Source organism: Blautia sp. 210820-DFI.6.14 (assembly GCF_020558815.1).
Lineage (GTDB): Bacteria > Bacillota > Clostridia > Lachnospirales > Lachnospiraceae > Blautia_A > Blautia_A obeum.
The window spans coordinates 1-48849 of sequence record NZ_JAJCKS010000024.1; the positions used below are offsets into that span (position 1 = coordinate 1).

The window sequence follows — 48849 nt, forward strand, 5'->3', positions numbered from 1 at the left end:
GGGGATCCGGCATGAGAAAGGCTCAGACCAGCTGCGTCTGTCTCTGCCAAAGGATTTGAAAAGCTATATGGAAGAAACCTATGGGATCCATGAAAAATTTCTATATCTTGAAAATAAGATTTTCAGGAACATGGATCATATAAAACAGCTGCGGATCTATCCGCCGGAAAATGGAACATGTGAGCTTATCGTTATCTATGAGATTGAAGAGCCGGAACAGCTTTCTCAGAATGGACATTATTTATCTGTTGATCTGGGACTTCATAATCTGATGACCTGTTATGATTCCGGAAATGGCAGGACTTTTATCCTGGGAAGAAAATACCTTTCATTGGAAAGATATTTTCATAAAGAGATCGCCAGAGTGCAGTCCGTATGGTATGCACAGCAGTCGGAAAGAGGAATAAAATATCCAAAATCATCGAAACATATCCAGAGACTTTACAGGAAAAAGCAGAATGCAGTGAAGGATTACCTTCATAAAACAACCAGATGGATCGCAGAATACTGCAGAAAAGAAGATATCCGATGTGTGGTTGTGGGAGACATCCGAAACATCCGTAAAGAGAAAGATATGGGACATAAGACCAACCAGAAGTTTCACGGACTGCCATATAACAGGCTGTATATCATGCTGGAATATAAGCTGAAACTGTATGGAATACAGTTGATAAAACAGGAGGAAAGCTATACCAGTCAGTGCAGCCCGTTATCACCAGAAGTATCAAAAAGACATGCAGAAGCATCAAATCGAAAAGAACGTGGTATGTATATAACTGATGGAGTAAGATTTAACGCAGATGCAGTAGGCGCATTTAATATCCTGCGGAAACATCTTTCCGTATCCGGAAAACAGAAGGAACTGTCCGTAACCGGACTAAAAACACCAGAAATAATAAAAGTAGCTGCATAGCCGAATGGCGAGCAGTATTGGTGTTATGGACGCACCCTGAAAAAAGGCGGTATCCCGCCAGATTTCAGATGCTCTGGTAACTCAGTTGCCGAGTAGTTCACATATAACAAATGCGGGTGACAGAATAAAAATTCGGTGGATCTGCACCGCTTGTAGCATTAAAACTTCCTGGCAGTTTATATTGTTTCTCTTGTCGTGCTTGCTTTTATTTCTCAGAAATCAAGAGCACCGAAGGCAGAAGGAATTCCATACGATAAGGGACAGAGATAAAGAAAGAGAGGAATCAGACATGAAAAATTATTCAGAAGATGCAAGCAAACAGTATCATATTCAGGTTGGAAAAGGAGAAGTCGGACGGTATGTGATCTTACCGGGAGATCCGAAACGCTGCAAAAAGATCGCACAGTATTTTGATGATCCGGTTTTTGTTGCTGATAACAGAGAATATGTAACTTATACAGGAACACTGGATGGAGTAAAGGTGAGTGTAACTTCTACCGGTATTGGTGGACCATCTGCTTCTATTGCAATGGAAGAGCTTTATCGCTGTGGTGCAGATACGTTTGTCCGTATCGGAACCTGTGGTGGAATGCAGACAGAAGTAAAGAGTGGAGATATTGTCATTGCGACAGGGGCGATTCGTATGGAAGGCACCAGCAAAGAGTATGCTCCGATCGAATTTCCGGCAGTAGCAAACCTGGAAGTGCTCAATGCTCTTGTGGCAGGCGCAAAAAAAGAAGGCTGTGAATTCCACACAGGTGTGGTACAGTGCAAGGATGCATTTTATGGACAGCATGAACCGGAAACCAAACCGGTCAGCTATGAATTGATGAATAAATGGGAAGCATGGAAACGTCTGGGCTGCCTTGCTTCCGAGATGGAATCTGCAGCACTTTTTGTAGTAGCAAGCCATTTAAGAGTACGTGCCGGCTCCTGCTTCCTGGTATTAGCAAATCAGGAAAGAGAAAAGTTAGGACTGGAAAATCCGGTAGTACATGATACAGATAAGGCAATCCAGGTTGCGGTGCAGGCAATCCGTGAGCTGATCCGCGCAGATAAGGCCAAGGAAAGATGACAACAAAGACAAAAGCATTTGAGACAAAGGATGCACTTGATCTATATAAAAAGATAATCTATACAGAAGGAAAGGCAGGCAGGAGAATGGACAAAAAACAGATTGAAGAAATGATCGATCTGGCGATAAAACAGCTGGGTTATTCTTATGCGCCATATTCACATTTTCATGTGGGAGCGGCACTTCTGGCAAAGAATGGCACGTATTATACAGGATGTAATATTGAAAATGCTGCTTATACACCAACAAACTGTGCTGAGAGGACTGCTTTTTTTAAAGCAGTCAGTGAAGGAGTAAAGGAATTTCAGGCAATCTGTGTTGTAGGCGGCAGGGATGGAGTTCTGACAGGGTATGCGGCACCGTGTGGTGTGTGCAGACAGGTCATGATGGAGTTCTGTGATCCGGAAACATTTCAGATCATTCTGGCAGTCAGCAAAGATAAATACGATGTCTTTACTTTAAGGGAACTTTTTCCGATTGGATTTGGACCGGCAGATCTGTCATAGTTTAACGGACATTCGCCTGATGGGAACAGGCAGAAAGGAGTGTTTATGGAAACTTATAAGAGAGTATTTGTGATCGTTCTGGATTCACTGGGGATTGGAGCAATGCCGGATTCTGAGAAATTTGGCGATAAGGGTGTGGATACGTTCGGACATATCCTGGATAAGATGGGAACTTTGGATATTCCAAATCTTCAGAAACTTGGAATGTTGAATCTGCATAAGGGTGGTACGATGGAAGGCGTGGAAAATCCGATTGGCCGCTATATGCGAATTGGGGAGACCAGCAATGGAAAGGATACAATGACAGGCCACTGGGAAATGATGGGAATCTATACACAGAAGCCGTTTATTACTTTTACAGAAACCGGTTTTCCTAAAGAACTGATCGATGAACTGGAAAAGAGATGTGGCAAGCGTGTGATTGGAAATAAGAGTGCCAGTGGAACAGAAATCATCGAGGAACTTGGTGAGGAAGAAATCAATACAGGAGCGATGATTGTCTATACTTCTGCGGATTCGGTAATGCAGATCTGTGGAAATGAAGAGACATTTGATCTTGCCAACCTGTATCGCTGCTGTGAGATTGCCAGGGAACTGACCATGAAGGATGAGTGGAGAGTCGGCAGAGTTATTGCGAGACCGTATGTCGGAAAGAAAAAGGGTGAGTTCAAGAGAACCAGCAACCGCCATGACTATGCGTTGAAACCGACTGGAAGAACAGCCTTAAATGCATTGAAGGATGCAGGTCTTGATGTGATTGGTGTTGGAAAGATCAATGATATTTTCTGTGGTGAGGGAATTACACAGACTTACCATTCAGACAGTTCTGTGCATGGCATGCAACAGACGATTGAGATTTGTAAAGAAGATTTTCATGGCCTCTGCTTTGTGAATCTGGTGGATTTTGACGCTTTGTGGGGGCATAGAAGAAATCCGGAAGGATACGGACGTGAGATTGAGAAGTTTGATAGTGGACTCGGAACTCTGATGAATGAGTTGCGAGAGGATGATCTTCTGATCCTGACTGCGGATCATGGAAATGATCCAACTTATACCGGAACAGATCATACAAGAGAATATGTACCATTTATTGCATATTCAAAGAAAATGAAAGAAACAGGAGCTATTGAGAATCAGGATACATTTGCGGTGATCGGTGCATCTGTTGCAGAAAATTTTGGTGTACAGATGCCGGAAGGCACGATTGGAAGATCAATATTGAAGGAGCTGCAGTAGGTAAATAAAACTGTTGGTGGGGAGAATATGGGCGAACAGTATTTATATCAGAAATTCCCCTTCTTAAGTCAGAAAAAAAGGAGCTGTCTGAAATATATTTTCGGACTGCTCCTTCTTTTTACTACCTATCGAATGCCTTTGAAAGTGACAGTTTTGCGCATTCCTCGTTTCAGGAATAATTTTTTATAATTTTTGGCCTGTTTTCTTGGAACATAGACTTTCATTTTTGCAGGTGTTCCTTTAAAGGCATTTGAACCAGTGTATTTCTGCGATAATCCTGGAGATTGAATGTTCAGTGTTCTTAATTTCTTACATCCGTATAATCACTGGTGTCAGAAGCTTTTTTGAGAATCTGGGATGCAGGCAGATTGGCTGCGCTGCTGCCAGTGCTGAGATAAGAAGAGACAGTATCTGTACCATCGTCAAAAACCAGAGTTTCGGTATTCTGAGATGAAGAGGTGTTACCATCAGACTGGTGTAAAAGCTATTCTTTTCGCAGAAAATGCAATATCATGAAGAAAAGTAAACAGAAACGTAACCTGCCTGTGATTCAGGACAATAATTTGTTCTGTTGGCGATATTGTCTTGGTGACATCCCGTAAATGTTACGGAATGCTCTGGAAAAATGAAGCTGGTTTGGATATCCAACCTGAACGCTGATGTCACCAATGGACAGGCTGGTGCTGGTAAGCAGAGAGGTTGCTTTACTCATTCGATAGCGGATCAGGAAGTCCTGTGGAGACTGTCCGATCATATCTTTGAAAACTTTACCAAAATAGCTTCGATCAAGATTGCATCGATTAGCCATATCTTCGACTGTAATAGGTAATGCATAATTTTGTTCAATAAAAGAAAGTGCTTCCTGTGCGTAAAATCTAGAAAGCTTTCCGCCCTGAAGCCTTTTTTTATTGGAAGAACCCTGGATAAGGGCATCCATAATAAGATATAACTGACCAATGATCCCAAGTGGGCGGGAATTGTCCGGATATTGTGTCAGACGCAGCATTTCATCGCGAAGCTTATCTGCTGCTGTATCGGAAATGGGATGAAAGACCGGATGATCGTTGGACAGTCCGGCTTCTTCCATCAGCTCTTTTGCACGCAGTCCATCGAACTCTACCCAGACGTATTCCCATGGGAATTTCTGGTCAGCACTGTAAAGATTGATACGCCCCGGTTCAATGAGAAAGCCGGAATGTGCTTCCATATGGTAAACAGCATTGTCATCTTTTTCTGTAACACTCAGCATTCCTTTGCCGGAAATAATATAGTGAAAAAGATAATGATTACGTACAAATGGACCATAAGAATGCAGCGGTTCACATTTCTCGTAGCCGTACTGATACACGGTCAGGTCAAGAAAACGTTCATCGGAAAATATATGAAAAATAGAATCTGACATGGTTTTTATCATTTCCTCCTACAAAATATAGTAAAATATGCATAAAAACGAGATACAGAAATCGTACAATTTTAACGAAATATCGCTATTTAGTACTATTATATACCATAATGCGTAGTAACATCAACATTATTCTGGAAATAACGCATTATGGTATATTTTGATGTTATCGATCTATGTACGAAGCTTTTCTTTTGGTGTTAGAATCAAATCAAACAGAGATGACTGGTCTGAATCTGAACTGCCAGATGGCAGTGAATAGCTGTAAAGAAGGGAGAAACAAATGGGAAAGCATAAGGTAGGTGCTGTTTTCCTTGCGGGAGTTCTGGCAATGGGAACAGTTATGACAGGATGCTCCGGAAAGGACGAAACAGAGGGCAAAACTGTAATTGAAATGGTACAGTATAAACCGGAGGCGGTAGATATTTTTGAACAGTTTCAGGATGAGTTCAATGCGACACATGATGATATTTATTTAAAGATTGATTCACCGAACGATGCAATGACAATCCTGAAAACAAGATTTATCCGCGAGGATAATCCGGATATCATCGGAATTGGCGGGGATATTAATTATTCCAATTTTCTGGATGCAGACATGCTGATGGATATTTCTGATTTTGAAGGACTGAACGATATTAAAGAGAAATATCTTGAGATGAACAAAGATCTGGAATATGTGCCGAAAGATGGTGTTTATGCCGTTCCGTATATGGCAAATGCAGCTGGAATTCTTTTTAACCGGGATATGTTTGAAGAACATGGCTGGGAGGTTCCGACCACATGGACAGAATTTACGAATCTTTGTGATCAGATCCAGTCAGAAGGAATCCAGCCATTATATTTTGGTTTTAAGGATACATGGACTACACTGGCACCGTGGAATGCAATTGCAGTAAGTCTGTGCGATTCTGATCTGACTTATCAGGTAAACAGTGGAAAAACAACTTTTGCAGAAAATTACAGAGAAGTGGCAGAAAAGGAAAAAGCGCTTCTTACATATGGACAGAAAGATCCGGTGTCTCAGGGATATAACGATGCCTGCACTGCATTCGCAAGAGGAGCATCTGCGATGTTTACAATTGGAAGCTATGCGATCTCTCAGATCAAATCTGTAAATCCGGATATGAATATTGGTTCTTTTGTATTTCCGGCAAATGAAGATGCAGATAAAAATGTGCTGAATTCCGGAAATGATCTGATGTTCTGCGTGATGAAAGATTGTAAAAATAAAGAGGCAGCTTATGAAGTGCTCAGTTATATGCTCGAAGATGAAAATGTCAAAAAATATCTGAATGCACAGAGCGCTGTTCCATGTAAAAAAGGTGATTTTGAGATTACTCCGGAGCTGGAAGAAATGCGTGATTATATCGAAAACGGTATTGTAGCGGATTATCAGGACCATCATTACCCGAGCGAAATGTCAGTAGATGCAATGATCCAGACATATCTGATGGATGACAGTGCTGATGCGACAGATACATTTATGAAACGATTTGACAAAGAATGGATTCGCTACAACAGAGATGTCGTGGCAAAAGTAAAAGCATATGAGGAGGGTAATGATCATGAATAAAAAACATGGTGCGTGGAGCAAAAATGAAAAGATATTTCTTGGCCTGCTGGCACCGATTCTGGTTCTTTTCTTCTGCTTTAATACATTACCGCTGATCAAAGGTTTTTATTACGGACTTACAAACTTCCGCGGATATGGAAGTTATGATTTTGTAGGACTGCGGAACTTTGCAGAAATTTTCCAGGATTCCCGTGTGGGTCACTCATATCTGTTTACATTTAAATATGCGTTGGTTATGACAATTGTGGTCAATCTTCTCAGCCTGATCCTGGCACTGGGACTGAACAGCAAGATCCGTGGAAAAAATGCACTCAGAGGAATCTATTTTGTACCAAATATTCTGGGAGGTCTGGTTGTCGGTTATATCTTCAGTTTCATTTTTACATATATTCTGCCGACAATCGGAGAAGTAACAGGAATTGATTTCCTGAAAACAAGTCTCCTTGGAAGTACAAAATGGGCATGGATCGCAATTGTGATCGTCGGAGCATGGCAGGGAATAGCGATGAATACGATCATTTATATTTCCGGTCTGCAGACAGTACCGGAAGAAGTTTATGAGGCATGTATGCTGGATGGAGCATCCGGATGGAAAAAATTTAAGAGCATTACACTTCCATTGATCATGCCATTTGTAACAATTAACCTTGTCCTTTGTATGAAAAATGCGCTGATGGTATTTGACCAGATCATGTCTTTGACAAAAGGTGGCCCGTCACAGAGCACAGAGTCCATTTCTTATCTGATCTATAACAATGGTATGAGTGGAGGACAGTTTGGTTTCCAGAGTGCGAATGCATTTGTATTCTTTATTGTGATCGTTGCGATATCACTGTTTCAGATGAAATTCCTGGGAAGTAAGGAGGAGCAGTTATAATGAGCAGAACAAAGAAAAAAGAAAGCGCTGTTCGTGGTAAGACTACAAACAGGATTATTAATATTTTACTGGCACTTGGCTGCCTGACGGTTTTATTTCCACTGTATATGACAGTGATCATTGCATTTAAGAAGCCATCGGAAATGACAAATGATGTAGCTGGTGCACTGGCATTCCCACAGAAATGGAGTTTTGAAAACTTTGCAGAGGCAATGCGTGTAACTGATTTCTGGCATTCTCTTGGAAACAGTCTTCTTATTACCGGGGTAACTGTGGTATTATGTATATTAATACATTCACTTGCCGGTTATCTGATCGGAAGAAAGATGAAGCAGCGTAAGATATTTAAGATTTCTTACTATTACATTGTAAGTGGTATGTTTGTACCGTTTGCGGTTCTTATGATGCCGCTGGTAAAAGAAACTGCACAGCTGGGAATCGCAAACCGCTTTGGTGTTATTGTATTGTATGTTGTGTTTTTTATGCCGATGAATGTACTGCTTTATTCAGGATATCTGAATAATATCCCGATGGCACTGGAAGAGGCTGCCTGTGTGGATGGAGCCGGAGTATGGCAGACTTACTGGAAGATTATTTTTCCAAATATGAAACCGATGCATGCAACAGTAGCAGTTCTCACAGCAATGAGTACCTGGAATGACGTTATGACTCCACTGGTCATCATGTCCGGTACAGATCAGAACACACTGCCGCTGGCACAGCTGAATTTCCAGACACAGTTCGGAACGAATTATAACCTGGCATTTGCATCTTATCTTCTGGCATTACTTCCAATTTTAATCTTTTATATCATCTGCCAGAAACAGATTATCAATGGTGTTGTAAACGGAGCAGTAAAATAATTCTTAAAAAAGACAGAAAGGGAAAACGACAATGGCTATCAATATAAAGAATCAGATTTTTACTCTTCATACAAAAAACAGTACTTATCAGATGAAAGTGGACGAGCAGAATATGCTTATTCACACTTATTACGGAAACCGTACGGATGATACGGACTGTTCCTATCTGATTCGTATGGCAGACCGTGGATTCAGCGGAAATATCCCGGGAACTGACAGAGAGCGTGTATATTCTCTGGATTTTCTTCCGCAGGAGTTTCCGGTATATGGCGACGGAGATTATCGTGTAGACTGTCTGAAAGCAGACCTTGGAAGCGGTGTACAGGACGGGATGTTTTTCTTTGACAGCTATCAGGTAAGAGAAGGAAAATATAACATTCCGGGGCTTCCGGCATTCTTTTCTTCTGAGAAATCAGAAGGAGAGACACTGGAGATCGTTCTGAAAGATGCTGTTGAAGAAGTCTATGTACATCTTCTTTATGGAGTCTTTGAAGAGCTGGATATCATTACAAGAGCAGCAGTAGTCGAAAACCGTACAGAGGGTGATATCCAGATTTCCAGAATTATGAGTGCGTGTCTGGATCTTGGAATGGGAAAATATGATCTGATTCATTTTTATGGAAAACATGCCGGTGAGCGTCAGATGGAAAGAAACAGTCTGCCACACGGCATCACGGAGCTTCGCAGTACCCGTGGAACTTCCAGCCACCAGCATAATCCTTTTGTGATTCTTGCGGATAAAGACACTACAGAGAGTACTGGTGAGTGCTACAGTGCATCTTTTCTGTACAGTGGCGGTTTTCATGCACAGGCAGAAGTAGATCAGTTTAATCAGACAAGACTGGTCATTGGAATTGATGACTATGATTTTTCCTGGAAACTAAAAAAGGGTGAAAGCTTCAGCACACCTGAGGTATGTCTGACATACAGTGCAGATGGATTTTCAAAGTTGTCCCAGACTCTGCATCAGGCAATCGTGTCGAATCTGATCCGCAGCTGCTGGAAAGACAGAGTGCGCCCGATTCTGGTAAATAACTGGGAAGCAACCTATTTTGATTTTAACAAAGACAATCTGATTGCAATTGCAAAAGAAGCGGCAGAACTGAATCTGGATATGCTGGTACTGGATGATGGATGGTTTGGAAAAAGGGATGATGATTTCTCCGGTCTTGGCGACTGGTTTGTAAATGAGAAAAAGCTGTGCGGAACCCTTTCTGAGCTGGTGAAAGAAGTACATGATATGGGACTTTCTTTCGGGCTTTGGTTTGAGCCGGAGATGATCTCTGAGGACAGTGATCTGTATCGGGCACATCCGGACTGGGCACTGGTCATACCGGGAAGACAGCCGATCAGAAGTCGTTCCCAGCTGGTATTGGATATGTCCAGAGAAGATGTGACAGATTATCTGACAGAGCGGATCTGTGATATTGTAGAGAAAGCGGATATCCAGTATATCAAATGGGATATGAACCGTTCACTTATGGCTGCTTACAGTGCGAAGCTTCCACGTGACCGTCAGGGGGAACTGAGACATCGTTATGTGCTTGGCCTTTATAAAGTACTGGAAGCTGTGACTCAGAGATTCCCGGAACTTCTGCTGGAAGGATGCAGTGGCGGCGGTGGACGGTTTGATGCAGGTATGTTGTATTACTGTCCGCAGATCTGGTGTAGCGATAATACGGATGCGATTGAAAGACTGCGTATTCAGTACGGTACTTCCTTTGGCTATCCGATGTCTTCTGTTTCCGCACACGTATCGGTTTGCCCGAATCATCAGAATCATCGCGTGACACCATTCAAGACAAGAGGAATCTGTGCAATGCAGGGAACATTTGGATATGAACTGGATCTCAGTAAGATGACTGATGAAGAAAAGAAGATGGCGGGAGAACAGATTGCGTTCTTCAAAGAACATGGAAGACTGTTCCAGTTCGGAGATTATTACAGACTGACTTCACCATTTGAAAACAGAGACTATACTGTATGGGAATATGCGGCACAGGATGGCAGTGAGGCCTGCATGTCTGTCGTTTATACAGATATGTATGCAAATGCAGCATCTGAGATCGTGAAATGGAAAGGGCTGGATCCGAAAAAGGTTTATCAGATGCAGCTGGATGGAGAAGACGCTGGAAACTTCTCCGGCGCGGCGTTGATGCATGCCGGAATCCTGCTTCCATTACCAGAGCAAAATTATGATGCATTCCAGATTTATCTGAAGGCAGAATAGAATAAAGAAAAATTACAGAGAAAGCTCCTATGGTGTCGAAAGGCATTGTAGGGGCTTTTTTTATATGAAAAATCCACAAAATAAAGCACAAAAAAGGAAGAACGGAGTCGAGTTCTTCCTTTTTTGAGATATACTTAATTCGATTAAATTGCGTCCAGTGCCTGAGCGATATCTGCGATCAGGTCGTTTTTATCTTCAAGGCCGCAGGAGATACGGATCAGTCCGGCTGGAATTCCGGCAGCAGCGAGCTGCTCGTCATTCATCTGGCGGTGTGTGGAGGTTGCCGGGTTGAGGCAGCAGGTTCTTGCATCTGCTACATGTGTTTCAATTGCTGCAAGTTTCAGATTTTTCATGAATTTTTCGGCAGCAGCACGTCCACCCTTTAATTCAAAGGAAACAACACCGCATCCACCGTTTGGCAGATATTTCTTTGCAGTTTCATAGTATTTGTTGGATGGAAGTGTCGGATAGTTTACGAATTCTACTTTGTCGTGTTTCTCAAGGAATTCTGCAACTGCCTGGCCGTTTTCAACATGTCTTGGCATACGTACATGAAGTGATTCCAGTCCAAGGTTCAGAATAAATGCACTTTGTGGAGACTGAGCGCAGCCGAGGTCTCTCATCAGCTGAGAAGTACATTTGGTGATGAAAGCGCCTTCTTTTCCAAATTTTTCAGCATAGGTAACTCCGTGATAAGAATCATCCGGTGTGCAGAGTCCCGGGAATTTGTCTGCATGTGCCATCCAGTCAAATTTGCCGCCATCGATGATCGCACCGCCGAGCGCTGCTCCGTGTCCATCCATATATTTGGTTGTGGAATGTGTAACGATATCTGCGCCCCATTCGATCGGACGTAAGTTGACCGGTGTTGGGAAGGTGTTATCTACGATGAGCGGCACACCATGTGCGTGCGCTGCTTTTGCAAATTTCTCGATATCAAGAACGGTAAGTGCCGGATTGGCGATAGATTCACCGAAAACAGCTCTGGTATTTTCTTTGAAAGCTGCGTTTAATTCTTCTTCTGTGCAGTCCGGGTCAACGAAGGTAACGTCTACGCCCATTTTTTTCATTGTAACTGCAAGAAGGTTGTAGGTTCCTCCATAGATGGAAGAGGAGGAAACGATATGGCTGCCGGCTTCGCAGATATTGAAGACAGCGAAGAAGTTTGCTGCCTGTCCGGAAGAAGTCAGCATACCAGAGGTACCGCCTTCGAGAGCTGTGATCTTGGCTGCAACATAGTCGTTGGTAGGATTCTGTAATCTTGAATAGAAATATCCTTCAGCTTCAAGGTCAAAGAGCTTGCCCATGTCTTCGCTGGTATCATATTTGTAAGTGGTTGACTGAATGATCGGAATCTGACGTGGTTCGCCGTTTCCTGGTGTGTAGCCTGCCTGCACGCATTTTGTATTAATAGTATAGTCCATGAATTTGCCCACCTTTATATAAATTGTAATATCTTTATGTTATACTTTTTTTTGTTATATGTAAAGAAAAAATACATACTTGATCGGTATGAGAAGGAGAAGAAGGTTATTGCTTATTATGTAAACAATAACGAGAGAATTATGGGACAAAGTAACAAAGCATTACACGAGAAATATGAATTCCGCGATATCAGGCGGGATGAGATCGAACAGGCCGTGAGAATTGAGGCAATCTGTTTTCCCCCAAATGAGGCTTGTACATATGAGCACATGGCACCACGAATCGAAAATGCACCGGATCTTTTTCTGGTGGCAGTAGACCGCAAAACCGGAAAGATGGCAGCTTTTCTGAATGGTCTGGCAACGAATCGGGAACATCTGACGGATGACTTTTTTACGGATGCTGACCAGCATGATCCGGCTGGTACAAATATTATGCTCCTTGGACTGGATGTGCTGCCGGAGCACCAACACCAGGGACTGGCAAGAGAACTGATGGAACAATATAAGGAAAGAGAACAGGTTAAGGGAAGAAAGAAGCTGATCCTGACCTGCCTCCCGGATAAGGTTGAGATGTATAAGAAATTTGGCTTTAAAGACCATGGAATCGGCGATTCTGTGTGGGGCGGCGAAGCCTGGAATGAGATGGATATTGTGTTGGAGTAGAGTAAGATATCCTTCTTTGCAGACTTGAATTTACATTCGTTTGATATTATAATCAAAGGGATTGAAACGAATCCTGAAACAGCGGGAACATTTAATTTTAAGGAGGAATCTTATTATGATTACCTGGAACAACCTGGATACTCTTGAATCATTCAAAGAACTTTCCAATGTAAAAAAAGTAAACCTTGTAGAAGCCATGACCGGAGAAAATGGTGCAGAACGTGTAAAGAACTACAGTGTACCGATGGCTGCTGGTCTTGCATATAACTATGCTGCAAAGCAGGTAGATGATGAAGTGCTGGAAGGTCTTAAAAAACTGGCAAAAGAAGCACAGCTTACTGAAAAATACGCAGCTCTTTACAATGGCGAAATGATCAATACAGGTGAGAAACGTCTTGTTCTTCATCAGCTGACACGTGGACAGCTTGGTGATACTGTCACAGCTGACGGTGTTGACAAACGTGCTTTCTATGTAGAACAGCAGCAGAAGATCGCTGACTTTGCCAATAAAGTACATGCAGGTGAGATTACAAACGCAGCAGGAGAAAAATTCACAACTGTTGTTCAGATCGGTATCGGCGGAAGTGACCTTGGTCCTCGTGCAATGTATCTTGCACTTGAAAACTGGGCAAAGAAAAACGACAAATTCAAAATGGAAGCAAAATTCATCAGCAACGTAGATCCGGATGATGCGGCAGCAGTTCTGAATTCTATCGATGTTGCACATTCCATTTTTGTACTGGTTTCCAAATCAGGTACAACCCTTGAAACACTGACAAACGAATCTTTTGTTAAAGATGCTCTGAAGAATGCAGGTCTGGATGCTTCCAAACATATGATCGCAGTTACAAGTGAGACATCTCCTCTTGCAAAGAGCGATGACTACCTCGCAGCATTCTTCATGGATGACTATATCGGCGGACGTTATTCTTCTACATCTGCAGTTGGTGGTGCTGTGTTATCTCTGGCATTCGGACCGGAAGTATTTGCAGAATTCCTTGAAGGTGCAGCAGAAGAAGATAAACTTGCTAAAAACGAAGATGTTATGCAGAACCCGGCTATGCTGGATGCACTGATCGGTGTATATGAAAGAAATATCCTCGGATATCCAAGCACAGCTGTTCTTCCATATTCACAGGCACTGAGCCGTTTCCCGGCACATTTACAGCAGCTTGATATGGAATCCAACGGAAAATCTGTAAACCGTTTCGGTGAGCCTGTAGATTATGTGACAGGACCGGTTATCTTCGGAGAGCCAGGAACAAATGGACAGCATTCCTTCTATCAGCTCCTGCATCAGGGAACAGACATCGTACCGCTTCAGTTTATCGGATTTAAGAACAACCAGATGGGTACAGATGTAGTGATCCAGGACAGCACAAGCCAGCAGAAACTCTGTGCAAACGTAGCAGCTCAGATCGTTGCATTTGCATGCGGTAAAGCAGATGACAATCGCAATAAGAACTTCGAAGGCGGACGTCCGTCCAGCATCATCATCGGCGAGCAGGTAAATCCGGCAAGCCTTGGCGCACTCCTTGCACACTTCGAAAACAAAGTTATGTTCCAGGGATTCCTGTGGAATGTAAACAGCTTTGACCAGGAAGGCGTTCAGCTTGGTAAAGTCCTTGCAAAACGTGTTCTTGCACACGAGACAGACGGAGCATTGAAAGTATTCAGCGACCTTCTGAATATCTGATCTTGAAATTAGATTAATTATGAAATGATATAAGCCCTTCATTTACAGATGAGATTCTGCAAGTGAGGGGCTTACTTTATATGTTGTTATCTTCGTTCTACGATATGATAATACGATTTTGCGGTCATAAGATAGATCAGGCCATATACCAGTGCAAAGATCAGCACCGTACCGGCGGTACAGCCGATGAACAATCTGGTATTTGTCATGCCGAACAGCAGGAGCATCCGGCGGATCAGTGGAAATGCCATGGAAATATGAAGCATTGCCATGAGAAGCGGAAGGAAAAATACCATCAGGATCTGACGTCGGATTGAGCTTTTGACTTCGCGATGGCTCAGTCCTACTTTCTGCATGATCTCAAAACGATTCTGGTCTTCGTATCCTTCCGAGATCTGTTTGTAGTAGATGATCATCGCTGTACCGAGAAGGAAAAGTGATCCGAGGAAAATTCCGATGAACAGAAGGGAACCGTTATCTGCGTAGTAGGAATCATATTCCTGTGCACGGATTCCGGAAGTGATCCAGGAGTTATCCGACAGCTGTCCATTATCTTGCAGAGCTTTTATTGCATCCAGTACCGGTGTACCATAGGCAATTTTTGTTTCATCGGAGCCGGTGATATTCAGACCAAGATGAACGGTCAGATCCTGTCCAGCAGGGGTAGCTGAGGTATTCTTATACATTTCTGTTCGCATTTTATCAAACTTTTCAAAATCAGAATCAGTGACAACAAATACTGCATTTCTATAGACGATATCGCGACCGCAGGTCAGAGGAGAATTCTCCAGCCATTTTTTTACAGAGAAAACAGAATCATTGACTGTGAGAGAGTCCGATTTTTCAGTCATCTTTGAAGCCCATGCAAGAATCTCTCCATCCTGTAATACCGGATCTGTACCGGTAAGTTTCTTATATTCGGATTGACGAAGAAGAGAAAGAGTTAGTACAGAACCAGACTCCGTTAAAGTACCTGGCTCAGCAATCTGAATCTGCCCGTGATCTATACGACTGATGATTGTGAGATAAATTTCTTCGGCTTTTTTGTCTACAGGAACCTTGTTATCAGAAATTGCTTTTTCGAATGTTTCGATAGCAGTCTGACATTCCTTTTCACTGACACCGGTAATGGAAATATCGGTATCGTATGGGTAACGGTTTACCATGATATCATTCATACCAAAATAGATAGAGACAGTCATGGAAATCATGAGCAAAACTCCGGTACTTAAGATACAGATACTGGCCAGCCCGACAGCGTTCTGCTTCATACGGTAAAGCATACCGGAAATACTGATAAAATTTCCAGTCTTGTAGTAAAAGCTTTTTCTGCGGCGAAGAAACTTCAGAATTACAATACTGCCTGCAGTAAAAAGCAGATAGGTTCCTGTCATAACAAGGATTACGGCAAGCAGGAAGATTGAGATTGCTTTAATTGGTGATTCTGTTGTGATGGCAAGGTAATAACCGATACCAAGACAGATAAAACCAAGCAGTGCCATAAGCCATTTTGCTTTCGGCTCTCTTTCTCCCGTGTTGTTGCCACGAAGTAATTCTACCGGACGGCTTAAATGAATCCTTCTGAGATTCAGAAGAAGGATCAACAGGAAAATGGCACCGAACATCAGAAGACAAGTAATAATCCCCTTTGTGGAAATATAAAATCCAAGTACTGCCGGAATATGCAGCAGTCTCAGAAGAAGGAGAAGTGACAGTTTACTGGCAAGGATTCCGATTGCGATTCCACCAGTGAGGGAAAGGATCGTTGTAAAAATCGTTTCCAGTAACAGTACAATGCCGATATGATTTCTTTCCAGTCCAAGAATATTGTAAAGGCCGATTTCTTTCTGCCTTCTTTTCATCAGGAAACTGTTACTGTAGATCAGAAAGATCACACAGAAGATCACAACAACAACTTCTCCTGTAGAGAGAATCATTCGTACTTCTGCGGCATGGCGAACAGCCTGATCCAGAGTTGGACAGTCGCGTAAAAATTCCATCATATAGATCATGGCGATGCAGAAGATACAGGTGATCATGTAAGGAATGTAGGTGCTTTTATTGTTGCGGATGTTCTGAACTGCCAGTTTTGAGAAGATTCCTTTACGCATGATATTCACCGCCTGTCGTCAGTATGGTAAGCGTATCGGCAATCATCTGATACATTTCCTGGCGGGATTTACTGCCCTTATAAATCTGATGAAAAACTTCTCCATCTTTAATAAAAAGGACTCTGGATGCATGGCTGGCAGCCTGTGCACTGTGTGTGACCATCAGAATCGTCTGTCCTTCGTCATTGATCTCGCCAAACATGGAAAGCAGTGCAGATGCTGCTTTTGAATCGAGGGCTCCTGTGGGCTCATCAGCAAGAATCAGCTTCGGGTCTGTGATCAGAGCTCTGGCAACCGCTGCACGCTGTTTCTGTCCACCGGAAACTTCATAAGGATATTTATCCAGAAGTTCTGTGATACACAGTGCCTGTGCAATCGGGCGGATCTTCTGTTCCATTTCTCGGTAATCTTCGCCGGCAAGGACGAGTGGAAGATAAATATTATCTCTTAAAGAGAAGGTATCCAGCAGATTAAAATCCTGAAAAACAAAGCCAAGGTTTTTTCTTCGGAAAGCCGAGATTTCTTTTTCTGTAAGATGTACGATATTTTTTCCTTCGAGGAGAACTTCTCCGGAAGTCGGGCGGTCGAGAGATGCCAGTATGTTGAGGAGGGTAGTCTTTCCGGAACCGGATTCTCCCATGATTGCAACAAATTCCCCTTTTTCTATAGAAAAAGAGACATTGGAGAGTGCCTGCACTTTGTTTCCTCCGAAACGGGTGCTGTATATTTTTTTGATATTAGTTACTTCTAGTAAAGCCATAACCGGGGCTCCTTTCTTTTTTATTGATAAGGTAAGTATAGAAATCTTTCCCGGCTTCTGCCATCGAAGCAGGTTACAATATACGAAAAAACCTTACATTTCTGTAAGGTCGTTTCGAATGGAGGCATAAACTCCTAGGATATTCTAATTAATACATGGTCAGGACATTCTGGGAAAATTCCAGGAATACTTTTGTTCCTTTGCCTTCTTCGGAAGTTACATAGATGCGATGACCGAGACGTTTCATGATTTTCTTGCTGAGATACAGACCGATACCGGTTGCACGGTTGTTTTCACGCCCGTTGACTCCGGTGTAGCCTTTTTCGAAGATACGTGGAAGATCTTCCTTGCGGATACCGATGCCGGTATCTTCGATTATAAGTGTAACGGGAGATGGGCTTATCATGTTTGAAATATCCTCTGTATTTTGTGAGTTACCGGGGACATCTTTCAAAGAAATACGAATCCCGCCGGTACGGGTGTATTTGAGTGCGTTTGACAAAATTTGTCCAATTACAAAACCAAGCCATTTTTCATCGGTCAGGACATTCTCTGAAATTCCTTCATAAGTCAGAGACAGTTTTTTTGAAATAAAGATTCCGGCATATTTATGTATCTGTTCACGGATGATCGAATCAAGGGCACAGCGTGAAAGTTTCAGATCCGAGGACATATCTTCTGTGCGTAGATAACCCAGAACCATTTCTACATACTGTTCAATCTTAAAAAGTTCAGTGAGAGCTTCTTTATTCACTGTCGGATTTTCCTGAAGGAGCAGACGCAGAGCAAAAATTGGTGTCTTGATCTGGTGAGCCCACATCGTGTAATAATCAGTCATTTCTTCCAGTGTCTTCTGGTTAGCAGTTTCAGCATCTATTCGCATTCGGTTCAGGCTGTGCATGATCTCCTGCTGAAGAGCATCGGCTTCGTTGGAAGGAGCATCCATACGGGATAGATTAATATCCGGTGCTGCAGAGATAATCTGAAGATTATGAATGTTCTTCTGGTAGTTATGAAAGCCGAAAGCACACGTACCAAGCCCGGTCAGAATCCAGAGGACCGCAATGTACAGAATGGGTTCCAGTGGAAGTTGGTACAGAAGGAAGATCATTCCTGTAAGTATCGTCGGAAAAAGCATCAGTAAGATTTGTAGTTTTATTTTGTTCAGATAATCCAGAAATAATTTCATAAAGTAATCCTTCATAGGGTGAGTGCTTTTAAGTTGCACATTATACCATGTATCCAAGTCCTTTTTTGGTGATGATAAAGTCTTTCAGCCCTTCCCCTTCCAGTTTTTTGCGCAGACGGGTGATATTTACGGTCAGGGTATTGTCGTCAACAAAGCTGTCACTTTCCCAGAGCTTTGTCATAATGGCATCTCTGGAGACTGATTTTCCGGCATGTTCCAGAAGTATCTCCAGAATGCGGAGTTCGTTTTTCGTAAGGTCAATATCATGACCGTTCCAGGTCAGGGTACAGCGGGAAGGATTCAGGACAGCACCCTTATGTTCAAGGACATTTCCCGGAGTTCCGAAGGAATAGGTACGGCGCAGGATTGCCTGAATCTTGGCAGTCAGCACATCCAGATCAAATGGTTTTGCAATAAAATCGTCTGCACCACGGCTCATTGCCATGACCATATTCATATTGTCAGATGCAGAGGAAATAAAGATAATCGGTACCTGGGAAATCCGACGAATCTCCTCACACCAGTGAAAACCGTTATAAAAAGGCAGTTTCAGATCCAGCAGGACAAGCTGCGGATCTCTGTGAGCAAATTCCTGTATGATATTGGAAAAATCTTCTGCGCAGGAGACATCATATCCCCAGGAACAGAGATTCTTTTTCAGAAGGTTGGAGATGATCTCATCATCTTCTACGATGAAAATACGGTACATGGGCAGTCCTTTCTGGTAAAATTGTATTTTATGCTAATCATAACATGTCTTTGAAAGATTGCAACAAAATTCACTTTGTGGCATTATAATAGAAGGAAATTATTTGATGTGTATAATAGAAGACTATGAATAACAACAGAAGGGAGAGTTTAATATGAATCTGGTGAAAGAGGCAATTTTCCTGGGATTTTCGGGAGCTGCTGTTATGGATACAAAAGAGCTTGTTTTTGTGCCGGAATATCGGACATTCTGTGAAGAAAACCTGTGTGGCTGCTATAATGTAAATCCGGCCTGTCCTCCGGAGAGCGGAACAGCAGAAGAGATGAAACAACGTGCACTACAGTATGAAAAGACGCTGGTGCTGCAGACCATGCAGGAAGACATGCATGATTCTGCACAGTACAAGAAGGACAAGTTACTGCAGAACAAAATGACTGAAGAACTTGCAGAGAAGATGAAAGCAGAGGGCAAAACAGATATCCTGATCATGAGTGCCGGACCGTACAAGCATAATTCCTGTATGTCTGCATATTGTGTAGATGCGCAGAAAATGGCAGATGCAGCCGGGATGCTCTGCTGGACAGATGACGGAATGGTGCGGTATTTTTCACAGATTCTGTTTCATGAATAAAAGAATTTTCAAAAAGATTTCACAGGTAATATTTTACTGTAAATCAAATTGTATTACGAATGCGGATGTGGTAAAATCAGTATCAGAAAATTTGATTTTATAAATCCAGGTGGAAAGCCTGGTGCAAACACATATGACAGGAGGCCTTTTATAATGGAAAGACATGCATTTGCAATGAAAGTAAAATCAGGCAAAATGAACGACTATCGTAAAAAACTTGGAGAAATCTGGCCGGATCTGACCACATTTCTTGATCGAAATAAAGTAAAAAATTTCAGTATCTGGAATGCAGAAGACCTGATCTTTGGCTATTATGAAAATGAAGATGGAGCAAAATTAAGCGCTGAAGAAGTGAGCGTAAAAGATGCAATCACTGCGAAGATCGATGACACATTTGACTGGATTTCCACACCGGGTGAAGATATGAGACTGATGTATCATAACTTTGGTATTGTAAGAGAAAATAAAGAATTGATCCGTCACAGAATGTTTATGACAAAACTGAAAGCAGGCTGTGAAGAGGAATACAAGAGACGCCATGACGGACTGATCGCACAGAGAGGTGACACTGTAGATCCGGGTCCGGACAGTAATTTCAGCATCTGGTGTGCCGGTGGCTATATTTTTGGATACGATGAGATCGATACTACAATGGAAGTAGAAGAGACTGTTGAATCCAGAGAGCAGACCGTTGAATGGGAAATGCGTCAGCTGGGAATCATGGACTGGATCACCAATGATGTAGACTGGATGACAGGTGATGTACATGCAGATGTAAAACGTCTGGCATGGCATAATTAAGATTACATAAAAAGAACCTTGCAGCTTCGGACAGAGATGAGTTTAAAATTTCTGTAAGAATCCGCAGGGTTCTTTTCTGTTATAATTATTTTTTCATATTCAGATAACCCTGTATGGTATTTTCAATCAGATGATAAGTCAGTCGCGCCACCTGTTCAGGAGACTCACTCTGTGGCGAAGACAGCCAGGTACGGATCAGTCCAACACATCCGTTAAGAATAAAGGCATATGGATATTTGATATCCGGATCATTCTTTGGAAATCTGTCCGGAAGTTGTTTCAGAAAAGTTTCTGCCAGAAGGTTTTCAATCTGTTCTACAAATGCCATATCACCGTGTGGTCCAAGAAGCGCCAGGCACAAATCACGGTCTTTATCCATGATGGAAAAGAACTGGACAATAAATGGCAGTACGGAATCCGGGTTACCTGGGTCAATCGGGTGGTTCTGCATAACTTCCGTAATATTCTGCATTGCTTCTTCTTCAATTTTGTGCAGCATCTGATAAATGTCTGTATAGTGCAGATAAAAGGTAGAACGATTGATATCGACCTCATCTACCAGTTCTTTTACGGAAATTTCCTTGATACTTTTCTTCTGCATGAGCCGGGCAAGTCCTTCCCGGAGCTGTGCTTTCGTTTTGCGGACACGTCGGTCCATTTTTTCTGCCATGTAAAAATCCCCCAATCTTTTTACCAAAAACAAACAGGTTTTATGTAAAATGTCAATTTTTGACATCTAATAGACATAATTTGTAAAAATGTTCATTAATATACAAAAAACAAAATGTTTGTCGGTTGTAACTGTTTCCTGTGTTTAGTATAATACGGATTGCAAAGAAAAGCAACATGATGTTGATTAATAGAGCTAAAGACTTTTACTAGAAAGAAAGGGGCACAATTATGATCAAAAATGAGTGGAAAAGCTTATGGAATAATAAGATTCTGATCATTGTCGTGATGGCGATCATTGTTATTCCGGTGATCTATGCGGGACTGTTCCTGAAATCCATGTGGGACCCATATGGAAATCTCGATAAACTCCCGGTAGCAGTAGTCAACAATGACAAATCAGTAGAATATAATGGAAAGACGTTAAGCGTCGGTTCAGATATGGTGGATGAACTGAAAGACAACGATTCACTGGATTTCCATTTTGTAGACAGCGACGAGGCAGAACAGGGACTGAAAAATGGAACCTATTATATGGTAATCACGATTCCGGAAGATTTTTCTTCTGATGCTTCTACACTGATGGATGACAATCCGAAGAAAATGGAACTGAAATATGAAACAAACCCTGGAACAAACTACATTGCTTCCAAAATGAGCGAAACAGCGCTGTCAAAGATTCGTGAGGCGGTTGCCTCCAAAGTAACAGAAACCTACACACAGACAGTATTTGATCAGATTGGTACAGTTGGAGACGGCATGCAGGAAGCTGCGGACGGCTCAACACAAATCAAAGATGGTCTGACAACAGCCTCTGATGGAAATAAAACCATTACAACCAATCTGAAAAAACTTGCAGACAGCACGCTGACTTTCAAAAGCGGTGCTGAGACTCTGACAGAAGGACTGAAAGAATACACAGATGGTGTATCACAGGTAGACAGTGGTGCAGCGCAGCTTGATGAAGGTGTTGGCACACTGACTGAAAAAGTGCCGACACTGACAAGCGGAGTAAATACCTTAAATGATGGAGTAAAGAGCTATACTGACGGAGTTGCAACACTGAATGCTAATTCCGCACAGATCACATCCGGAGTCAGCAGTCTGGCATCCGGAGCGCAGAGTCTGGAGACAGGACTTGATACATTAAAGAGCGGTACTACACAGTATGTCAGCGGAGCAAATACACTTGCAGATGGTGTGACACAGTATGTTGCGGGAGCAGAACAGCTTGCAGCAGGGGCGAAACAGTTATCCGCACTGGAAAATCTGGATCAGGTTTCTACAGGAATCTCACAGTTGAATGCAGCAGTTTCTGACGGAAACAGTTCTCTTACAAGTGGAACACAGCAGCTGGAAAGTGGACTGGGACAGCTTGCTTCTCAGTTAAAAACATTGTCAGACAGCACCACTGCGGACAGCATTAAACAGCTTGCAGCAGGTCTGAATACAGCAAAAGCCGGGATGGAAAACGCAGGCAAAGGAATGTCAAGCGCAGCGGATGGTATGAATCAGGCAGCTGCAGGGATGAGCACAGCAGCTGATACGATCAACGCAGCCAGTGCAGGGATTTCTCAGGCAGCAGCCGGACTGCAGAGCGCAGCACAGCCTGTTGCAGATGCAGTTAATGGTATGACTGGTATTGTTCAGCAGTGTGCACAGGATGCGAATAATCAGATCAGTGCGGCAAACGCACAGGTTGAGGCAGCAAACGGACAGACGGCAGCAGCGAATGCAACAATCGCAAATGCGGCAGCAGCATTAAGCGCACTGCAGGGTCAGGCTGATGAAAATGGCATGATTTCTGCCGAAAGTCTCAGCGCAGTGATTGGTTCACTTGCTCAGGCAGATGCAGGTGTATCTGGTGTCGATGGAATCAGTGCTGATACTTATACCGGTCAGGCACAGTCAGTTGCAGGAGCAGTTGCTGAACAGCTGTCATCCGCACAGACAACTCTGAATGATACAGCTTCTCAGTTAAATCAGGCAGCAGCCGGATTGAACAGCGGTGCAGGTACATTAAAATCCAAATCTTCTGATATGAGCAATGGCGCTTCACAGATGAGTGCAGGAGCTAAACAGATGGAAGCAGGAGTTTCTTCTATCCCGGAAGTACCTTCTGATCCGATCAATACCGTAACTGCAGCAGTCGATCAGCTTTATGCCGGAGCACAGAAAGTGAATGCCGGAGCAGGAAGTGTTTCGTCTGCACTTGGTACTCTGGAAGCGGGAACGAAAGATTTTCCGAAGGCAGCTGCCGGTGTGAAAGCTCTGAACGCAGGTTTTGAAACTCTTACAGCAAATGATGAAACTCTGACAACAGGAGCTGCAAGTCTGAAAGCAGCCGGAAGCAGTGTGACATCCGGTATCAGCCAGCTGAGTGTCGGTGGAAAGACACTTGCATCTGGTGTGACAACTCTCAGTAATGGACTGAAAACATATACAGATGGTGTAGCTACTCTTGCCGGCAATAACAAAGCATTGACAAGTGGAACACAGCAGCTTGCAGATGGAGCAAAGACACTCTCAGATGGAGCCGAACAGCTTGCATCCGGTACACAGACACTTCATGCAGGAACACAGAAACTGGTTTCCAATAACAGTAAGCTTAACAGTGGTGCTGACCAGCTTGCAGACGGAGCCGGACAGATTCAGGATGGTTCCTCCAAGCTTTATGACGGTTCCAAAGAACTGGGCGATGGTATCACAAAACTGGAAGATGGTTCTGATACACTTGCAACCAGTCTGAATGACGGTGCAAAAGAAGTAAAAGAAACAAATGCATCTGATGATACGATCAGCATGTTTGCAACACCGATCACAGATGAAGAAACAAAGATCACAACAGTAGAAAACAACGGTCACGCGATGGCACCTTATATGATGTCTGTAGGTCTCTGGGTAGGATGCCTGGCATTCTGCCTGATGTATCCGCTTACAGAGCATAAAGGAAAACTGAAATCCGGATTTGCATGGTGGGCAAGTAAAGCTTCTGTACTTTATCCGGTAGCAATCCTTCAGGGCGTACTTCTGATTCTTCTGCTTCATGTATTTGATGGATTTACTCCGGTAGAAATGACGAAGACAATCCTGTTTGCAGCACTGACTGGTGCATGCTTTACATCTATTATGTACTTCTTCAACATTACATTTGGTAAGGTAGGAAGTTTCCTGATGCTGATCTTCATGGTTGTTCAGCTTGCAGGATCTGCCGGAACTTATCCGGTTGAGATCTCACCGTCCTTTGTGGCGAAGATTCACTATTATCTGCCGTTTACTTATACAGTAAATGCATTCCGTAGCACGATATGCGGAGGAGAGAGCATCCGTCAGGCTGTAATCGTTCTGATCGGACTGACGATCATTTTCTCAATATTAACAATCCTTCAGTTCAACCATATGGCAAGAAGAAAGAAACAGGGCAAACTGGTTCTTCTCGACTGGCTGGAAGAAAAAGGGGTTGCATAAAGGCAGTCTTATATGCATAATAGAAGAGTGTTCTGATTATATAGAGTCACATCTGTAAAAGCGGATGTGGCTCTTTTTGGATAATGTTGCTTTTGGCGGAAGATGAAGTTTCCAGAATTAACAATTTCATCACATTTTTCCCACAAAGTAAACACAAATCATCCCTATACTCTTAAGCATAAAAGGAAAACAGAAACAGAGATAGCTATTCACGGGAAATGATTTATGAAGTGAACAGTAATGATCCTAAGGAGGGGATTTTGATGAGCGATAAAAATAACAACGTAATGATGAACAATGATATGAATAACAATATGAACAACGACAACGATCCAAAAGAAAGAATGAGAAAAAAAGTAAAGAAAGCAGCAGGTATTGCTCTTTGTGCAGTACTTGCCGGCGGACTTGCAGCAGGCTCCTTTGAAGGAATCAATACACTGACCGGATGGAACAGTAGCACAGTAGAAGCTGCATCCAATAAAGAAAATACAACACTTCTTCAGACAAAATCAAAGAAGAAGAGTTCTGATAAGAAATCAGATGACAAAGAGAAAAGCAAAGATGACTCTGAATCAAAGACAAAAGGAAGTCTGGATGTCTCTGATATCGCAGCAGAAGGAATGAAATCTGTTGTATCTATTACAACAAAATCTGTTCAGGATGTACAGAACTATCTTGGATATTATGGATTTGGCGGAAGCCAGGGATATACAACACAGCAGGAAGTTGAAGGAAGCGGTTCCGGTATCATTGTCGGAAAGAATGATGACAATCTTCTGATCGCTACCAACTATCATGTAGTAAGTGGTGCAGATACCGTATCTGTTACCTGCATTGATGGGGAAACCTATGCAGCAACCGTTAATGGCTATGATGAAGATAAAGACCTTGCAGTTGTTTCCGTACCGCTCTCTGATATTTCTGATGACACGATGGATCAGATCGAGGTAGCTACGATTGGAAGTTCTGATGATCTGAAAGTCGGTGAACAGGTTGTTGCAATTGGTAATGCACTTGGTTACGGACAGTCCGTAACAACCGGTATTGTCAGTGCAAAGAACCGTAAAATGAACGATCAGGGCATTGAGCAGGATGAAGATTCTGATGCAACAAATCTGATTCAGACAGATGCAGCAATTAACCCTGGTAACAGTGGCGGTGCTCTTCTGAATATGGATGGAGAAGTGGTTGGTATCAACTCTGCAAAACTTGCTTCCACAGAAGTTGAAGGTATGGGTTATGCGATTGCAATTTCAGATGTAACAGATACTCTGGAGCAGCTGATGAATGAAACACCTAGAGATAAAGTAGATAACCATGGTGTACTTGGTATCACAGGTATGTCTGTAAGTGATGAAGCTTCCCAGTATTATGGAGTTCCGGAAGGTGTTCTTGTATCTGAAGTAACAGATGGCGGAGCAGCAGACAAAGCCGGAATCAAAGAGAAATCTATCATCACAGAATTTGATGGTAAGAGAGTTCGCAGTAATGATGAACTGGTAAGCCGTCTTGAGTACTATGAACCAGGTGAAGAAGTAGAGGTAACTCTGGAAGTTGCAGATGGTGATTCTTATAAAGAGAAGAAAATTACAGTAACACTCGGTGAGAATCCGGATGCAGATTCCAGCGATTCAAAGGATACATCATCTAAAGATGATGCGCAGGCTGAGGATTCTCAGGACGATTCACAGGATCAGGAAGACCAGAGTACGGACAGCCTTCTGCAGGATTTTGAGAATCAGCAGGCGGATGGAACTGCTTACGAACAGTTCTTTGGATTCCTTAATTAACTGTCATTAAAAGAGGTTTCTTGCGGGAAAATTTGTTTCCGTAAAAATATAATATTATAAGCAGGAAAGACCGGTGCAGAGAATTGTACCGGTCTTTTTCTGCTTGTGTTGAAAGAAAAGAGTCTGTCTGTTATACTAGACAACAGAGTAAATCCAAAGTAACTGTTTAAATAAAAAGAAGGAAATACTGTATGAATTATATTGTTTTTGACCTGGAGTGGAATCAGAGTCCCGGTGGAAAAAAATATTCCAACAGTCGTCTGCCTTTTGAGATCATTGAGATCGGTGCTGTGAAAATGAATGAGCAGAGGGAAGTTGTGGATGTTTTTCAGAGACTTGTGAAGCCACAGGTATATAACTGGATTCATGACAGCATACATGAAGTGATCCATGTGGATTATAAGGATCTTGCTGATGGAGTACCTTTCCAGCAGGCGGTCAGAGAATTTCTGAAGTGGTGCGGAGAGGAATATGTTTTCTGTACCTGGGGAAATCAGGATGTTATGGAACTACAGCGAAATATGAAGTATTATGGAATGCTTTCGCTGCTTCCAGGACCGGTCACATATTATGATGTGCAGAAAATATACGGAATCTGTCATGAAGAGGCCGGCGGACGAAGGAGCCTGGAATTTGCCATTGACCAGATGGGAATCCCGAAGGCGCAGGATTTTCACAGGGCATTAACGGATGCCCGGTATACCGGGGATATTTTTAGAACACTGGAACCTGCAGCAGTCTGTGTGAATTCATCTATTGATGTTTATCAGAATCCAAAGAATAAAAAAGAAGAGATTTTTATTTCATATCCCACGTATGATCAGTATGTGTCACGTGAGTTTGCAGACAAAGAAAAGGTAATGAAAGACCGGGAGGTTGCAAGTACCCGCTGTCCGGTATGTCATATGCCGGCCAAGCGTAGGATCCGCTGGTTTATGAATAATTCTCGTGCATATGAGAGTGTATCACTTTGTCAGAAGCATGGATATATCAAAGGAAAGGTGCGAATCCGCCATACGGACGAGGATGCATATTATGCAATCAAGAAGTTAAAGAGGATAGAAGAAAAAGATGCAGAAGAAATCCGTGAAAAAAGGGATTCCCTCCGCAAGAAGAGACAGGCGAAACGTCAGTCAGAGAAGCTGGTCTGAAAGAAGCCGTGTCTGATAATATCTGGCAGAGCCGACTACATGATCGTTATACGTATACGTAACGGTCAGAAGTGGGAGACCTGCCGGATTTTTTGTTATAGAGTAAGTTTTTTCCAGAGCATTGCTATCAACTCCGGATGGGAGAGATACGCTGGCGGTGCGTCTTGTTTCAAAGAGCATATCGTCTTTATAATCTTTTAAAATATATTTTTCAGCCGGAAGAAGATGTCTTGTTATTTTTGATGGAAGATCTTTTACCGCAGTTCTGGAAAAATTATTAAAACCATAATCCAGAAGAGCCTTTGTATCGGAGTAAGCACCGTTCACAGACTGCAAGACGACCGAAACCAGATAAGTATTGTCATTCTTTGCATAGGTAACAAGCGTATTTCCGGCAGCTTCGGTGTAACCGGTCTTTCCTCCTAAGACACCGTTATATGCATATGCCTGATTCTTCATCATCTTATGATGGTTCAGAAGATAACGTGTCTCTGCAAACTTGTTAGTCGGAGGAATTTCATAATACTGCGTGGATGCAAATTTGCGGAAGGTTGGGTTAAACCATGCGGCACGCGCGATTTTGGCCATATCGGAAGCTGTCGTATAATGGATTTCATCCGGAAGTCCGTTCGGGTTGTTAAAATGAGTGTTGGTGCAGCCAAGCTGGCGTGCCTTAAGGTTCATCTGTTCTACGAATTTCTTGGTGGATCCGGTGGTAAGTTCCGCAACTGCCAGTGTCATTTCATTGGCGGACTGAAGCATGATAGCCATTAATGCCTGTTCAATGGTGAATTCTTCTCCGGTGTCTGCATAAATACTGGAACTGTTAGAATCAGAGATTCCATAAGCCGCGGACTGTGACATGGTAAATTTCTGGCTTGGATCCAGGTTTTCACATCCAAGAAGCGCGGTCATGATCTTTGTGATGCTGGCAGGATACTGGGCCTTGTCCGCATTTTTTGAATAAAGGACAGCTCCGGTAAACATATCGACAAGGATTGCAGATTCTCCTTCAATCTGAGGGCCTTTTGTCCAGTCCTTGATGGAATCTGTGTCTGCCGGCTGCTTATAATATGGAGTGTGCGGATCTGGTGTAGGAGTTGCCGTCACCAGAGGAGCACCGTATTCGTCTGTGGCGAAGACCGGGACTGCCTGTGTGATGATAACCGCAGAGCAGAGAACACCGGTCAGAATCTGCCGGAAAAATTGTTTCTTTTTTATATTCATGTAATTACCTTTCTGCACATATTTTCTTACAGTATATCATTCTTTACAATTATACTGTAATCATTTTTCTCATACAAGGGTTAAAACGGTGCAAAATCCCTATAAAACCTTGTGATTCTGGCAAAAAGACCTTGACATATGGAAAAATATAACCTTATAATAAAACAGCACAAATAGATATAAGTAAAAACTTTGATGGAGACAGTAAATCGGAACCAAATCTGCAGAGAGCCGGGAGAAGGTGGAAGCCTGGTGAGAGTAATTTCGATGGAAGATCACTCCGGAGTTTCTTTCCTGAAATCTTAAGTAAGGAGAGACGGTGTTTCCGCCGTTAAAGGGAACATGTATCGGCATATATGATTATACTACCAGCCCGTACAATGTAACAGGTGGTGCGAATGTGGAAATTGCTTTCGTCCTTTTACAGGACGGAAGTTTTTTTTATTTCATTTGACTATTGATGAAAATTTTTCTGAAGAATTTAAAGGAGGAATCTGTTGTGTATCAGAAAGTAGATACGAACCTGAATTTCGTAGATCGTGAAAAACAGGTAGAAAAATTCTGGAAAGAAAACCATATCTTCGAAAAAAGTATGGAGGACCGTAAAGACGATCCTACTTATATGTTCTATGATGGACCGCCGACAGCAAACGGCAAACCGCATATCGGTCATGTACTGACCCGTGTTATCAAAGATATGATCCCGAGATACCGTACTATGAAAGGCTACATGGTACCTCGTAAAGCAGGATGGGATACCCACGGACTTCCGGTAGAGCTGGAAGTAGAGAAGAAACTTGGTCTGGACGGTAAAGAACAGATTGAGGAATATGGTATGGAGCCATTCATCCAGCAGTGTAAAGAGAGTGTCTGGAAATACAAAGGAATGTGGGAAGACTTTTCCTCAACCGTTGGTTTCTGGGCTGATATGGAGAACCCATACGTTACTTACCATGATGACTATATTGAGTCTGAATGGTGGGCTCTGAAAGAAATCTGGAATAAAAAACTTCTTTACAAAGGATTCAAGATCGTTCCTTACTGCCCGCGTTGTGGTACTCCGCTTTCTGCACAGGAAGTTTCCCAGGGATATAAAACAGTTAAAGAACGTTCCGCAATCGTTCGTTTTAAAGTTGTCGGAGAAGATGCATACTTCCTGGCATGGACCACAACACCGTGGACACTGCCATCCAACGTTGCACTCTGCGTAAACCCGACAGAAGTTTACTGCAAGGTAAAAGCAGCAGACGGCTATACTTATTATATGGCAGAAGCTCTGCTTGACAAAGTTCTCGGCAAACTTGGTTCCGAAGAGACACCGGCATACGAAGTTCTTGAGAAATATGTCGGAAAAGATCTGGAATACAAAGAATATGAGCCACTCTTCGCATGCGCAGGAGAAGCGGCAGCAAAACAGAAAAAGAAAGCTCATTTTGTTACAGCAGACAATTATGTAACTATGAGCGATGGTACCGGTATCGTTCATATCGCACCTGCATTCGGTGAAGACGACAGCCGTGTAGGACGCGATTATGACCTTCCGTTCGTACAGTTTGTAGACGGTAAAGGTGATATGACAGCAGAAACTCCATATGCGGGCGTTTTTGTCAAGAAAGCAGATCCGCTTGTACTTCAGGATCTGGATAAAGAAGGAAAACTTTTCGATGCTCCGAAATTCGAGCATGATTATCCGCACTGCTGGAGATGTGATACACCACTGATCTACTATGCACGTGAATCCTGGTTTATCAAGATGACAGCAGTTAAAGATGACCTGATCCGCAACAACAATACAATTAACTGGATTCCGGAGAGCATTGGTAAAGGACGTTTCGGTGACTGGCTGGAAAACGTTCAGGACTGGGGTATTTCCAGAAACCGTTACTGGGGAACACCACTGAACATCTGGCAGTGTGAATGTGGACATATGCATTCCATCGGAAGCCGTCAGGAACTGTTCGAGATGAGCGGTGACGAAAAAGCCAAGACAGTAGAACTTCATCGTCCATACATCGATGAGATCACACTGAAATGCCCGGAATGCGGTGGAACCATGCATCGTGTACCGGAGGTTATTGACTGTTGGTTTGACTCAGGAGCAATGCCTTTTGCACAGCATCACTATCCATTTGAAAATAAAGAACTTTTTGAAAAACAGTTCCCGGCAGACTTTATCTCTGAGGCTGTTGACCAGACGAGAGGATGGTTCTACTCCCTGCTTGCTGAGTCCACAATCCTGTTCAACCAGGCTCCATATAAGAACGTTATCGTTCTCGGACATGTACAGGATGAAAATGGCCAGAAGATGAGTAAGTCCAAAGGAAATGCAGTTGATCCGTTCGATGCACTTGAAAAATATGGTGCAGACGCGATCCGCTGGTACTTCTACATCAACAGTGCTCCATGGCTGCCGAACCGCTTCCACGGCAAAGCTGTTCAGGAAGGACAGCGTAAGTTCATGGGTACTCTGTGGAATACCTACGCATTCTTTGTTCTTTATGCAAATATTGACAATTTCGACCCGACAAAATATACTTTAGATTATGACAATCTTCCTGTTATGGACAAATGGCTGTTAAGCAAGCTGAATTCTGTAGTGAAGACTGTCGATGACTGCCTTGCAAACTACAAGATTCCGGAAAGTGCAAGAGCTCTTCAGGAGTTTGTAGATGAGATGAGTAACTGGTATGTAAGAAGAAGCCGTGAACGTTTCTGGGCTAAGGGCATGGAGCAGGATAAGATCAATGCTTACATGACTCTGTATACTGCTCTGGTAACAATTTCCAAAGCAGCAGCTCCGATGATTCCGTTCATGACAGAAGAAATCTATCAGAACCTTGTAAGAAGCGTTGATAAAGACGCGATTGAGAGTATTCATCTCTGTGACTTCCCGAAAGTCGAAGAAGCATGGATCAATAAAGAGTTGGAAGACGATATGGAAGAACTCCTCAAGATTGTTGTTCTTGGACGTGCAGCAAGAAATACTGCAAATATCAAGAACCGTCAGCCGATTGGTACAATGTATATCAAAGCTGACAAAGAAATGGGTCAGTTCTATACAGATATCATTGCAGATGAGCTGAATGTCAAAGAAGTGAAGTTCGCAAATGATGTCGAATCCTTCATTTCCTACAGCTTTAAACCGCAGCTTCGTACAGTAGGACCGAAATACGGTAAACTTCTGAACGGTATCCGTACAGCACTTGCTGAGATCAACGGAACAGAAGCGATGAACGAGCTGAGATCCACAGGTCTTCTGACACTGGATATTAACGGAAACAAGGTGGAACTTTCTGAGGAAGACTTATTGATCGAGACCGCACAGACAGAAGGTTATGTAACAGAAGCAGACGGTGATATTTCTGTAGTTCTTGATACAAATCTGACACCAGAGCTGATTGAAGAAGGATTCGTCCGTGAGATCGTCAGCAAAGTACAGACAATGAGAAAAGAAGCTGGATTTGAAGTTATGGATAAGATTCATATCTATGCAAAAGACAATGACAAGATTCTTGAGCTCATGAAGAAACACAAAGAAGAAATCATGTCTGAAGTACTGGCAGAGGATATGACTCTGGGCACAACCGATGGCTATGTAAAAGAATGGAACATTAACAAAGAGCCAGTTGTTCTTGGTGTTGCAAAAATGTAAGAAGTTCATGCCCGGTAAATATACCGGGCATGATTTGCAAAAATTTGGGGAATAAAAAAGCGCAGCATTGCTGTGTGATTAAGGAGGAAACGCAATGATTGACAAGCAGTTTAAAAAAGAAGCTTTCAAAGAGAGCGTAAAGGAAAACGTTAAATTTCTTTATCGTAAAAAACTCGAAGAAGCTACACAGGAACAGATTTTCCAGGCTGTATGCTACACTGTAAAAGATGTTATCATTGATAACTGGCTGGAAACACAGAATGCATATAAAGAGCAGGATCCTAAGACAGTTTACTATATGTCCATGGAGTTCCTCATGGGACGTGCTCTTGGAAATAACCTGATCAACCTGACAGCATACAAAGAGGTAAAAGAAGCTCTGGATGAACTTGGTCTGGATCTTAACGTGATCGAAGATCAGGAACCGGATCCGGCACTTGGAAATGGTGGTCTTGGACGTCTGGCTGCATGCTTCCTGGATTCTCTTGCAACACTGAATTACAGTGCATATGGATGTGGTATCCGTTATCGTTATGGTATGTTCAAACAGCAGATCAAAGACGGATATCAGGTAGAAGTACCGGATAACTGGCTGAAAGATGGATATCCATTTGAACTTCGTCGTCCGGAATATGCAAAAGAAGTTCATTTCGGTGGATATGTTGATGTAGAATATGATCCGGCAACAGGATCCAACAAATTCGTACACAAGGGATATCAGGCAGTAAAAGCGGTTCCGTTTGATATGCCGATTGTAGGATATAATAACAAGATCGTAAACACCTTAAGAATCTGGGATGCAGAGCCAATCGTAGACTTCGAGCTTGACTCTTTCGATAAAGGTGATTATAAGAAAGCAGTTGAGCAGGAAAACCTTGCCCGCAATATCGTAGAAGTTCTTTATCCGAACGACAACCATATGGCTGGTAAAGAGCTGCGTCTGAAACAGCAGTATTTCTTTGTATCTGCAAGTCTTCAGGCTGCTATTGATAAATACAAAAAGAACCACAAAGATATCATGAAACTGCACGAAAAAGTTACTTTCCAGATGAACGATACTCATCCGACAGTAGCAGTAGCAGAACTTATGCGTATCCTTATGGACGAAGAAGGACTTGGATGGGATGATGCATGGTCTGTAACAACTAAATGTGTTGCTTACACAAACCATACAATCATGGCAGAGGCTCTTGAGAAATGGCCGGTTGAGCTGTTCTCCAGACTGCTTCCACGTGTATACCAGATCATCGAAGAGATCAATCGCCGTTTCATTCTTGACATTCAGGCTAAATATCCTGGAAATTATGACAAGATCAAGAAGATGGCAATCCTCTATGATGGACAGGTAAAAATGGCTCATCTTGCAATCGTTGCAGGTTACTCTGTAAACGGTGTTGCAAAACTTCATACAGAAATCCTTAAGAAACAGGAACTGAAAGATTTCTATGAAATGATGCCGGAGAAATTCAACAACAAGACAAACGGTATCACACAGAGACGTTTCCTGCTTCACGGAAACCAGCTTCTTGCAGACTGGGTAACAGATCATATCGGACCGGAATGGATCACAGATCTGTCTCAGATCAGCAAACTGAAAGTTTATGTTGATGATGAAAAAGCACAGCAGGAATTCATGAACATCAAATACCAGAACAAAGTTCGTCTGGCAAAATATATCCTGGAGCACAACGGAGTAGAGGTAAATCCACGTTCTATCTTCGATGTACAGGTTAAGAGACTTCATGAGTACAAACGTCAGCTTCTGAACATCCTGCATGTAATCTATCTGTATGACCAGATTAAGAAACATCCGGAAATGGATTTTTATCCAAGAACATTCATCTTCGGTGCAAAAGCATCTGCAGGTTATGCACGTGCTAAGAAAATCATTAAACTGATCAACTCTGTAGCAGATGTTGTAAACAATGATGCATCTATCGAAGGCAAGCTGAAAGTTGTATTCATCGAGAACTATCGTGTATCCAACGCTGAGATGATCTTTGCAGCAGCAGATGTATCTGAGCAGATCTCTACAGCAAGTAAAGAAGCTTCCGGTACAGGTAACATGAAGTTCATGCTGAACGGTGCACCGACACTTGGAACCATGGATGGTGCTAACGTTGAGATCGTTGATGAAGTTGGCAAAGAAAACGCATTTATCTTTGGTCTGAGCGCAGATGAAGTAATCAACTATGAAAACAACGGTGGATATGATCCGAGAGTCATCTACAATACAGATGATGAGATTCGTCAGGTGCTGACAGAGCTTGTCAATGGAACGTTCTCCTCTGATACAGAACTGTTCCGTGACCTGTACAATTCTCTTCTTAACCAGAATGGTGGAGAAAGAGCAGACCAGTACTTTATCCTTGCTGACTTCCGTTCTTATGCAGCAGCACAGAAGAAAGTGGAAGAAGCCTACAAAGATGAAAAAGGCTGGGCTCGTATGGCTATGCTGAATACAGCATGCGCTGGTAAGTTCACATCTGACAGAACTATCCAGGAATATGTGGATGATATCTGGCATCTGGACAAGGTTTTTGTTAAATAAAACTTTTATAAAAATGGATTTTTAAGATTTACGCAAAGGGGACTTGACGGTCCCCTTTGTGCATCCCTGGCTTTTTAGAAAAAATTCTACATGGTATAAGACGGAAGAGAGTTGTAATTGTGTCTGACTCCTGGTGCATCATGGATATATTTTGCGAGATGTGTGCGAATGTTTTCCATTTTCTGTTTTGTATCAGGATTGCTGTATGGAATCCGGTCGATGATCTTATTCAGATAATCATGTTCTTCAATGATATCAAAACTTGCACGGAAATAGATATCACAGAAATAAGCAACATAGGATACCCAGTAATCCATTTTGGTTACACGGTCCGGGGAATAAATGCACTGATCTTTGAGTACAGTGTCATAAACGACAGGAGTGATCTCCTGTGCACCAATTTCTTTGCCTGAAGCACCCATAAAAACAAGAAGATCATCTTGCAGTTTTACGCGGCAGTTATCAAGTTTGTCTGCATCACGGATCAGACGTGCATGGAGCAGCGTCCGATTATCGGTAATTCCTTCGAGGTGGAAATCACTGTGTCTGGCAATTGCGGTGCGAATAATATCATCCCAGGTGTCTTCCGGAACAAACTGTCGGATCATTCCTTCTTCAAATAATACCTGAACTCCATAAGCGGCATGGTCCATGGTTGTTGGCTCGAAACTGTCAAAGCGTTTTAACTGTTCAAAACGTCCGATGTCATGAAGCAGGGCAATGATGCGTGCAAGTTCAGTATCTTCTTCTGTCAGGTGCATCCGATGACAGATTTCACTCATATCATGTACGACTCCATAAGTATGTATGATCTTCAGTCGAACTTTGTCATTGCTGCGGTCATAACTTTCAAGATATGTTTCAAATTTTTGTTTTGCATCGTTATAGTTCATGTGAGGTGGTCTCCTTTAAATTTTTTCGGTATTCTCTTGGACTGCATCCTTTAATCTTGCTGAATACTTTGGAATAATAATTGGAATCGGAAAAGCCGGTTTTTTCAGCAATACTGCTGATGGATTCTTTGGTATTGAGATATTCCAGGCTTCGCTCGATCCGGTATTCCTGCAGAAAAGAAAAAAGGGTAGTATTCATATGGCGTTTAAAAAGACGGGTACATTCACTCTCGCACAAATGAATATGTTCGGAAATATCATCCAGTGTAATCTGATTCATATAATTTTGTTCGATGTAGGAGAGAATCCTGCGGATTCGTTCGTATTCTGTGAAATCAGAAGTAGTTGATACAGGCTGATGCGGAAGGTGTTCCACAAGCAGCCGCCACAGGAGCTGCATCCGAATGGAAATATCCAGTTCATAGAAATCCGGCTTTTTTTTATCGAGTGAGATGACTTCCAGCATTCGGTCACGAAAAGTTTCGTGCCATTTTTCACTGTAATCAATATGTACCGCACATACAGCAAGATTCTGAATCACAGGCTCTACATATTTGGTACAGATGGTACTTTGAAAGAAACCATAGATCAGTTTGGGATCAAAGGTGATCGGTATGTAAGAACAGTCCTCCTGATTTTCCATTTCTCCGGAATGGAGGGCATTGGAATTGCAGAAGATAATATCGCCCTCTTTCAGATGGAAGGAGCGGTTGTTTATACGATAATGCATGGAGCCTTCTTTTACATAAGTAATCTCGATTTCCGGATGGCAGTGCCACATAAAAGAATTGGAATCGTATTCAGACAGACACTGATAACTGACCAGAAAGGGAAAGTGATCGCTTCCATGTTTTTTTAGTTCTTTTTGAAATTGATTTGTGATAATTTGCATGTTAAGCTCCTTACAGCTGGGTATCGCGCAGATATGATCAGATATATCAGATTGTATGCGGAGATACTTTAAACGCATAAAATTACGGTTATTCTTCTCCTATTATAGGCATATTTTTATGAGATACGCAAGATTTTACTTGTTTTTCGCAGATTAATTAAGGTATTTTACAGAAAAAGCAGTATAATGAGAGTATCAGATATGCAAAACAGAGTGCATGATGAAAGAGCGGAAACAAGCAGGATACTATATGGGTTGCAACAAATAACATGTAAAAGGAGAACAGAGTCATGAATTTACCGGAAACAGCAAAACTTCAGGAAATTTACGGGGAAACAGAAATCAGCGGAGCACGTTTCAAAAATCTTGCAGATAATTTTACAAAAATCTATGGACAGGATAAGGCAGAATACTTTACAGCACCTGGAAGAACAGAGATCATTGGTAATCATACAGATCATAACGGTGGTAAAGTAATTGCAGGAAGCATTAATCTGGATACGATAGGGGCAGCTTATCCGAATGGAACACAGGTGATCCGTATCACAAGTGAAGGATACAGGGATGAAATCGTAGTTGACCTTACAAAACTCAGCAAGAGTAATTACAAAAAAGGCACAGCAGCACTTGTAGCAGGAATGATGGAAGGTGCGCAGAAGAATGGTTTTGAAACAGGTGGATTTGATGCTTATGTCAGCACCAATGTTATTGCGGCAGCAGGTGTCAGCTCTTCTGCTTCTTTTGAAATGCTGATCTGTACGATCATTGATTACTTTTTCAATGAGAGCAAAATGTCCTTTAATGATTATGCCAAAGTAGGTCAGTACGCAGAAAATGTATACTGGGACAAGGCATCCGGAATGATGGATCAGATGGCATGTGCAGTTGGTGGTCCGGTACTGTTTGATTTTGCAGACAGAGATAACCTGAAATATAGCAAACTGGATTTTTCCTTCGGAAAATTTGGATACAGACTTGTTATTGTAAACACAGGAAAAGGTCATGCAGATCTCAGTCAGGAATATTCTGAGATCCCTGGTGAGATGAAAGCGGTTGCAAAAGTACTTGGTGTGGAACTCCTTCATGAAACAAATGTAGATGCACTTCTTGAACACTGCAATGAAATTGAAGATGACAGAGCCGTCCTTCGTGCACTTCATTTCTTTGGAGAAACATCACGCGTAGAAGATGCTGCAGATGCGATTCATCACAATGATTATGACAAGTTCCTTGAACTGATCGATGAGTCAGGAAAATCTTCATGGGAACTTCTTCAGAACTGCTACACAATGAAAGATTTTCATGAGCAGAAGATTACCAGAACACTTGCATTGACTCAGCTCTTCCTCAAGAAGATCGGGGCAGGTGTATGCCGTGTTCATGGAGGCGGTTTTGCAGGTGTTATCGCAGCAATCGTGCCGGAAAAAGAACAGGATAATTACGTAGAATATATTTCCAGATTTGTTGGAAAAGAAAATGTATATCCGATGGACATCCGCGCGATCGGAGCAGTACATATTGGATAATATGAAAGATAAACGACAACAGTTGATTATCCTTTGAAAATTATTAAAATACATACATAAAAAACATAAGGTATCATAAATACAGACAAAGGAGAGATTCTTTGAAGATCATTTCCTATATTTCTGTATTTATGATACCTTTTTTATACCAGTGATTTATTCTTTTCAAGCATTTCGTAAATGATATTTTGAGTATAAGTTCCGAGATGCTTCTGATCCTCTTTGGAAAGTTCTTTTACATAGATCGGTTTACCGTATTCCAGAACAACATGTGTGGATTTGATCTTTGGCATATGTGCCTCAAAAATTTCTGCGGTATTGTTCATCGCCATCGGGATGATCACACATCCGGATTTGCTGGCAATTTTGAAACTTCCCTCATGGAACGGAAGGAGTTCCAGTTCATCCTTGTTTTTGTTCCGGGTTCCTTCCGGGAAGATGCAGATGGAGATGCCGGATTTGATCTTTTCAATAGCGGTAAGGATGGTTTTCAGTCCCTGTTTGATATCCTTACGATCCAGAAACAGGCAATGCAGATAGCGCATCCAGTTGGAAAGAAGCGGATATCGTTCCATTTCTTTCTTTGCAATATAACCGGTACGGATCGGGCAGCGACTGTAGGAAAGTACAATGTCAAAGTAGCTTCTGTGATTACCAATATAAAGGACTGGTGTGTCTTTTGGGACATTTTCTTCACCGATTATCGTGACCTTGGTTCCGGCTTCCCACAGAATAAATTTAAAAACTGCCTGGATAATACGAAGAGAGCTGATCTCTTTTGTTCGCGGTGAAAATTTTCCGATGATCCATTCCACAAAAAGGATTGGAATAGATAAAATCAGAAATCCAATGACCGTGATGGCAACAATAACTAAACGAATCATAATGAATTCCTCTTTCTGTCAAAAAGATGTCCCGCATAGCAAGACTCTGGTACAAGTATAAGTGATTTTGCAAATACTTGCAATAAATGTTTTATACTCTGCATAGAATACATACTGAAGAAATCTAATACCGGGAAATGAGAGAATTTATGAAAAAAGCAGCTTCTCTGCTGTGTCTGGCAGTGCTTTTTCTTATGTTGGGCGGATGTCAGATGATACGGATCGAGGAAGAAAATAAAACACCACTTGCATATACCGTGATCGAGGATTCCCAGATTCCGGAAGAAATGCAGGAGCTGATCAGAGAAAAGAAAGAAACAGAATTTCAGATTGCCTATCAGAAGGGAACGGAGCTGTTTCTGGCAAAAGGGTATGGCCGACAGATGAGTGGAGGATACAGCATTCAGGTAAAAGAACTTTCTGCATCTTCAAATGCAGTTTTTTTTGAAACAAAACTGATCGGTCCGACGGAAAAGATTCAGGGCGGGGAACCGTCATATCCGTATATTGTGATAAAGACAGAATACCGGGATGGTCCGGTGCAGTTTCAGTGAGACGGGAGGATGGAATTGTGGAATTAAAAAAAGAAGATATTCAGATATTAAGGACAAAGAGCAAGGCATCCAGCCAGGTAACATTTGATGTGGATTACAATGTACCGGATGTAAAACCGGACATTGGACGTATGATTCAGAATAAGGGGGAGATGACAGTAGAAGAAGTGCGCCTGAATGAAGGGCATGCATTTCTGAAAGGAAAACTGCAGGCAGATCTTCTTTATGTCGGTGAGGAGGATGGCAGGATCTACAGTCTTTCTGCAAATCTTCCAATGGAAGAGACACTGAATCTGGATGGAATAGTCAACGGGGATAAAATGTGCCTGAAATGGGAAATTGAGGATCTGAGCATTCATATCATCCATTCCAGAAAAATGAATATTAAAGCAGTGGTTACTTTTTTTGCTTCTGTAGATGAGTTGACAGGAGTACGGCTTCCGGTATCTCTTGATGATGAAACAGTATCTGTGCAGAAAAAAACAATGCGTGTACTGAGTCTTGTAATACATAAAAAGGATACTATGCGCCTGAAAGAGGAAATAACACTTGTATCGAACAAACCTAATATAGCAGAGCTGCTCTGGTATACAACAGAAGTTCGTGGACTGGATCTCAGACCGGAAGAAAACAGTGTAAAAGCCAAAGGAGAACTTTTTATTTTTGCATTATATACAGGTGATGATGAAAGTGGAACGCTCCAGTGGATAGAACATTCTATACCATTTAATGGAGAGGTGGAGTGCTCAGGCTGTATTTCGGAAATGATCCCAAATCTGGAAGCTGCTGTGATCAATCAGACCCTGGAGGTAAAACCGGATGCGGATGGAGAAGAAAGAAAGCTTCAGGCAGATGTTGTACTGGAACTGGATATGAAGCTTTATCAGGAAGAAGATCATGAGGTCATCATGGATGTGTATACACCGTTTCGTCAGTGTATGCCAAAAGGTCGGAAAGAGATACTGGAAAGTCTTCTTGTCCGTAATTTCTCCCGATGCAGGATCGCAGACAGGATAGAAGTCAAAGAGACACAGGGGAAGATCCTTCAGATCTGTCACAGCCAGGGCAAAATAAAAATAGACAAAATACAAATCGTTAAAGATGGAATTCTGGCAGAAGGAATTGTACGACTAAAAGTGCTGTATATTGTAGAAAATGATGAAATGCCGTTTTATTCCATGGAAGCAATGCTGCCGTTCAGTCACGTAGTTGAAGCCAAAGGCATTACAGAAAACAGTGTATATTATCTGCATACGGAACTGGAACAGCTTTCAACGACAATGGTAGACAGCAATGATATTGAGATCCGGGCGACGATAGGACTGAATGTGCTTGTGATCCAGTGCAGTGAGGAGATGATTCTTGAAAAAATTGAAGAAATTCCACTGGATCAGAAAAAAATCCGAAATATGCCGGGAATTACAGTGTATATCATGAAACCAGGTGATACATTGTGGAATATTGCGAAAAAATTTTATACAACGGTGGAGGAGATCATACAGATGAATGATCTGGACGGGGATGAGGTATCTTCCGGAACACCTCTTCTTCTGGTGAAAAAAGTCGAAGAATAATATTGAATTTAGTATGAAAATCGGCTAAAATATAGCCAGATCATGTTTGTATACAAAGTACAAAGGATGGAAGGTGAATTTATGCGTTTACGTGCAATGGCCAAGATTAATCTGGGACTGGATGTTCTTCGCAAAAGAGAGGATGGATATCATGAGGTTCGAATGATCATGCAGACGATCCAGATGTATGATCTTCTGGATATCCGGAAGAAGGAAGAACCGGGGATCTCCTTATCTACCAATCTTCCATATGTCCCGTCAGATGAAAGAAATCTGGTATATAAAGCAGCAAAACTTCTTATGGATGAATTTGATATCAAAGAAGGCCTTTCTATGAAGCTGACGAAATTTATTCCGGTGGCAGCTGGTATGGCTGGAGGAAGCTCGGATGCAGCAGCAGCATTTGTAGGAGTGAATCGTCTGTTTCGTCTTGGATTAAGTGAAGAGGAACTGATGAAGAGGGCAGTACAGGTTGGTGCGGATGTTCCGTATTGTGTTATGCGTGGAACTGCACTTGCAGAAGGAATTGGAGAGAAGCTGACCAGACTTCCGGGACTGCCGAAATGCTATGTGTTGGTTGGTAAACCGGGAATCAATGTTTCCACAAAACTTGCCTATGAGAATCTTCATCTGGATCAGATTCAGTCACACCCGGATATTGATGGAATGATCAGTGACATTGAGAATCAGGATCTTCACAGTCTTACTGCGAAAATGCAAAATGTTTTTGAACCGGGAATCATCAGTCAGTATCCGGTTATTCAGGAGATTAAAGATCTTATGGAAGCGAACGGTGCGCTTAAGGCAATGATGAGCGGAAGCGGACCGACTGTCTTTGGAATATTTGATGACCGCAGTAAACTTCGGGAAGCTACGGAAGCGCTTCGCAACAGTCATCTGGCGAAAACTGTATTTGCAACACAGATATACAATAAAAAGTAAGAAAGGGGAAGTACTTATGATAAATGATTTTTCTGTAGACATGAATGAATATCTGCCATTACGCGATGTTGTATTTAATACACTCCGTAAAGCAATTTTAAAAGGTGAACTGAAGCCAGGAGAACGACTGATGGAAATTGCACTTGCAGAACGTCTTGGTGTCAGCAGGACTCCGGTAAGGGAAGCTATGCGAAAACTGGAACTGGAAGGTCTGGTTGTGATGATTCCCCGAAGAGGTGCACAGGTTGCCAATATCACAGAGAAAGATCTGAATGATGTTCTGGAAGTTCGAATTGCTCTGGAAAATCTTTCTATTGAAAATGCATGTGCACGTATGACAGAGGAACAGCTGGCGGAATTGTGGAAAGCGGCCAAAGACTTCGAAGCAACTATGGCAGAGGGTAATCTGGTCAAGCTTGCAGAGGCCGATGTGGCATTTCACGAAGTGATTTATAAATCTTCTGATAACAGAAGACTGAATCAGGTATTGAATAATCTTCGGGAACAGATTTATCGTTACCGTGTGGAGTATCTGAAGGATGAAGAGACAAGAAATCTTCTCGTCAAAGAACATGAAGAAATTTACGAAGCAATCCGTAATCGTGATGTAAAACAGGCACAGGAGATTTCCTATCAGCATATTGAGAATCAGCGGGAGGCGATCATACGGTCTATCCGTGAAGAGACACAGAACCGACAGGTTCATAAATAAAACGGTCAGCAGTGTCTGCACACATAAAATCTTATAATCTGGTTATTCTAAAAGAGATGCATAAAGTGTATCTCTTTTTTTATTCTCAATTTTATTATAGCAGGTATCTGTCTTCAGGAGGAAATGATGAGAGAAGCAGTAGAAGGACCAGTAAAAGAAACAGAGCAGATCAGGATTTCGTCAAATCTGAGGGATAATGAGATATATATCCGAAAGCAATGCGAAAATTGTGCAGATATTCTGGTACGTCCGATGCGTCTGGGAGAAGATCGTAAAGTGGACTGCCTTATGGTTTATATTGAAGTTACGGTATCGAATATGATGCTGGATGATTCAGCGATTGGAAAAATGATCAATCATTTCTGGAAAATACCGCCGGAAAAAATACAGGAATTTCTCAAAAATAACAGTCTGGGCATTGCAGATGTGCAGAAACTGGAAAATATGGATGAAGTTTTTGGAGCAATCCTGTCTGGAAATGCAGTGTTTTTTATAGATGGTTACAATAAGGCAATGAAAATCTCCAGCAAAGGGTATCCGGATATGGGAGTCTCTGAGGCAGAATCAGAAAAGGTATTGCGTGGTTCCAGGGAAGGTTTCTCAGATTCGGTAAAGACAAATTCTGCACTTGTACGCAAAAGAATCCGTGATACCCGAATGAAAGTAGAAGAATATCAGAGTGGAGTCCGTTCCAATACAACGATTCAGATACTGTATATCGAAGATCTGGTACATGAAGAACTTCTGGAAGAGGTCAAAAACAGGCTGGAGGAATACAAAATAGATGGAATTCTGGACAGTGGAATGCTGGAACAGCTGACTGAGAAACCTTGGTATTCGCCTTTTCCGCAGTATCAGGTGACGGAACGCCCGGATCGGACGGCACTGGAACTTCTCAATGGAAAAATCGCACTTCTGTGTGATAATTCTCCGTCTGCCCTGATCCTGCCAGGTGCATTCAGCAGTTTTATGGAGAGCAGTGAAGACTGGTATCATCATTTTGAGATGGCAACATTTCTTCGAATACTGCGTTATCTGGCATTGCTGACAGCAACATTGCTTCCGGGATTGTATCTGGCAGTGATCCGGTTTCATACACAGATATTGCCAACGAATCTTTTGCTGTCTTTTGCAGATGCAAGGGAGGGAGTACCTTTTTCAAGTGTGACAGAACTGGTTTTACTGGAACTCGCTTTTGAACTGATACGGGAAGCCGGAGTCCGGGTACCCGGTGCACTTGGAAATGCAATCGGAATAGTAGGCGGCCTGATCATAGGAGATGCGGCAGTCAGTGCCAATCTGGTAAGTCCTATTGTTGTTATGATCGTAGCACTTACGGCACTTGGATCTATGGTCATACCGGATGAAGAATTTGCAGCTGCTTTTCGCCTGCTGAAATATGGATTTTTGATTCTGGGAGGCTATCTTGGAATATATGGAGTTGTCCTTGGCATCTATCTTACAGTATCACATCTGTCAGGACTGTTGAGCTTTGGAATACCGTATCTGGTGCCTTTTGTGGAAGAACAATCCGTTAGACAGACAGGTAATGGTATTTTTCGAATACCTTTCAAAGCCAGAAAATACAGGCCGGTCTATGCAAGAAAGGAACAGAGTATCCGTCTGCGAAAGATTACAGACAGGAAGGAGCGTGAATCATGAAGTATGCAGAAAACAATCGTATATCACACAGACAGTTGTATCATCAGATTATACTTTCTTTTCTTGCACCACTTCTGATCTGTATTCCGGGATATAACGGAGAACAGGGAATGTCTGGAACAGTGGGCATCATGGCTGCAGTTCTGATCCTTTTGCTGTATGTTTTTTTTCTGATAAGAACTTCTTATTGTTATGCAGATCCTGTAAAAATAATGGGAAAGCTGAAAGGCAGCCTGTTGGGAATCTTTTTTTTAATATATCTGATCATGACAGGAGTTTATATTCTTTCACTCATTGAGCAGATCGTACCGGTGTGGGCAGTATCAGGGATTGCAGCCGGATGGCTGATTTTCTGGGCGGTTGTAGTCTGTGCATATGGTGCGGATCATGGGATGCAGCGCAGAGGGCGGATGGCTGGTGTCTCGGGAGGGATTTTTTTATTTGTGATCATACTTATGCTGCTGTTGTGTATCGGGCAGGGGAATGCAGAATATTTGAAAGAAATGCTGCGGGAAAGTCGATTGTGGGGAAAGGAGATCGTTTACAGCACGTATGATGTGGTGTGTGCTTTTTCGGGAATCAGCCTTCTTCCGTTTGTATTGCAGAATGTGGAAAAAAGAGGAAATTCCGGCAAAACTGTAACATCGGCCATTCTAACAGTCAGCGGAATTTTACTGCTTATTCTTTTTATCCTGCCTTCTGTATTGGGGTGGGGACGGATACAGAAAGAACTTTATCCGGTCCTTCCGCTGATGGCAGGAGCAGACCTGCCGGGAAATGTACTTGCCAGGTTTGATGTACTCTGGATTGGTTTTTTATTGTACGGGCTTTTTTTTGCACTGGGAAGCTGTTTCCATTACGGAATGCGTATACTGGATACGGTGCATCTGAGAAGCGGAAAATACTGGATTCCCATAGTAATTTATGCGTTTTCTTTTGTCAGAATAGATGACAGAGGGATCGCAGATTTCTACAAAATGTATCTGGGAACATTTTTTGTTCCGGGACTGGTGCTGATCCAGATCTGTCTGCTTTTCCGGGGACAGAAAAAGAGAAGAAAAAAAACAGCTTCTGCAGTGGCTGTTTTAATGGTATTTATTCTGAGCTGTACCGGTTGTGCCGGAATAGAACCGGAAAAGAGAATGTATCCGCTGGCTATGGGAGTTGATGTGTCTGAGGGAGAATACATTCTGACCTATGCAATGCCGGATCTTCCCAGAGCGACCGGTCAGGGAAAAGAGGAAGAGGATGGCAATCAGACACTCCAGGTCCGTGGGAAAAGTTTTGAGGAAATAAAAAGTCGTTATGAAAGATCCCAGGAAAAATATCTGGATATCGGACATTTGCAGATACTGATACTGAGTCAGGACCTGACTGAAACCGATATGTGGAAAGATTTTTTTGAATATCTCAGAGAAGAACCGCTGGCAGGAGAAAATATATATGTATTTCAGACGCAGGAACCGGAAAAACTGCTGGGCTGGAAGGAAGGTGGAACATCGGTCGGAGAATATATTACAGGTCTTATGGAAAACCGAATGGACAGAGAACAGAAAAATGGTGTGACTCTGCGGCAGGTCTATTATCAGTGGTATCAGAATGGAACTTTAAAGAAACTTCCGAAAATTACACTTTCCGAAGATCAGATCCAGGTCTGGCTGGAATAATATGGCGATTTTGGGGAATACTTCTGAAAGAATATTATTTTGCAAAGCAAATAACAAAAAGAAACAGGAGGTTCCGGGATGAAACAGATATACAAAAAAGAAAACAGAATCCTGCTCTCTATGATAACAGGAATGATAGTCATCAGTCTGCTGTGTGGAATACAATGGAGGGGATCGCAGAAAAATGTTCTGGCATGGTGGGGCAGTATTTATCCGGAGTTCTGTTTTTCAGAATGGGATCAGTATGGCTGCGATGTCGAAAAATTTCCATCAGAACAGAGGCCAAAGATATCCTTCTGGCTTGCGAAAGCTATTGAGAGGTGGTAAGATATCGATATGTTCGGAAAAGTTCATTTTACTTTTTCGAACATATAAAACAGAACTGGAGAATTACATATGAAGATAGATAGAGATGCACCGATCGGTGTGTTTGATTCCGGAGTAGGTGGCCTGACAGTGGCACGTGAGATCATGCGTAATCTTCCTTCGGAAAAGATTGTTTATTTTGGTGATACAGCCAGAGTTCCATACGGCAGTAAATCCAGAGATACGGTTATTCGCTACTCCAGACAGATCATTCATTTTCTGAAAGAACAGCAGGTGAAAGCAATTGTGATCGCTTGTAACACAGCAAGTGCATTTGCGCTTGATGCGGTACAGCATGAACAGGATATACCGGTTCTTGGTGTGATTGGAGCAGGAGCAAAGGTTGCTGCAGAAGAGACGGTCAATAAAAGAGTTGGTGTGATCGGTACGGTCGGCACAGTTGGCAGTGGAATTCACGAAGCTTATCTGAAGAAACTGGATCCGAAAATTACGGTGATCGGTAAGGCCTGCCCACTGTTTGTACCTCTGGTAGAGGAAGGCTGGCTGCATGATCCGGTGACCGTAGAAGTTGCAAACCGATATCTGCAGGAACTGAAAGATAAAGATGTGGATACACTGATTCTCGGCTGTACGCATTATCCGCTGATCCGATCTACGATCCGGGAAGTTATGGGAGAAAAAGTAAGACTGGTAAATCCGGCGTATGAGACGGCTTTGGAACTGAAGAATCTTCTGCAGAAAACAAATATGCTCAGTACCGGACAGCAGGAAGAGGAATTTCCTTATCGATTTTATGTAAGTGATCTTGCAGATGAGTTTAAGGAATTTGCCAATTCGATTCTTCCGTATGATGTGGAAATGACTAAGAAAATTGATATTGAAAAATATTGATAATTATCAGAATCAGGAGAGATATATGAAAAAAGATGTACTTATACATGTACGCGGACTTCAGATGATGGATCCGGAAGAGGAACAGGAACCAATCGAGATCGTTGTCCCGGGACAGTATTATTATCGAAATGGAAGCCATTATCTTCGTTATGAAGAAATGATGGACGATACGGCAGAACCGACGGTCAACTATATCAAGATGTCGGCGCAGGGAGTGGAAGTCCGCAAGCAGGGGCAGGTAAATGTACATATGGTTTTCGAACAGGGTAAGAAAAATATGACATTTTATTCTACACCGTTTGGAACACTTCAGATGGGGATTGCAGCAACCGGTTTGGAATTGCAGGAAGAAGAGGATAATATTCATCTGAAAGTTGATTATGCACTGGATATGAATGAGGAACATGTGGCTGACTGCTATCTTACGGTTCAGGCACAGTCCAGAGATTCGGAGAATCTTATATTGTAATAAGTATTGATAGAACTAAAGAAAAAAAAGAAATGCCTGGGAGATGATTCTCTCAGGCATTTTGCATGTGTCCTTATTTGTTGAGTAATCTTTTGAAAAAGCCTTTTTTCTTAGGAGCCGGTGTTTCCAGGGAACCACGGATTCCTTTAACGCCAACGATATATAAACCGCTGACTTCGGCCTTGACTTCTTTTTTGACCGGAATCTGATCAAAAACTTTTTCATCTGCGATCAGAACGGAGATCTTTGGTCCGACTTTTGCTTTAACGATTGGCAGTTTGGAACGGCGCATCAGCTTCGGTGCCTGGTCGATCACCATCTGAGGAAGACCGGATTCTTTTAACGGAAGTCGCTTCTTATCAATAATCAGCATAGAAACGGTTTGCTTAGCAGCTTCAATCTGGGCCTGCTGTTCTTCTTGTTTCTTCTGAGCCTTTTTTCCAAAGAAATAAAGAGCTATCAGAGCAGCGATCAGAACGACCAGGATCACAAGAAGGACGATGGTAAGTGTACTCATAGATACCCTCCTCAATATGTAATTTACAAACTTATGTCATGCGAATTATATTCTAACATCATTTATTACAAAAGGCAAACAAATTCATAAAATTCCATAAAGAACAGGTGTAGGATTACAATACATGTGTTACAACTGAATAATTAAAAAGCGGAAATACCTT

The 48849-nt window shown here is 42.3% G+C and carries 39 protein-coding genes and 1 other annotated feature; of the genes, 27 read left to right on the plus strand and 12 right to left on the minus strand.

The genetic code is table 11. The annotated features are described in order from the left end of the window. From LI112_RS14120 to LI112_RS14135, 4 genes are all read left to right on the plus strand, one after another. Positions 1–913: transposase (locus LI112_RS14120; RefSeq protein ID WP_227190919.1), on the plus strand; the 913-nt coding region annotated here is incomplete at its 5' end. 289 nt (positions 914–1202) lie between these two features. Next, positions 1203–1988 (plus strand): uridine phosphorylase, encoded by a 786-nt coding sequence (udp, locus tag LI112_RS14125; protein WP_005426124.1) that lies wholly within the window; start codon positions 1203–1205, stop codon positions 1986–1988. An 86-nt stretch (positions 1989–2074) separates the two neighbouring features. After that, positions 2075–2494 (plus strand): cytidine deaminase, encoded by a 420-nt coding sequence (locus LI112_RS14130; RefSeq protein ID WP_227190929.1) that lies wholly within the window; start codon positions 2075–2077, stop codon positions 2492–2494. Between the two features lie 45 nt (positions 2495–2539). Continuing rightward, positions 2540–3730, plus strand: coding sequence for a phosphopentomutase (locus tag LI112_RS14135; protein WP_055066277.1), 1191 nt, complete (start codon positions 2540–2542; stop codon positions 3728–3730). Between the two features lie 550 nt (positions 3731–4280). Here LI112_RS14135 and LI112_RS14140 read toward each other — a convergent pair. After that, positions 4281–5132 (minus strand): AraC family transcriptional regulator, encoded by an 852-nt coding sequence (locus LI112_RS14140; RefSeq protein WP_044925870.1) that lies wholly within the window; start codon positions 5130–5132, stop codon positions 4281–4283. Positions 5133–5415: 283 nt separating this feature from the next. Between LI112_RS14140 and LI112_RS14145 the strand changes: the two genes are divergently transcribed. Genes LI112_RS14145 through LI112_RS14160 form a run of 4 tightly spaced genes read left to right on the plus strand, consistent with a single transcriptional unit; the run spans position 5416 to position 10678 of the window. Next, entirely contained in the window at positions 5416–6708 is a 1293-nt protein-coding gene (locus LI112_RS14145; protein WP_022387829.1) for an ABC transporter substrate-binding protein, read from the plus strand. Next, positions 6701–7585, plus strand: a complete 885-nt coding sequence (locus tag LI112_RS14150; RefSeq protein WP_022387828.1) for a carbohydrate ABC transporter permease — start codon at positions 6701–6703, stop codon at positions 7583–7585. Before LI112_RS14145 ends, LI112_RS14150 begins: the two co-directional genes overlap by 8 nt. Next, the gene (locus LI112_RS14155; RefSeq protein ID WP_227190920.1) at positions 7585–8448 is read left to right on the plus strand and encodes a carbohydrate ABC transporter permease; all 864 of its coding nucleotides are present in this window, start codon (positions 7585–7587) and stop codon (positions 8446–8448) included. The genes LI112_RS14150 and LI112_RS14155 overlap by 1 nt, the downstream gene beginning before the upstream one ends. A gap of 31 nt (positions 8449–8479) precedes the next feature. Then, positions 8480–10678: an alpha-galactosidase gene (locus LI112_RS14160; RefSeq protein ID WP_055055900.1), complete on the plus strand. Its 2199-nt coding sequence runs from the start codon at positions 8480–8482 to the stop codon at positions 10676–10678. 143 nt (positions 10679–10821) lie between these two features. Here the strand turns inward: LI112_RS14160 and LI112_RS14165 are convergent, their stop codons facing one another. Continuing rightward, positions 10822–12102 (minus strand): O-acetylhomoserine aminocarboxypropyltransferase/cysteine synthase family protein, encoded by a 1281-nt coding sequence (locus LI112_RS14165; RefSeq protein ID WP_005426159.1) that lies wholly within the window; start codon positions 12100–12102, stop codon positions 10822–10824. A 141-nt stretch (positions 12103–12243) separates the two neighbouring features. On the opposite strand from LI112_RS14165, the gene LI112_RS14170 reads away from it, so the two are divergent. Both LI112_RS14170 and LI112_RS14175 read left to right on the plus strand, forming a co-directional pair. Then, positions 12244–12768 (plus strand): GNAT family N-acetyltransferase, encoded by a 525-nt coding sequence (locus LI112_RS14170; RefSeq protein WP_227190921.1) that lies wholly within the window; start codon positions 12244–12246, stop codon positions 12766–12768. 115 nt (positions 12769–12883) lie between these two features. After that, the gene (locus LI112_RS14175; protein ID WP_117593130.1) at positions 12884–14464 is read left to right on the plus strand and encodes a glucose-6-phosphate isomerase; all 1581 of its coding nucleotides are present in this window, start codon (positions 12884–12886) and stop codon (positions 14462–14464) included. An 86-nt stretch (positions 14465–14550) separates the two neighbouring features. Here the strand turns inward: LI112_RS14175 and LI112_RS14180 are convergent, their stop codons facing one another. The 4 genes from LI112_RS14180 to LI112_RS14195 form a co-directional block, all read right to left on the minus strand. Next, a complete protein-coding gene (locus LI112_RS14180) occupies positions 14551–16575 on the minus strand; it encodes an FtsX-like permease family protein (protein WP_227190922.1) in 2025 nt (674 codons plus the stop codon). Next, positions 16568–17335, minus strand: a complete 768-nt coding sequence (locus tag LI112_RS14185; protein ID WP_055066264.1) for an ABC transporter ATP-binding protein — start codon at positions 17333–17335, stop codon at positions 16568–16570. The genes LI112_RS14180 and LI112_RS14185 overlap by 8 nt, the downstream gene beginning before the upstream one ends. Before the next feature lie 148 nt (positions 17336–17483). Further along, positions 17484–18524: a sensor histidine kinase gene (locus LI112_RS14190; protein ID WP_117639190.1), complete on the minus strand. Its 1041-nt coding sequence runs from the start codon at positions 18522–18524 to the stop codon at positions 17484–17486. Positions 18525–18564: 40 nt separating this feature from the next. Beyond that, a complete protein-coding gene (locus LI112_RS14195) occupies positions 18565–19233 on the minus strand; it encodes a response regulator transcription factor (RefSeq protein ID WP_022387982.1) in 669 nt (222 codons plus the stop codon). 154 nt (positions 19234–19387) lie between these two features. Here LI112_RS14195 and LI112_RS14200 point away from each other — a divergent pair, with 154 nt between their 5' ends. Both LI112_RS14200 and LI112_RS14205 read left to right on the plus strand, forming a co-directional pair. Then, on the plus strand, positions 19388–19864 hold the full coding sequence (locus LI112_RS14200) for a DUF2284 domain-containing protein (protein WP_022387983.1): 477 nt from the start codon (positions 19388–19390) through the stop codon (positions 19862–19864). 153 nt (positions 19865–20017) lie between these two features. Beyond that, entirely contained in the window at positions 20018–20665 is a 648-nt protein-coding gene (locus LI112_RS14205) for an L-rhamnose mutarotase (RefSeq protein ID WP_022387984.1), read from the plus strand. A gap of 85 nt (positions 20666–20750) precedes the next feature. On the opposite strand, the gene LI112_RS14210 is transcribed toward LI112_RS14205, so the two are convergent. Further along, positions 20751–21335: a TetR-like C-terminal domain-containing protein gene (locus LI112_RS14210; RefSeq protein ID WP_022387985.1), complete on the minus strand. Its 585-nt coding sequence runs from the start codon at positions 21333–21335 to the stop codon at positions 20751–20753. A 230-nt stretch (positions 21336–21565) separates the two neighbouring features. On the opposite strand from LI112_RS14210, the gene LI112_RS14215 reads away from it, so the two are divergent. The 3 genes from LI112_RS14215 to LI112_RS14225 all read left to right on the plus strand — a co-directional run bounded on the left by LI112_RS14215 (position 21566) and on the right by LI112_RS14225 (position 27743). After that, a complete protein-coding gene (locus LI112_RS14215) occupies positions 21566–24802 on the plus strand; it encodes a YhgE/Pip domain-containing protein (protein WP_173909087.1) in 3237 nt (1078 codons plus the stop codon). Between the two features lie 263 nt (positions 24803–25065). Further along, entirely contained in the window at positions 25066–26592 is a 1527-nt protein-coding gene (locus LI112_RS14220) for a S1C family serine protease (protein WP_227190923.1), read from the plus strand. Positions 26593–26783: 191 nt separating this feature from the next. Further along, positions 26784–27743 (plus strand): 3'-5' exonuclease, encoded by a 960-nt coding sequence (locus LI112_RS14225; protein WP_173909083.1) that lies wholly within the window; start codon positions 26784–26786, stop codon positions 27741–27743. Here LI112_RS14225 and LI112_RS14230 read toward each other — a convergent pair. Continuing rightward, complete coding sequence (locus LI112_RS14230; protein WP_227190924.1) at positions 27726–28970, minus strand: D-alanyl-D-alanine carboxypeptidase family protein; 1245 nt, start codon at positions 28968–28970, stop codon at positions 27726–27728. The two genes, LI112_RS14225 and LI112_RS14230, sit on opposite strands and share 18 nt — an antisense overlap. A gap of 183 nt (positions 28971–29153) precedes the next feature. After that, positions 29154–29394: a binding site (T-box leader), on the plus strand. A 75-nt stretch (positions 29395–29469) separates the two neighbouring features. Here LI112_RS14230 and ileS point away from each other — a divergent pair. Further along, complete coding sequence (gene ileS, locus LI112_RS14235; protein WP_173909079.1) at positions 29470–32622, plus strand: isoleucine--tRNA ligase; 3153 nt, start codon at positions 29470–29472, stop codon at positions 32620–32622. 94 nt (positions 32623–32716) lie between these two features. Beyond that, complete coding sequence (locus LI112_RS14240; protein ID WP_005426203.1) at positions 32717–35173, plus strand: glycogen/starch/alpha-glucan phosphorylase; 2457 nt, start codon at positions 32717–32719, stop codon at positions 35171–35173. An 86-nt stretch (positions 35174–35259) separates the two neighbouring features. On the opposite strand, the gene LI112_RS14245 is transcribed toward LI112_RS14240, so the two are convergent. Together LI112_RS14245 and LI112_RS14250 are read right to left on the minus strand one after the other, a co-directional pair. Continuing rightward, a complete protein-coding gene (locus LI112_RS14245) occupies positions 35260–36066 on the minus strand; it encodes an HD domain-containing protein (protein WP_138343729.1) in 807 nt (268 codons plus the stop codon). Further along, positions 36056–36958, minus strand: coding sequence for an AraC family transcriptional regulator (locus LI112_RS14250; RefSeq protein WP_227190925.1), 903 nt, complete (start codon positions 36956–36958; stop codon positions 36056–36058). The genes LI112_RS14245 and LI112_RS14250 overlap by 11 nt, the downstream gene beginning before the upstream one ends. 290 nt (positions 36959–37248) lie before the next feature. Here LI112_RS14250 and LI112_RS14255 point away from each other — a divergent pair, with 290 nt between their 5' ends. Next, positions 37249–38484 (plus strand): galactokinase family protein, encoded by a 1236-nt coding sequence (locus tag LI112_RS14255; RefSeq protein WP_227190926.1) that lies wholly within the window; start codon positions 37249–37251, stop codon positions 38482–38484. 143 nt (positions 38485–38627) lie between these two features. Here LI112_RS14255 and LI112_RS14260 read toward each other — a convergent pair whose 3' ends face one another. Further along, a complete protein-coding gene (locus LI112_RS14260) occupies positions 38628–39368 on the minus strand; it encodes a 1-acyl-sn-glycerol-3-phosphate acyltransferase (RefSeq protein ID WP_118393266.1) in 741 nt (246 codons plus the stop codon). Positions 39369–39517: 149 nt separating this feature from the next. On the opposite strand from LI112_RS14260, the gene LI112_RS14265 reads away from it, so the two are divergent. From LI112_RS14265 to LI112_RS14305, 9 genes are all read left to right on the plus strand, one after another. Further along, positions 39518–39922: a protease complex subunit PrcB family protein gene (locus LI112_RS14265; protein WP_022388227.1), complete on the plus strand. Its 405-nt coding sequence runs from the start codon at positions 39518–39520 to the stop codon at positions 39920–39922. A 17-nt stretch (positions 39923–39939) separates the two neighbouring features. After that, on the plus strand, positions 39940–41496 hold the full coding sequence (locus tag LI112_RS14270; RefSeq protein ID WP_227190927.1) for an SPOCS domain-containing protein: 1557 nt from the start codon (positions 39940–39942) through the stop codon (positions 41494–41496). Between the two features lie 81 nt (positions 41497–41577). Continuing rightward, positions 41578–42438 (plus strand): 4-(cytidine 5'-diphospho)-2-C-methyl-D-erythritol kinase, encoded by an 861-nt coding sequence (ispE, locus tag LI112_RS14275; RefSeq protein WP_055055913.1) that lies wholly within the window; start codon positions 41578–41580, stop codon positions 42436–42438. Between the two features lie 16 nt (positions 42439–42454). Beyond that, positions 42455–43150: a GntR family transcriptional regulator gene (locus LI112_RS14280; RefSeq protein WP_005426219.1), complete on the plus strand. Its 696-nt coding sequence runs from the start codon at positions 42455–42457 to the stop codon at positions 43148–43150. A gap of 126 nt (positions 43151–43276) precedes the next feature. Next, on the plus strand, positions 43277–44812 hold the full coding sequence (locus LI112_RS14285) for a spore germination protein (RefSeq protein WP_330415490.1): 1536 nt from the start codon (positions 43277–43279) through the stop codon (positions 44810–44812). Next, positions 44809–46479 carry a GerAB/ArcD/ProY family transporter gene (locus tag LI112_RS14290; protein ID WP_227190928.1) on the plus strand — a complete coding sequence of 557 codons (1671 nt, stop codon included), beginning with the start codon at positions 44809–44811 and terminating at the stop codon, positions 46477–46479. The genes LI112_RS14285 and LI112_RS14290 overlap by 4 nt, the downstream gene beginning before the upstream one ends. Positions 46480–46557: 78 nt before the next feature. Next, positions 46558–46806 (plus strand): hypothetical protein, encoded by a 249-nt coding sequence (locus tag LI112_RS14295; RefSeq protein WP_022388232.1) that lies wholly within the window; start codon positions 46558–46560, stop codon positions 46804–46806. 69 nt (positions 46807–46875) lie between these two features. Continuing rightward, positions 46876–47697, plus strand: coding sequence for a glutamate racemase (murI, locus tag LI112_RS14300; RefSeq protein WP_118393270.1), 822 nt, complete (start codon positions 46876–46878; stop codon positions 47695–47697). A 25-nt stretch (positions 47698–47722) separates the two neighbouring features. After that, a complete protein-coding gene (locus LI112_RS14305) occupies positions 47723–48169 on the plus strand; it encodes a DUF1934 domain-containing protein (RefSeq protein WP_005426244.1) in 447 nt (148 codons plus the stop codon). A 73-nt stretch (positions 48170–48242) separates the two neighbouring features. Here LI112_RS14305 and LI112_RS14310 read toward each other — a convergent pair whose 3' ends face one another. Beyond that, positions 48243–48686 carry a hypothetical protein gene (locus tag LI112_RS14310; protein WP_005426246.1) on the minus strand — a complete coding sequence of 148 codons (444 nt, stop codon included), beginning with the start codon at positions 48684–48686 and terminating at the stop codon, positions 48243–48245. Between the last annotated feature and the right edge of the window lie 163 nt (positions 48687–48849).

Coding starts and splice junctions, on each gene's coding strand:
- udp (WP_005426124.1), top strand. CDS start 1,203: ATGAAAAATTATTCAGAAGATGCAAGCAAACAGTATCATATTCAGGTT.
- LI112_RS14130 (WP_227190929.1), top strand. CDS start 2,075: ATGGACAAAAAACAGATTGAAGAAATGATCGATCTGGCGATAAAACAG.
- LI112_RS14135 (WP_055066277.1), top strand. CDS start 2,540: ATGGAAACTTATAAGAGAGTATTTGTGATCGTTCTGGATTCACTGGGG.
- LI112_RS14140 (WP_044925870.1), bottom strand. CDS start 5,132: ATGTCAGATTCTATTTTTCATATATTTTCCGATGAACGTTTTCTTGAC.
- LI112_RS14145 (WP_022387829.1), top strand. CDS start 5,416: ATGGGAAAGCATAAGGTAGGTGCTGTTTTCCTTGCGGGAGTTCTGGCA.
- LI112_RS14150 (WP_022387828.1), top strand. CDS start 6,701: ATGAATAAAAAACATGGTGCGTGGAGCAAAAATGAAAAGATATTTCTT.
- LI112_RS14155 (WP_227190920.1), top strand. CDS start 7,585: ATGAGCAGAACAAAGAAAAAAGAAAGCGCTGTTCGTGGTAAGACTACA.
- LI112_RS14160 (WP_055055900.1), top strand. CDS start 8,480: ATGGCTATCAATATAAAGAATCAGATTTTTACTCTTCATACAAAAAAC.
- LI112_RS14165 (WP_005426159.1), bottom strand. CDS start 12,102: ATGGACTATACTATTAATACAAAATGCGTGCAGGCAGGCTACACACCA.
- LI112_RS14170 (WP_227190921.1), top strand. CDS start 12,244: ATGGGACAAAGTAACAAAGCATTACACGAGAAATATGAATTCCGCGAT.
- LI112_RS14175 (WP_117593130.1), top strand. CDS start 12,884: ATGATTACCTGGAACAACCTGGATACTCTTGAATCATTCAAAGAACTT.
- LI112_RS14180 (WP_227190922.1), bottom strand. CDS start 16,575: ATGCGTAAAGGAATCTTCTCAAAACTGGCAGTTCAGAACATCCGCAAC.
- LI112_RS14185 (WP_055066264.1), bottom strand. CDS start 17,335: ATGGCTTTACTAGAAGTAACTAATATCAAAAAAATATACAGCACCCGT.
- LI112_RS14190 (WP_117639190.1), bottom strand. CDS start 18,524: ATGAAATTATTTCTGGATTATCTGAACAAAATAAAACTACAAATCTTA.
- LI112_RS14195 (WP_022387982.1), bottom strand. CDS start 19,233: ATGTACCGTATTTTCATCGTAGAAGATGATGAGATCATCTCCAACCTT.
- LI112_RS14200 (WP_022387983.1), top strand. CDS start 19,388: ATGAATCTGGTGAAAGAGGCAATTTTCCTGGGATTTTCGGGAGCTGCT.
- LI112_RS14205 (WP_022387984.1), top strand. CDS start 20,018: ATGGAAAGACATGCATTTGCAATGAAAGTAAAATCAGGCAAAATGAAC.
- LI112_RS14210 (WP_022387985.1), bottom strand. CDS start 21,335: ATGGCAGAAAAAATGGACCGACGTGTCCGCAAAACGAAAGCACAGCTC.
- LI112_RS14215 (WP_173909087.1), top strand. CDS start 21,566: ATGATCAAAAATGAGTGGAAAAGCTTATGGAATAATAAGATTCTGATC.
- LI112_RS14220 (WP_227190923.1), top strand. CDS start 25,066: ATGAGCGATAAAAATAACAACGTAATGATGAACAATGATATGAATAAC.
- LI112_RS14225 (WP_173909083.1), top strand. CDS start 26,784: ATGAATTATATTGTTTTTGACCTGGAGTGGAATCAGAGTCCCGGTGGA.
- LI112_RS14230 (WP_227190924.1), bottom strand. CDS start 28,970: ATGAATATAAAAAAGAAACAATTTTTCCGGCAGATTCTGACCGGTGTT.
- LI112_RS14240 (WP_005426203.1), top strand. CDS start 32,717: ATGATTGACAAGCAGTTTAAAAAAGAAGCTTTCAAAGAGAGCGTAAAG.
- LI112_RS14245 (WP_138343729.1), bottom strand. CDS start 36,066: ATGAACTATAACGATGCAAAACAAAAATTTGAAACATATCTTGAAAGT.
- LI112_RS14250 (WP_227190925.1), bottom strand. CDS start 36,958: ATGCAAATTATCACAAATCAATTTCAAAAAGAACTAAAAAAACATGGA.
- LI112_RS14255 (WP_227190926.1), top strand. CDS start 37,249: ATGAATTTACCGGAAACAGCAAAACTTCAGGAAATTTACGGGGAAACA.
- LI112_RS14260 (WP_118393266.1), bottom strand. CDS start 39,368: ATGATTCGTTTAGTTATTGTTGCCATCACGGTCATTGGATTTCTGATT.
- LI112_RS14265 (WP_022388227.1), top strand. CDS start 39,518: ATGAAAAAAGCAGCTTCTCTGCTGTGTCTGGCAGTGCTTTTTCTTATG.
- ispE (WP_055055913.1), top strand. CDS start 41,578: ATGCGTTTACGTGCAATGGCCAAGATTAATCTGGGACTGGATGTTCTT.
- LI112_RS14280 (WP_005426219.1), top strand. CDS start 42,455: ATGATAAATGATTTTTCTGTAGACATGAATGAATATCTGCCATTACGC.
- LI112_RS14285 (WP_330415490.1), top strand. CDS start 43,277: ATGAGAGAAGCAGTAGAAGGACCAGTAAAAGAAACAGAGCAGATCAGG.
- LI112_RS14290 (WP_227190928.1), top strand. CDS start 44,809: ATGAAGTATGCAGAAAACAATCGTATATCACACAGACAGTTGTATCAT.
- LI112_RS14295 (WP_022388232.1), top strand. CDS start 46,558: ATGAAACAGATATACAAAAAAGAAAACAGAATCCTGCTCTCTATGATA.
- murI (WP_118393270.1), top strand. CDS start 46,876: ATGAAGATAGATAGAGATGCACCGATCGGTGTGTTTGATTCCGGAGTA.
- LI112_RS14305 (WP_005426244.1), top strand. CDS start 47,723: ATGAAAAAAGATGTACTTATACATGTACGCGGACTTCAGATGATGGAT.
- LI112_RS14310 (WP_005426246.1), bottom strand. CDS start 48,686: ATGAGTACACTTACCATCGTCCTTCTTGTGATCCTGGTCGTTCTGATC.